This is a genomic window from Streptomyces sp. NPDC047042 (assembly GCF_040644035.1).
Taxonomy (GTDB): domain Bacteria; phylum Actinomycetota; class Actinomycetes; order Streptomycetales; family Streptomycetaceae; genus Streptomyces.
Genome location: NZ_JBEYVP010000017.1, coordinates 56,666 through 113,154 on the forward strand (window position 1 = coordinate 56,666; position 56,489 = coordinate 113,154).

General features: G+C 70.5%; 53 protein-coding genes, 1 tRNA gene and 1 riboswitch (1 of these 55 cut by a window edge). Of the genes, 20 read left to right on the forward strand and 34 right to left on the reverse strand.

Translation table 11 applies throughout. From position 1 onward, the window contains the following. From ABZ855_RS20960 to ABZ855_RS20970, 3 genes are all read left to right on the forward strand, one after another. Positions 1-121 carry the 3' end of an RNA polymerase sigma factor SigF gene (locus tag ABZ855_RS20960; protein ID WP_360809111.1) on the forward strand. It extends 800 nt beyond the left edge of the window, so 121 of the gene's 921 nt are visible here — the last part of the coding sequence; its start codon lies off the left edge, out of view; its stop codon occupies positions 119-121. Positions 122-321: 200 nt separating this feature from the next. Continuing rightward, entirely contained in the window at positions 322-1,917 is a 1,596-nt protein-coding gene (locus ABZ855_RS20965; protein ID WP_360808862.1) for a ricin-type beta-trefoil lectin domain protein, read from the forward strand. Between the two features lie 164 nt (positions 1,918-2,081). Then, positions 2,082-2,984 carry a hypothetical protein gene (locus tag ABZ855_RS20970; protein WP_360808864.1) on the forward strand — a complete coding sequence of 301 codons (903 nt, stop codon included), beginning with the start codon at positions 2,082-2,084 and terminating at the stop codon, positions 2,982-2,984. A gap of 26 nt (positions 2,985-3,010) precedes the next feature. Here the strand turns inward: ABZ855_RS20970 and hutI are convergent, their stop codons facing one another. From hutI to hutU, 4 genes are all read right to left on the reverse strand, one after another. After that, positions 3,011-4,267 carry an imidazolonepropionase gene (gene hutI / locus ABZ855_RS20975; RefSeq protein WP_360808866.1) on the reverse strand — a complete coding sequence of 419 codons (1,257 nt, stop codon included), beginning with the start codon at positions 4,265-4,267 and terminating at the stop codon, positions 3,011-3,013. Positions 4,268-4,323: 56 nt separating this feature from the next. Then, positions 4,324-5,670 (reverse strand): formimidoylglutamate deiminase, encoded by a 1,347-nt coding sequence (locus ABZ855_RS20980; RefSeq protein ID WP_360808868.1) that lies wholly within the window; start codon positions 5,668-5,670, stop codon positions 4,324-4,326. Beyond that, positions 5,667-6,869: an allantoate amidohydrolase gene (locus ABZ855_RS20985; protein ID WP_360808870.1), complete on the reverse strand. Its 1,203-nt coding sequence runs from the start codon at positions 6,867-6,869 to the stop codon at positions 5,667-5,669. Before ABZ855_RS20985 ends, ABZ855_RS20980 begins: the two co-directional genes overlap by 4 nt. A gap of 200 nt (positions 6,870-7,069) precedes the next feature. Beyond that, a complete protein-coding gene (gene hutU / locus ABZ855_RS20990; RefSeq protein WP_360808872.1) occupies positions 7,070-8,734 on the reverse strand; it encodes a urocanate hydratase in 1,665 nt (554 codons plus the stop codon). 173 nt (positions 8,735-8,907) lie between these two features. Here hutU and ABZ855_RS20995 point away from each other — a divergent pair, with 173 nt between their 5' ends. The 5 genes from ABZ855_RS20995 to ABZ855_RS21015 all read left to right on the forward strand — a co-directional run bounded on the left by ABZ855_RS20995 (position 8,908) and on the right by ABZ855_RS21015 (position 12,913). Next, a complete protein-coding gene (locus ABZ855_RS20995; RefSeq protein WP_360808874.1) occupies positions 8,908-10,344 on the forward strand; it encodes a diaminopimelate decarboxylase in 1,437 nt (478 codons plus the stop codon). A 242-nt stretch (positions 10,345-10,586) separates the two neighbouring features. Further along, positions 10,587-11,030: a hypothetical protein gene (locus ABZ855_RS21000; protein ID WP_360808875.1), complete on the forward strand. Its 444-nt coding sequence runs from the start codon at positions 10,587-10,589 to the stop codon at positions 11,028-11,030. Further along, positions 11,027-11,917: a transcriptional regulator gene (locus ABZ855_RS21005; RefSeq protein WP_360808877.1), complete on the forward strand. Its 891-nt coding sequence runs from the start codon at positions 11,027-11,029 to the stop codon at positions 11,915-11,917. The genes ABZ855_RS21000 and ABZ855_RS21005 overlap by 4 nt, the downstream gene beginning before the upstream one ends. A gap of 37 nt (positions 11,918-11,954) precedes the next feature. Continuing rightward, positions 11,955-12,512, forward strand: a complete 558-nt coding sequence (locus ABZ855_RS21010) for a roadblock/LC7 domain-containing protein (protein ID WP_360808879.1) — start codon at positions 11,955-11,957, stop codon at positions 12,510-12,512. A gap of 26 nt (positions 12,513-12,538) precedes the next feature. Continuing rightward, a complete protein-coding gene (locus tag ABZ855_RS21015; protein WP_360808881.1) occupies positions 12,539-12,913 on the forward strand; it encodes a hypothetical protein in 375 nt (124 codons plus the stop codon). Between the two features lie 258 nt (positions 12,914-13,171). Here ABZ855_RS21015 and ABZ855_RS21020 read toward each other — a convergent pair whose 3' ends face one another. From ABZ855_RS21020 to ABZ855_RS21030, 3 genes are all read right to left on the reverse strand, one after another. Continuing rightward, positions 13,172-13,726, reverse strand: a complete 555-nt coding sequence (locus tag ABZ855_RS21020) for a hypothetical protein (protein ID WP_360808883.1) — start codon at positions 13,724-13,726, stop codon at positions 13,172-13,174. A gap of 192 nt (positions 13,727-13,918) precedes the next feature. After that, complete coding sequence (locus ABZ855_RS21025; protein ID WP_360808885.1) at positions 13,919-14,872, reverse strand: MurR/RpiR family transcriptional regulator; 954 nt, start codon at positions 14,870-14,872, stop codon at positions 13,919-13,921. Beyond that, positions 14,869-16,470: an aromatic amino acid ammonia-lyase gene (locus ABZ855_RS21030; protein ID WP_360808887.1), complete on the reverse strand. Its 1,602-nt coding sequence runs from the start codon at positions 16,468-16,470 to the stop codon at positions 14,869-14,871. The genes ABZ855_RS21025 and ABZ855_RS21030 overlap by 4 nt, the downstream gene beginning before the upstream one ends. Before the next feature lie 153 nt (positions 16,471-16,623). On the opposite strand from ABZ855_RS21030, the gene ABZ855_RS21035 reads away from it, so the two are divergent. After that, positions 16,624-17,076, forward strand: coding sequence for a hypothetical protein (locus ABZ855_RS21035; RefSeq protein WP_360808889.1), 453 nt, complete (start codon positions 16,624-16,626; stop codon positions 17,074-17,076). Positions 17,077-17,538: 462 nt separating this feature from the next. On the opposite strand, the gene ABZ855_RS21040 is transcribed toward ABZ855_RS21035, so the two are convergent. Continuing rightward, a complete protein-coding gene (locus tag ABZ855_RS21040) occupies positions 17,539-18,930 on the reverse strand; it encodes a cystathionine beta-synthase (protein WP_360808891.1) in 1,392 nt (463 codons plus the stop codon). 150 nt (positions 18,931-19,080) lie between these two features. On the opposite strand from ABZ855_RS21040, the gene ABZ855_RS21045 reads away from it, so the two are divergent. Both ABZ855_RS21045 and ABZ855_RS21050 read left to right on the forward strand, forming a co-directional pair. After that, entirely contained in the window at positions 19,081-20,124 is a 1,044-nt protein-coding gene (locus tag ABZ855_RS21045; RefSeq protein ID WP_360808893.1) for an SGNH/GDSL hydrolase family protein, read from the forward strand. A gap of 209 nt (positions 20,125-20,333) precedes the next feature. After that, positions 20,334-20,702 (forward strand): hypothetical protein, encoded by a 369-nt coding sequence (locus ABZ855_RS21050; RefSeq protein ID WP_360808895.1) that lies wholly within the window; start codon positions 20,334-20,336, stop codon positions 20,700-20,702. Between the two features lie 60 nt (positions 20,703-20,762). Here ABZ855_RS21050 and ABZ855_RS21055 read toward each other — a convergent pair whose 3' ends face one another. The 4 genes from ABZ855_RS21055 to ABZ855_RS21070 are packed head-to-tail and all read right to left on the reverse strand — an operon-like array spanning position 20,763 to position 21,779. Further along, the gene (locus ABZ855_RS21055; protein ID WP_360808897.1) at positions 20,763-20,951 is read right to left on the reverse strand and encodes a hypothetical protein; all 189 of its coding nucleotides are present in this window, start codon (positions 20,949-20,951) and stop codon (positions 20,763-20,765) included. Then, a complete protein-coding gene (locus ABZ855_RS21060; RefSeq protein WP_360808899.1) occupies positions 20,948-21,154 on the reverse strand; it encodes a hypothetical protein in 207 nt (68 codons plus the stop codon). Before ABZ855_RS21060 ends, ABZ855_RS21055 begins: the two co-directional genes overlap by 4 nt. Continuing rightward, positions 21,151-21,351, reverse strand: a complete 201-nt coding sequence (locus tag ABZ855_RS21065) for a hypothetical protein (RefSeq protein ID WP_360808901.1) — start codon at positions 21,349-21,351, stop codon at positions 21,151-21,153. Before ABZ855_RS21065 ends, ABZ855_RS21060 begins: the two co-directional genes overlap by 4 nt. Next, positions 21,348-21,779, reverse strand: a complete 432-nt coding sequence (locus tag ABZ855_RS21070) for a hypothetical protein (RefSeq protein WP_360808903.1) — start codon at positions 21,777-21,779, stop codon at positions 21,348-21,350. The genes ABZ855_RS21065 and ABZ855_RS21070 overlap by 4 nt, the downstream gene beginning before the upstream one ends. Positions 21,780-21,968: 189 nt before the next feature. Between ABZ855_RS21070 and ABZ855_RS21075 the strand changes: the two genes are divergently transcribed. Next, positions 21,969-22,241, forward strand: coding sequence for a winged helix-turn-helix domain-containing protein (locus ABZ855_RS21075; protein WP_360808905.1), 273 nt, complete (start codon positions 21,969-21,971; stop codon positions 22,239-22,241). Positions 22,242-22,327: 86 nt separating this feature from the next. On the opposite strand, the gene ABZ855_RS21080 is transcribed toward ABZ855_RS21075, so the two are convergent. The 5 genes from ABZ855_RS21080 to ABZ855_RS21100 all read right to left on the reverse strand — a co-directional run bounded on the left by ABZ855_RS21080 (position 22,328) and on the right by ABZ855_RS21100 (position 26,926). Continuing rightward, entirely contained in the window at positions 22,328-23,176 is an 849-nt protein-coding gene (locus tag ABZ855_RS21080; protein ID WP_360808907.1) for a helix-turn-helix transcriptional regulator, read from the reverse strand. A 15-nt stretch (positions 23,177-23,191) separates the two neighbouring features. Next, positions 23,192-23,707 carry a DUF6879 family protein gene (locus tag ABZ855_RS21085; RefSeq protein ID WP_360808909.1) on the reverse strand — a complete coding sequence of 172 codons (516 nt, stop codon included), beginning with the start codon at positions 23,705-23,707 and terminating at the stop codon, positions 23,192-23,194. Beyond that, a complete protein-coding gene (locus tag ABZ855_RS21090) occupies positions 23,694-23,918 on the reverse strand; it encodes a hypothetical protein (protein ID WP_360808911.1) in 225 nt (74 codons plus the stop codon). The genes ABZ855_RS21085 and ABZ855_RS21090 overlap by 14 nt, the downstream gene beginning before the upstream one ends. A 384-nt stretch (positions 23,919-24,302) precedes the next feature. Further along, positions 24,303-26,039, reverse strand: coding sequence for a HAMP domain-containing sensor histidine kinase (locus tag ABZ855_RS21095; protein WP_360809113.1), 1,737 nt, complete (start codon positions 26,037-26,039; stop codon positions 24,303-24,305). 173 nt (positions 26,040-26,212) lie between these two features. Then, positions 26,213-26,926, reverse strand: a complete 714-nt coding sequence (locus ABZ855_RS21100; RefSeq protein WP_360808913.1) for a response regulator transcription factor — start codon at positions 26,924-26,926, stop codon at positions 26,213-26,215. 108 nt (positions 26,927-27,034) lie between these two features. On the opposite strand from ABZ855_RS21100, the gene ABZ855_RS21105 reads away from it, so the two are divergent. Together ABZ855_RS21105 and ABZ855_RS21110 are read left to right on the forward strand one after the other, a co-directional pair. Continuing rightward, a complete protein-coding gene (locus tag ABZ855_RS21105) occupies positions 27,035-28,315 on the forward strand; it encodes an Ig-like domain-containing protein (RefSeq protein WP_360808915.1) in 1,281 nt (426 codons plus the stop codon). Then, positions 28,282-29,154, forward strand: a complete 873-nt coding sequence (locus tag ABZ855_RS21110) for a L,D-transpeptidase family protein (RefSeq protein ID WP_360808917.1) — start codon at positions 28,282-28,284, stop codon at positions 29,152-29,154. Before ABZ855_RS21105 ends, ABZ855_RS21110 begins: the two co-directional genes overlap by 34 nt. Before the next feature lie 91 nt (positions 29,155-29,245). On the opposite strand, the gene ABZ855_RS21115 is transcribed toward ABZ855_RS21110, so the two are convergent. Beyond that, on the reverse strand, positions 29,246-32,524 hold the full coding sequence (locus ABZ855_RS21115; protein ID WP_360808919.1) for a S8 family serine peptidase: 3,279 nt from the start codon (positions 32,522-32,524) through the stop codon (positions 29,246-29,248). A 162-nt stretch (positions 32,525-32,686) separates the two neighbouring features. Between ABZ855_RS21115 and ABZ855_RS21120 the strand changes: the two genes are divergently transcribed. From ABZ855_RS21120 to ABZ855_RS21130, 3 genes are all read left to right on the forward strand, one after another. Beyond that, positions 32,687-33,655: a LysR family transcriptional regulator gene (locus tag ABZ855_RS21120; RefSeq protein WP_360808921.1), complete on the forward strand. Its 969-nt coding sequence runs from the start codon at positions 32,687-32,689 to the stop codon at positions 33,653-33,655. A 131-nt stretch (positions 33,656-33,786) separates the two neighbouring features. Further along, positions 33,787-35,007: an acetyl-CoA C-acetyltransferase gene (locus ABZ855_RS21125; protein ID WP_360808923.1), complete on the forward strand. Its 1,221-nt coding sequence runs from the start codon at positions 33,787-33,789 to the stop codon at positions 35,005-35,007. Between the two features lie 275 nt (positions 35,008-35,282). Beyond that, a complete protein-coding gene (locus ABZ855_RS21130; protein WP_360809115.1) occupies positions 35,283-36,071 on the forward strand; it encodes a hypothetical protein in 789 nt (262 codons plus the stop codon). A 183-nt stretch (positions 36,072-36,254) separates the two neighbouring features. Here ABZ855_RS21130 and ABZ855_RS21135 read toward each other — a convergent pair whose 3' ends face one another. Beyond that, entirely contained in the window at positions 36,255-36,566 is a 312-nt protein-coding gene (locus ABZ855_RS21135) for a hypothetical protein (protein ID WP_360808925.1), read from the reverse strand. Positions 36,567-36,670: 104 nt separating this feature from the next. Here ABZ855_RS21135 and ABZ855_RS21140 point away from each other — a divergent pair, with 104 nt between their 5' ends. Continuing rightward, positions 36,671-36,901, forward strand: coding sequence for a DUF4287 domain-containing protein (locus ABZ855_RS21140; RefSeq protein ID WP_053742046.1), 231 nt, complete (start codon positions 36,671-36,673; stop codon positions 36,899-36,901). A 56-nt stretch (positions 36,902-36,957) separates the two neighbouring features. On the opposite strand, the gene ABZ855_RS21145 is transcribed toward ABZ855_RS21140, so the two are convergent. The 3 genes from ABZ855_RS21145 to ABZ855_RS21155 form a co-directional block, all read right to left on the reverse strand. Further along, positions 36,958-37,863, reverse strand: a complete 906-nt coding sequence (locus ABZ855_RS21145) for a Bax inhibitor-1/YccA family protein (protein WP_360808927.1) — start codon at positions 37,861-37,863, stop codon at positions 36,958-36,960. 228 nt (positions 37,864-38,091) lie between these two features. Continuing rightward, a complete protein-coding gene (locus ABZ855_RS21150; RefSeq protein WP_360808929.1) occupies positions 38,092-39,264 on the reverse strand; it encodes a 4-hydroxybenzoate 3-monooxygenase in 1,173 nt (390 codons plus the stop codon). A gap of 151 nt (positions 39,265-39,415) precedes the next feature. Beyond that, positions 39,416-39,499 (reverse strand) — tRNA-Leu (locus ABZ855_RS21155). A 435-nt stretch (positions 39,500-39,934) separates the two neighbouring features. Between ABZ855_RS21155 and ABZ855_RS21160 the strand changes: the two genes are divergently transcribed. After that, a complete protein-coding gene (locus ABZ855_RS21160; protein ID WP_319212827.1) occupies positions 39,935-40,714 on the forward strand; it encodes an ABC transporter ATP-binding protein in 780 nt (259 codons plus the stop codon). A 67-nt stretch (positions 40,715-40,781) separates the two neighbouring features. After that, positions 40,782-43,322 (forward strand): FtsX-like permease family protein, encoded by a 2,541-nt coding sequence (locus ABZ855_RS21165; RefSeq protein ID WP_360808932.1) that lies wholly within the window; start codon positions 40,782-40,784, stop codon positions 43,320-43,322. 68 nt (positions 43,323-43,390) lie between these two features. Here ABZ855_RS21165 and ABZ855_RS21170 read toward each other — a convergent pair whose 3' ends face one another. The 12 genes from ABZ855_RS21170 to ABZ855_RS21225 all read right to left on the reverse strand — a co-directional run bounded on the left by ABZ855_RS21170 (position 43,391) and on the right by ABZ855_RS21225 (position 56,410). Next, entirely contained in the window at positions 43,391-44,695 is a 1,305-nt protein-coding gene (locus ABZ855_RS21170; protein ID WP_360808934.1) for a cyclopropane-fatty-acyl-phospholipid synthase family protein, read from the reverse strand. A 280-nt stretch (positions 44,696-44,975) separates the two neighbouring features. Further along, positions 44,976-46,364, reverse strand: a complete 1,389-nt coding sequence (locus ABZ855_RS21175; RefSeq protein ID WP_360808936.1) for an NAD(P)/FAD-dependent oxidoreductase — start codon at positions 46,362-46,364, stop codon at positions 44,976-44,978. A 431-nt stretch (positions 46,365-46,795) separates the two neighbouring features. Continuing rightward, entirely contained in the window at positions 46,796-47,737 is a 942-nt protein-coding gene (locus ABZ855_RS21180; protein WP_360808938.1) for a Ppx/GppA phosphatase family protein, read from the reverse strand. A gap of 44 nt (positions 47,738-47,781) precedes the next feature. Next, positions 47,782-47,958, reverse strand: coding sequence for a hypothetical protein (locus ABZ855_RS21185; RefSeq protein WP_360808940.1), 177 nt, complete (start codon positions 47,956-47,958; stop codon positions 47,782-47,784). Positions 47,959-48,077: 119 nt separating this feature from the next. Continuing rightward, positions 48,078-48,596, reverse strand: a complete 519-nt coding sequence (locus ABZ855_RS21190; protein WP_360808942.1) for a DUF501 domain-containing protein — start codon at positions 48,594-48,596, stop codon at positions 48,078-48,080. A gap of 25 nt (positions 48,597-48,621) precedes the next feature. Then, positions 48,622-49,098, reverse strand: coding sequence for a septum formation initiator family protein (locus tag ABZ855_RS21195; protein WP_360808944.1), 477 nt, complete (start codon positions 49,096-49,098; stop codon positions 48,622-48,624). Positions 49,099-49,220: 122 nt separating this feature from the next. Next, the gene (gene eno / locus ABZ855_RS21200; RefSeq protein WP_319212840.1) at positions 49,221-50,501 is read right to left on the reverse strand and encodes a phosphopyruvate hydratase; all 1,281 of its coding nucleotides are present in this window, start codon (positions 50,499-50,501) and stop codon (positions 49,221-49,223) included. 368 nt (positions 50,502-50,869) lie between these two features. After that, positions 50,870-51,607, reverse strand: a complete 738-nt coding sequence (locus tag ABZ855_RS21205; protein ID WP_360808946.1) for a transglycosylase family protein — start codon at positions 51,605-51,607, stop codon at positions 50,870-50,872. Between the two features lie 3 nt (positions 51,608-51,610). Continuing rightward, positions 51,611-51,782: riboswitch (cyclic di-AMP (ydaO/yuaA leader) on the reverse strand. 183 nt (positions 51,783-51,965) lie between these two features. After that, entirely contained in the window at positions 51,966-53,069 is a 1,104-nt protein-coding gene (locus ABZ855_RS21210; RefSeq protein WP_360808948.1) for a transglycosylase family protein, read from the reverse strand. 186 nt (positions 53,070-53,255) lie between these two features. Beyond that, entirely contained in the window at positions 53,256-54,548 is a 1,293-nt protein-coding gene (locus tag ABZ855_RS21215) for a cytochrome P450 (protein ID WP_360809117.1), read from the reverse strand. Positions 54,549-54,577: 29 nt separating this feature from the next. Beyond that, positions 54,578-55,612 carry a nucleoside triphosphate pyrophosphohydrolase gene (locus ABZ855_RS21220; protein ID WP_360808950.1) on the reverse strand — a complete coding sequence of 345 codons (1,035 nt, stop codon included), beginning with the start codon at positions 55,610-55,612 and terminating at the stop codon, positions 54,578-54,580. Positions 55,613-55,747: 135 nt separating this feature from the next. Beyond that, on the reverse strand, positions 55,748-56,410 hold the full coding sequence (locus ABZ855_RS21225) for a SurA N-terminal domain-containing protein (RefSeq protein WP_360808952.1): 663 nt from the start codon (positions 56,408-56,410) through the stop codon (positions 55,748-55,750). Positions 56,411-56,489: the final 79 nt, after the last annotated feature.

Below are 56,489 nucleotides of genomic sequence, written 5' to 3' on the forward strand. Positions count from 1 at the left end.
CGTCGCCAACCTGACCCAGTCGGAGATCGGCGAGGAGCTGGGCATCTCGCAGATGCATGTGTCACGACTGCTGTCGCGGACCCTGCAGCGGCTGCGGAAGGGCCTGTTGGCCGAGGGCTGAGGCCCGACAGCCGATGGCTGAGGCGTCCGGCAACGGCGTCCGCACGGGAGGGGTTTCCGGATACCCGGTCACCAGTTGATCGGTTACCTACGGAAACCCCTCCCCTCTTTTCCCAAAGGCCCCATGCGTCACCGACGCCGCCCTCAGACTGGCTGGTACGTCAGGACGGGGACGGGCCGGGGGTGCGAGGAGGCGGACGGATGTCCCAGGGCACCGACCACAGCGGGGTGTACGACGACAGCGAGCTGTACGGGCAGTACGCGGGCGCGCCCGACGCCCGGCTCACCGAGTTACTGCGCACCAACTCCCCCACCGCGTACCCGGCGTTGCAGGAACTCCGCTCCCGCCACCGCGCGTCCGTCCTCGCGTACGCCGGGCTGTGCACGGCGAGCGGCTCGGCGGCGGACCGGCTGGCGACCCAGGCGTTCACCACGGCGGCCCGGGACACCGCGCGCGGCAACGAGCCGAGCGTGCCATGGCGCCACCAACTCCTCCTGACCACAGCGGACTTGACGGCGTCATGGGCGGCCGACGAACGCGCGGCGGGCCTCGACCCGAGCCTGCTCCTCGTCCTGAACAGCGCCGGCGGCGGCTGGCCGCCCCCGCCCATGCTGGGCCCGTTCCAGTCGCTGCCGGCCCGCACGCAGGGCCTCATCTGGTACGGCATCGTGGAGCGCGAGTCCGAGGAACGGACCGCCGCTCTCCTCGGGCTGACGCGCGAGGACGTGACGCACGAGCTGGACTCGGCGCTCCAGGCCCTGGCGCAGGCCTGTCTGCGGTTCCGGCTGGCCGCCTCCGACGACCCGCGCTGCCAGGACTTCCGCCGGCTGATCGAGGAGTCGCTCCGCCCCGTAAATCCGCGCCACAGCACGGACCTCAACTCCCACATGGTCATCTGCCCGCACTGCTCGGTGGCCTACCAGGAGCTCTCCGCCCTGCGTGACAACCCGCGCGCGGCGCTGGGTGACGGTCTGCTGCCGTGGAGCGGCCCGGCGTACGCGCGGGACGCGCCGACGGTCACCCGTGCCAACACCGCACTATCGGAGGGCAGTTGGTCCGGGGCCCCGCCCAGGCCGTCCCGTCGGCGGTTCGTGCTGGCCTCGGCGGTGCTGGGCGTGACGCTCGTACCGCTGCTGATCGTGCTGCTGTCGCCGGGCGACGGCTCGTCGGAGCAGCAGGACCCGGTGGGCTCTCCCCCGGTCACCTCGGTCCCTGGCGGCCCCGGGGCGCCGGCCCCCTCCTCGCCGACGGCCGACCGGTCCCCCGCGCCTTCCTCGTCCCCCACCCCGTCACCGTCGCCGACTTCCCGGCCGCGGGTCACTCCGTCCCCGACTCCGAAGCCGGCCCCCACGGGCAAACCCGCGCCCACGCCCGTCTTCCGGGCGCCGGGGGCCGCGACCGCGCAGGTGGTGAACGTGGCCTCGGGGCGCTGCCTGGACATCCGGGGCGGTGTACCGGCGAAGGGCACGGATGTCGTGACGGCGCCCTGTTCCGCCTCCTCCGCCACGCAACGCTGGCGGGTGGACGCGGGCTCGCAGCTCGTGCGCTCGGCCGCCGACAGCGATATGTGCCTGGACAGCCGGGGTGATGTGGACAAGGGCGTGGGCATCTGGGAGTGCGCGTCGGTGAACGACGACGACAACGGGGACAACCTGCGCTTCACCGTGGACCCCGACGGGGTGATCCGCCCGGCGATCGCCATCGCGACGGGCCTCGCCCCGGACGTCGACGGCGGCCTGACCCTCGTACCGCTGACGGGCGGTTCGGGACAGCGGTGGCGGGCCGGCGCTAGCTGAAAAGTCGGTGGCCGCCAACCTCCCGCGTCAAGAACACGTTTCACTTCCGCCGTACCGACAGTCCGGAAGCGAAGTGAAATGCCGCCGCGCGCACCCGGGCAACCCCGGCCGCGGGCGGTGGCGACCCGATGGTGAATCCCGTTCCCCACAAAGGGAGTTCACCGATGCGCAAACACCTCGCACGACTGCTGGCCGTCCTCGCGGCGCTGGCCGCGTTGATCGCCGCGCCCGGTCTGCCCGCGGCGTTCGCCGCTCCCGCCGTGACGGCGGCCGAGACCCGGGCACAGGAACAGACACAGGCGCAGGCAGCCGACGACTGGAACCCGCCCGCCAACCTCGTACAGCCGCTCAACCAGGTCTGGAACCACGTCGAGTCGACGTACGGGAACCTCTACGGCTTCCGCAACTACGGCTGGGACCAGGTCATGGCCAACCGGGGCAGCGTCAACTACTGCGTTCGCTGGGAGTCGGACGCGCCCGTCAGCACCGCCCTGCGCGACCGGATCCACGCCGCGCTGAAGAAGCAGTTCGCCAAGTGGATGGCGGCCATGGTCGACAACGGCAGGGGGCACAACGCCTGGCCGTACACGAACGTCCCGGTCAACATCGTCGGCTGGGCCGTGAAGAACCGCTCGACCCTTCAGTGGACGGACAACTCCGTCGACATCTACGCCGGAAACCTCGACGGCGGCGGCTCCCCGCAGTGCGCCCCCGACTGCGGCCGCTTCTTCCACCAGGACGGCAACTACTCACGCTGCCCGGGCGGTGCGGCCCGCCACTACGACCAGTCGCTGTGGCTGACGAAGGGCTTCCAGGGCGGCGCCGGTGGTGACTGGGGCCAGCGGGTCGGCCAGGAGTACTTCACCAACACGCTGGACCAGGAGAACATCCACATCTATCTGCACGAGGTCGGCCACACGTTCGGGCTGGACGACTTCTACGACTGGACCCCCACCGGGCAGTGCTGCTTCATCATGAACGCGGGCAGCGCGACCCAGATCACCGAGTTCGACAAGTGGATGCTCCGCGACTTCTGGCGCCACCTGAAGAACCGTTACGGCCTCTGAGCAGGTGATCAGAGGGCCAGGAGCACTCAGACGATCCGTACGCCCCGCCGCCACACCCCGCTGACCAGCGGAACGCCCGGCCGGTAGGCCAGGTGGACATGGCTCGGGGCGTCCAGGAGCGTCAGGTCGGCGTACGCCCCGGGCGTGAGGCGGCCGACGTCGGTGCGGCGCAGCGCCTGTGCGCCCCCCGCCGTCGCCGACCAGACCGCCTCGTCCGGGGTCATGCCCATGTCTCGTACGGCCAGTGCGACACAGAAGGGCACGGAGGAGGTGAAGGAGGACCCCGGGTTGCAGTCCGTGGACAGTGCGACCGTGACGCCCGCGTCGAGGAGACCGCGGGCGTCCGGCCACTGCGCGCGGGTGGAGAACTCGGCGCCGGGCAGCAGGGTCGCGACCGTACGGCTGTTCGCGAGGGCGTCCACGTCGGCGTCGGTGAGGTGGGTGCAGTGGTCGGCGCTGGCGGCGTCGAGCTCGACGGCGAGCTGGACCCCGGGACCGTACGAGAGCTGGTTGGCGTGGACGCGCGGGTGCAGCCCCTTCGCCTTGCCGGCCGTGAGGATCGCGCGCGCCTGGTCGCCGTCGAAGGCGCCCTTCTCGCAGAAGACGTCGATCCAACGGGCGTACGGGGCGCAGGCGTCGAGCATCTCGCCGGTGACCAGGGCGACATAGGCGGCCGGGTCGTCGGCGTAGTCCGGGGAGACGATGTGGGCGCCGAGGTAGGTGACCTCGTCGGTGTGGGCGGCGGCGATGCGCAGGGCGCGGGCCTCGTCCTCGACGGTCAGGCCGTACCCCGACTTGGTCTCGAAGGTCGTCGTGCCCTGGTGCAGGGCCTCGCGGAGGTAACGGGTGAGGTTGGCCTCCAGTTCCGTGTCCGTGGCGGCACGGGTGGCGGCGACGGTCGTGCGGATGCCGCCTGCCGTGTAGCCGCGCCCCGACATGCGGGCGTTGAACTCCTGCGTCCGGTCGCCCGCGAAGACGAGGTGCGAGTGGGAGTCGACGAAGCCCGGCAGGACGGCCCGGCCACCGGCGTCGACCCGATTGTCAGTGGCGGGTGCTTTGCTGTTCTCACCGGTCCAGACGACGCGATCGCCCTCTATGACGACGGCCGCGTCCAGGACCAGCCCCAATGGAGAACCGTCGCCGAGAGAGGGGTCGTTGGTGACCAGGCTGCCGATGTTCGTGATGACAGTCGTCGTGCCGGTGGTGGTGTCGGTCGTACTGCCGATAGCGCTGTTCGTCCGGTTCGGGCTGCTCGGACTGTTCGGCGTGCTGGTGCTGTTCATGGCGTCCTCGTGGGTGGCGGGCCGGGCAGGGGGCCGTACCGGCGGGCGTACGGGGTTCAGCCGCGCAGGGCTTCGACAGCGGCCGCAAGCGCCTGCGGCACCTCGGGTACGAGGGTGTGCGCCCCGTCGCGCACGACGTGCCGGCCGCCCACGACCGTATGACGCACATCCGCTGCCGACGCTGCGAATACCGCCGTCTCGGCTCCCAGGCGAGGCACCGGCCCCGCAGTTCTGACCGAGTCGAGCGCAATCGTCGTGAAGTCGGCGAGCGCACCCGCCTCCAGTACGCCGGCGTCGTCCCAGCCGAGGGCCGCGTGACCGTCGGCGGAGGCCGCCCGGAGCAGGGCCGCCGCGGTCCAGTGACCCCGGGTGCGGGTGCGCAGCCGCTCGTTCAGTTCCATGGCGCGCGCCTCTTCGAGCAGGTCGATGACGGCGTGGCTGTCGGAGCCGAGGGAGAGCGGTGAGCCCGCGCGCTGCAGGGCCACGGCGGGGCCGATGCCGTCGGCGAGGTCGCGTTCGGTGGTGGGGCACATACAGGTGCCGGTGCCGCTGTGGCCGAGGAGCGCGATGTCGTCGTCGGTGAGGTGGGTGCTGTGGACGGCGGTGGTGCGGGGGCCGAGGACCCCGTGGTCGGCGAGCAGGCGGGTGGGGGTGCGGCCGTGGGCGGCCTGGCAGGCGTCGTTCTCCGCCGTCTGCTCGGACAGGTGGACGTGAAGGGGCGCCCGGCGTTCTTCGGCCCAGCGGGCCACAGTCGCCAACTGCCCGGCGGGCACGGCCCGTACGGAGTGGATGGCGGCGCCGATCCGTGCGTGATCCCGTTCCTTGAGAACTGAACAGCGTTCCGCCCAGGCGTCGGCCGTGCCGTCGGAGAAGCGGAGCTGGTGGCGGTCGGGGGCCTGGCCGAAGCCCGAGGAGAGGTAGGCGGTGTCGAGGAGGGTGATGCGGATCCCGGCGTCGGAGGCGGCGGCGATGAGGGCCTCACCCATGGCGTTGGGGTCGGCGTAGGGGGTGCCGCCGGGGGCGTGGTGTACGTAGTGGAACTCGCCGACTGCGGTGATGCCGGCGAGGGCCATCTCGGCGTACACGGCACGCGCGAGGGCGTGGTAGCTGTCCGGGGTCAGCCGGTCGGCGAAGGAGTACATGATCTCGCGCCAGGTCCAGAAGGTGCCGGAGCCGACCTGGACTGTGCCGCGCAGGGCGCGGTGGAAGGCGTGGCTGTGGGCGTTGGCGAGCCCGGGCAGAGTGAGCCCGCGCAGGATCTCGGCGCCGGGGGGCGGGGTGTCGACGCCCGTCCGGACGGCGACGATCCGACCGCCCTCGACCTCCAGGGCGACGCCCGGCTCGACGTTGGTGTCGAGCCAGGCGTGCTCCAGCCAGTACGTCCGTGCTCGGGGGTGCGTCACGTGCAGGCCAGCCCTTCCAGTACGCCGGCGAGTGCGATCACCCCGGCCACGCAGTCGTCCTCGGCGGCGTACTCCGCCGGGGAGTGCGAGACGCCCGTGGGGTTGCGCACGAACAGCATGGCGGTCGGGATGCTCCCGGAGAGGATCCCGGCGTCGTGTCCGGCCCCGGTGCCGAGGACGGGGACGGTGAGGCCGGTGTCCTTGCCGAGGACGCGGGCGAGTTCGTCGCGCAGGGCGTGGTCGAACTCGACGACGGGGGTGAACGACTCGCGGACGACGTCGAGTTCGATGCCGTGCGCCTCGGCGTACTCGCGGGCGGCCTTCTCGACGCCGGAGACGACGGTGTCCAGGGCGTGCTGGTCGGCGGCGCGGGAGTCGAGCCAGCCGCGTACGAGGGAGGGGATGGCGTTGACCCCGTTGGGCTCGACGCTGATCTTCCCGAAGGTGGCGACGGCACCGGCGAGCTGCGCCTCGCGCCGGGCGGCGAGGACGGTCTCGGCGTAGGACAGCATGGGGTCACGCCGGTCGACGAGCCGTGTCGTACCGGCGTGGTTGGCCTCGCCCCGGAAGTCGAACCGCCACCGGCCGTGCGGCCAGATGGCACTGGCGATGCCGACGCGGTCGCCGCTGAGATCGAGCGCCCTGCCCTGCTCGACGTGCAGCTCGACGAAGGCACCGATCCGGGCGAGCCGCTCGGGGTCGGGCCCGATGGTGTCCGGGTCGTACCCGGCGGCCTCCATGGCCCTGGGCAGTGTCACCCCGTCCCCGTCGGTGAGCAGCCGGGCCTGCTCGACGGTGACGGCACCTGCGGTGAGCCGCGACCCGACACAGGCGAGCCCGAACCGGGCGCCTTCCTCGTCCCCGAAGTTGACGATGGCGAGCGGCTTGCGGAACCGCGCCCCGCGCCCCCTCAGTTCATCAAGAGCAGCGAAGGAGGAGACCACACCGAGGGGCCCGTCGAAGGCCCCGCCATCGGGCACGGAATCAAGATGCGACCCGGTGACAACGGCGTCCCCGGCAAGGGGATCCCCCAGCCAGGCCCACTGATTCCCATTCCGATCGACCTCATATACAAGCCCCCGCCCCTCGGCCTGCTCCTTGAACCAGGCCCGACACTCAAGATCGACCCCGGTCCAGGCAAAACGCCGATACCCACGAGACTCAGGATGCCGCCCAATGGGAGCAAGCTCCCGCCACATCCCAAGAAATGAGGACCCGCCACCAGGCCCCCCAGGCTGCGGGCCCTGGGCGGCAGTCGGCCCGCCAGGCTGTGGGCAGTCGTTCCGCAGGGCGATGGGGGTCCCCCCGCTCGAACGAAGTTGAGAGTGGGGGAGGGTGGGCACAGCCTGGCCCGCAGGCGGCGACGCCCCGCCCGCCCCCACCGGAGCGTTGCCGTCCCTCACGCGGAACCCCCCTCACGCATCGGCACCCGCACGCCCCGCTCGTCGGCAACCGTCTCCGCGATGTCGTACCCCGCGTCCACGTGCCGGATCACACCCATCCCGGGGTCGTTCGTCAGCACCCGCCGGATCTTCTCCCCCGCCAGCTTCGTCCCGTCGGCCACCGAAACCTGGCCCGCGTGGATCGACCGCCCCATCCCGACCCCGCCCCCATGGTGGATGGACACCCACGACGCGCCGGAGGCGACGTTCACCATCGCGTTCAGCAGCGGCCAGTCGGCGATCGCGTCGGACCCGTCCAGCATCGCCTCGGTCTCCCGGTAGGGAGACGCGACCGACCCGCTGTCCAGGTGGTCGCGGCCGATCACCAGCGGCGCGGCCAGCTCCCCGCTCGCCACCATGTCGTTGAACCGCTCGCCCGCCCGGTCCCGCTCGCCGTAGCCGAGCCAGCAGATGCGGGCCGGCAGCCCCTGGAAGTGGACCCGCTCCCCGGCCATCCTGATCCAGCGGTGCAGCGACTCGTTCTCCGGGAACAGCTCCAGCATCGCCTTGTCCGTCTTCGCGATGTCGGACGCCTCGCCCGACAGCGCCGCCCAGCGGAAGGGTCCCTTGCCCTCGCAGAAGAGAGGGCGGATGTACGCGGGCACGAAGCCGGGGAAGGCGAACGCCCGCTCGTATCCGGCGAGTTGGGCCTCGCCCCGGATCGAGTTGCCGTAGTCGAAGACCTCCGCACCGGCGTCCATGAAGCCGACCATCGCCTCCACGTGCCGGGCCATCGACTCGCGCGCCCGGGTGGTGAACCCGGCCGGGTCCTTCGCCGCGTAGGTCGCGAGGTCGTCGAAGTCGACGCCGACCGGCAGGTAGGACAGCGGGTCGTGGGCCGAGGTCTGGTCGGTGACGATGTCGATGGGGGCGCCCTCGGCGAGCATGCGCGGGAGCAGCTCCGCCGCGTTGCCCAGCAGGCCGATGGAGAGCGGGCGGCGGGCGTCCCGCGCCTCGACGGCGAGCCGGAGGGCGTGCTCCAGGGAGTCGGCCTTGACGTCGAGGTACCGGTGCTCGATACGGCGCTCGATGGCACGCGGGTCGACGTCGATACAGATCGCGACACCGTCGTTCATCGTCACGGCGAGCGGCTGGGCGCCGCCCATCCCGCCGAGGCCCGCGGTGAGGGTGATCGTCCCCGCGAGGGTGCCGCCGAACCTCTTCGCGGCGACGGCGGCGAACGTCTCGTAGGTGCCCTGCAGGATGCCCTGGGTGCCGATGTAGATCCACGACCCGGCCGTCATCTGCCCGTACATGGTCAGACCCAGCTGTTCCAGACGGCGGAACTCCTCCCAGTTGGCCCAGTCGCCGACCAGGTTGGAGTTGGCGATCAGGACACGCGGGGCCCACTCGTGGGTCTGCATGACTCCGACCGGGCGGCCCGACTGGACGAGCATCGTCTCGTCCTGCTTGAGGGTGCGCAGGGTGCGGACCATGGCGTCGAAGGAGCGCCAGTCACGGGCGGCCTTGCCGGTGCCGCCGTAGACGACCAGCTTGTCGGGGTGCTCGGCGACCTCGGGGTCCAGGTTGTTCTGGAGCATCCGGAGGGCGGCCTCCTGCTGCCATCCCAGGGCACTCAGTTCCGTACCGCGCGGGGCTCGTACGGGGCGGGGTCCTGACATGGTCTGCCTCCCAGCGGACTGACAGCGGACTGTCGCAGTGGATATTCACATCTCGATATTCACATCGTGACTTTCTGAATAGAATTAGTCAATACCTTCTCGCGTCGGCATGCGCGCGCCGTGGATGTTTGGCTTGACCCCGTCGGCATCACATCAACGCCACGGGGGACGCCATGGAACAGCACGGATCCAGCCGGACGGCCCGCCGGGACGAGGCCGTACGAGCCGCCGTCGAGCAGGGACTGCTCAACGCCGGCGCACCCATCGTCGGGCTGCTCGACGTCACCGGCATCCGCGAGTCGGCCGCCGAGCTGCGCGCCGCGTTCGAGGCGGTCGTGGCGCCCGGCACGCCCGTGCTGCACGCCTTCGCGGTGAAGGCGACCCCGCTGGTGCCCGTACTGCGGCTGCTGCGCGAGGAGGGGCTCGGGGCCGAGGTGGCGAGCCCGGGGGAACTGGCGTTGGCCCGTGCGGCGGGCGTGCCGCCGCACCGGACGGTGCTCGACTCGCCCGCCAAGACACCGGCCGAGCTGCGTGAGGCGCTGGCCCTGGACATCGCCGTGAACGCCGACAATCCGCAGGAGCTGGACCGGATCGACGCACTGATGAGGTCCGCGACCAGCCGGTCCCCGATCGGGATCCGGGTGAACCCGCAGATCGGCGGCGGGTCGATCGGGGCCACGTCCACCGCCACCGCGACCTCGAAGTTCGGGGTCGCACTGCTGGACGAAGGGGCGCGCGAATGGATCGTGGGGGCGTACGCCGGGCGCCCGTGGCTGACCAGGCTGCACGCGCACACAGGTTCGCAGGGCATCCCGCTGTCGCTGATGGTGCGGGGCGTGGCGGAGACGTACGCGCTCGCCGAGGAGATCAACCGGCGAGTCGGGCGGCGGCAGATCGACACGATCGACATCGGCGGCGGGCTGCCGGTCAACTTCGCGTCGGACGCGACGACACCGACGTACGCGCAGTACGCGCGGCTGCTGCTCGAGGCGGTGCCGGGGCTGTTCGACGGGCGGTACGGGCTGGTGACCGAGTTCGGGCGGTCACTGCTGGCCAAGCACGGCACGGTGGTGGCGCACGTCGAGTACGCGAAGAGCGCGGGCGGGCGGCCGGTCGCGGTCACGCACGCGGGTGTGCAGGTCGCGACGAGGACGGTGTACGCGCCAGGGTCGTGGCCGCTCAGGATCGCCGCGTACGACGGGAAGGGGCGCCCCAAGTCCGGGGCGGACGTGGTGCAGGACGTGGCCGGGCCCGCCTGCTTCTCGGGCGACCTGCTCGCCGAGGGGCGCGCACTGCCGCTGCTCGAACAGGGCGACTACGCGGCGGCGCTGGACACGGGCGCGTACTACTTCGCGCACCACTACGCGTACAACTCCCTTGCCCGGCCCGGGATCTACGGCTTCGTACCGGCCGGGGGCAACGACGATGGCGGCGGTGAGGGTGAGGGTGAGGGCGACGGTGACCGCCGGGACAGTGCGGCCGGCGGCGTCACCTTCGCCGTCGTGCGGGAGCCGCAGACCGTGGCCGAGATCGTGGCCGAATCCGGAGGGGCGCACGCCGCCGCACTCACCACCCTCCCCACAACCGCCTCCCCGTCAGCACGCCCTTGACGGACTCCGGGGAACATGCAGGTCAACTGCCGTGAAAACGGACTCAGTCGACCCACCTTAGTCATCCGGCGCATGTTCCACCGGAAAATGCCAGATCTCTCACTCCTCATGCACACGTTGCGTAGCGTCTGTGTCACTCAGCCGAACATCAGGTTGGCCGATCATCCGTCGGCCGAACTCCAGGCGGGGTGACGGAAAACCGGCCGGACAGACGCGAACGGGACAGGCAGGAGGGGCCAAGGGTGCCCGGAATCGACGAGTGCTTACTGGAAGCCATGCGGCTGCCCGGTGCCCGGGGCGCCGCGCTGGTGGACTGGACCAGCGGGCTGGCACTGGGCACCGTCGGGGAGTCCCCGGGCGGTGATCCGGAGACGATGGCGGCCGAGGCGGCCGAACTGGCCCGGCTGGCGGCCGAACACCGCGCGTTCGCCCCGGAGGACGACGACGGCGCGGACGCGGACACGGACGCCGGTGCCGGTGGGTTCACCGGGGGCCGGCCCGGCCAGGACCCTCCGGTCGAGGATCTGATCATCAGCAACCGCGACAGCTACCACGTCCTGCGGTTCGTCACGACGAGCTTCGACAGCAGTGTGTTCCTGCATCTGTGGCTGGCCCGCGCGGAGGGCAACCTCGCGCTGGCCCGTATCCGGCTCGGCGAGATGGCGGGACGGCTGGTGCTGGGATGACGACGCTGCACACGAATCTGACGACCCCGCCGCCGCGTCTGCCGGTGCGGGACAAGGCGGCGGCCCGGCAACGGGCGTGGGGCGGGGTCTCGCCGATGCTCGCCCGGCTCGCCGGTGAACGGGCCACGGGCGTCCTGGTCCGCGAGTGCGGCTCGCTCTACCTCGCCGACGGCCAGGTGGTGCACGCCGACAGCCCGGCGGTCCCGGGTCTCGACGTACTCCTCACCGCGCGCGGCACGCTGGACGCGCAGGGCTGGCGGGACGCGGTGGGCGCGGCCGGCGGGGGCAACCGGGTCGGGCGGTTCCTGGTGGAGAGCGGCCGGATCGGCGCGGGCGCCCTGGAGGTGTGCCACCTGGGGGCGCTGTACGACGCCGCGTACTTCGCTCTCGCGCCCAGCGGCGCACCGGGGCACTTCCGGTACGGGGACACGCACTGGCTCGGTCCGGTGCGCCCGGTGCCGGTGGCGGCGGTCGAGCGCGAGACGCTGCGCCGGCGTGCCCTGCTGCACCGCATCTGGCCCGACCCGGCCCCCGACAGCGCCCCGCTGCTGCGTTCCGGCAGCCCGGCCGCGCCGTCGGTCTCCGCCCGCCAGCACGCCGTACTGGCCCTGGTCGACGGTGTCCGTACGGCGGCGGACATCGCGCTGGCGCTGGCCCGCCCGACCTTCCACGCCCTGGTGGACATCCGGCGCCTGGCAGCGGCCGGAGTCATAGCCCCGGCCGCGATCCCGGCGCCGCTGCCCGACCCCTCGCCCCCACCACCCGTGTCCGCCGCTCCCCAGGCTCACCCGGCTCACCCGGCCCCTGCCGGAACACTGCCGCCGTCGTTCGCCGACCCCAACATCACGCTGCTGAAGAGGCTCAGGGATGCGCTGGAGGCCCTTTGAACGGCAGCGCCCGCGTGCCGAGAGGAGACAGACACTCATGGCGGCCGAGGCCGAAGTCATGGACGAACTCCGTCGGCTGCGGGCCCGCGTGCCGCAGCTCACCGGTGCGCTCGCGGCCAGCGTCGACGGTCTCGTCCTCGTCCAGGACACCCCCGGAGTCGAACCGGAGACGGTCGCGGCGCTCACCGCCACCGCGCTCAGTGTCGCCGTACGGATGGCGGAGGCGACCGGCCAGGGCGACTTCCGCGAGCTGCTGGTGCGCGGGGTCTACGGCTATGTGGCGACGTACGCGGCGGGCCGTACCGCCGTGCTGACGCTGCTCGCACAGGACCGCGTCAACGTGGGCCGACTGCACCTGGAGGGCCGCCGGGCGGGCCTGCGCATCGGCGAACTGGTCGACGCGGAGGCCGGGGCGGAGACGGAGCAGCCACGCGTACGGGCAAGGCCGGCCCTCGCCCCGCCCCCGACAACCACCCCGACAACCACTCCCACTCCCACTCCCACCCCTCCCCCCATGCCCACCCGAACCAAGACCCCGCGCGCGCCACGCACACCGACTACCACGCCCAACGCGCGTACCACCACTGATAGTTGAACCGGAAGCAGGAGAGGACCACCGTCATGGCCAACACCGAGACCGCGCTCAAAGAGGCGCTGACCTCCATCGAGGGCGCGACCGGAGTCGCGCTCGTCGACTACACCAGCGGCATGGCCCTGGGCACGATGGGCGGCAGCAAGACGTTCGACCTGAACGTCGCCGCCGCGGGCAACACCGATGTCGTCCGCGCGAAGATGCGGACGATGGAGCACCTCGGCCTGAAGGGCGAGATCGAGGACATCCTGATCACGCTCTCCAGCCAGTACCACCTGATCCGGATGATGAAGGGGCGCGGCGGCAACGGCCTCTTCCTCTACCTGGTGCTCGACATCAACCGTTCCAACCTGGCGATGGCCCGCCACCAGCTGAAGAGGATCGAGGCGGAAATCGAGGTCTGAGCCGACCGGCACCGAAAGGCCCTGGCCGGGCCGGGACCGACGGGTCCTGGCCTGGCCGGCAGCGGCGGGTCCTGGACGGGCCGGCAGCGGCGGGTCCTGGACGGGCCGGCAGCGGCGGGTCCTGGGCCTGGACGGGACGGGACCGGCGGGCCCTGGGCCGGGCCGGGACCAGCAGGCCCTGGGCCTGGACGGGCCGGGACCGGCAGGCCCTGGACGGGACGGGCCGGGACCGGCAGGCCCTGGACGGGATGGGACCGCTCAGACCAGTACGTCGCCGCGGCGGCGCGCCCCGCCCGGGGTCGCGTCGCCCGCGGCGATGCCGGTGGTGCGGTAGGCCTTGACGGGCTTGCCGGCCGGGGCCCCGGAGCGCGGGCCCAGCCAGTCCACCCGTACCCACAGCAGTACGTCGTCGCCGCGCTCGCGCCGGCCCAGCCAGGCGGCCTTGAGCCGCAGCCCGGTGCCCGCCCCGGCGAGCAGCATTCCGCCCGCCGCGGGTACCGCGAAAGAACTGCCCAGCGCGGCGGCGAAGGCGAGCAGCAGCCACCAGCGGTGGCCCCGGCGCCAGTTGCGCACGGTCACCGCGCGGTCCTGGAGCACATCGTGCCTGCCGGCCCGCGCGGCACCGGCGGCGAGCCCGGTGTAGCGCCCGCGCCGCACATACGCCACACCGGCGCACGCGACGATGAAGAGGGCGGCCCCCGCCATGACCCCGATCCGGCGCCCGGTGATCCCCGGTACCAGTACACCGACGCCCGCCGCGAACACCCCGAGCCACCACAGGGGCGCCGCTCCGGCCCGTACGACCACGGCCACCCGAGCGAGGCCCTGCCCTCCGCGAACTCCGCGACCTTCGCGACCTTCGCGAACTCCGTGTGCCACCACGTCCGCCTCCCGGTTCGTCTCTCCCGGCACAGTCCTGTCCTGCTCCTGTCGGAGCGGGAGAGTAGCGAGCGAACGTGAGACGAGTCTGAGAGCGGCGAAGGGAGTGCGGGGCCCGGCGGGGGCCTACTCGACGAACAGTCCCCGGGCCGCCGCCCGCGCGTCGAACTCCTCCAGGCGGGCCTGGGCGTCCGGCAGGTCGTCGCACATGGCTTCCAGCAGTACCCGGCCGAGCAGCATCGGCGCGCAGGCGGTGTCGAAGGCCAGGCCGGTGCCGACGGCGGCGGGCAGCAGCAGGTCGGAGACCTTCGCGACCGGCGCGAACGCCGAGTCGGCGACGGTGACGACGGTCAGCCCCGCCGACTTGGCGTAGGCGAGGGTGTCGACGACCTCGCGCGGATGCCGGGGCAGCGCGAAGCACAGCAGGGTGGTGGCGCCCGCCCGTACGGCGGCGTCGATCCGGTCGTGGATCATCGTGCCGCCCTCGTGGAGCAGCCGTACGTCCGGGTGGACCTTGGCGGCGAAGTACGCGAAGCCGTACGCCTGGGAGGCGGCGGCGCGCAGCCCGAGGACGGGCAGGGGCCGGGACGCGGCGAGCAGCCGGCCCGCCCGGTGCACCGGGCGCGGGTCGGCGAGGATCTCGGCCAGGTGTCGCAGGTTCTCGATCTCGGCCTCGACGGCCTGCTGGTACTCGTTGTACGAGCCCGGCTCGGCGCCCTGTTCGGCGGGGGCGACCTCGCGCAGGTGTTTGCGCAGGGCCGGGTAGCCGTCGAAGCCGAGGGCGACGGCGAAGCGGGTGACGGAGGGCTGGCTGACACCGGCCACTTCGGCCAGCTCCACACTGGAGAGGAAGGGCACCTCGGCGGCCCGGCGCACCATGCTGTGCGCGATGCGTCGCTGCGTCGGGGTGAGCCGGTGCCCTTCGAAGAGTGCCTGGAGCCGGGCGGCGGGACTGTCGGGCAGCTGCCCGCCCGAGCCCACCACCCCTGACCCCTCCCCTTGCCCCTGCCCCTGCCCCTGCCCCTGCGTACCCGTGCCCGTGCCCGTGTACCCGCTGTCGTCCGTGCTCGGCGTGCTCATGCCGCGCTCCCCCTCCAGATGTCCGTGAACCGGTCCAGCAGTGCCGTCGCCGCCGTCACGTCGTCCGTGAGCGGCCGGTCGGTCGAGTCGGCGTCGAGGACCGACTCGGCCAGCTCCAGCGCCCGTCCGACCGGCAGTTCCGGGTCGGGCCGCAGATCGCGCTGGCGCAGCGCCCGTACCGCGGCGACCAGTTCGCAGCCGACGACGAGACGGTACGCGTCACAGGCGCGCAGTGTCTGGCGGGCGGCGAGCGAGGCGAAGCTGGCCTGTTCCTCGACGCCCCGGGAGAGTACAGCGTGCCCGAGGGAGGCGGGCGCGGAGAAGGCGCGCAGGTCACCGAGGGCGGCGCCGGCGGCGTACTCCAGGATCATCACCCCGGAGGCGGCGGGCTCGTGGTCGGCGAGGAAGGGGCGCAGCCGGGTGAAGGCGGGCTCGTTGAGGGTGGACAGGCGCGAGGTGGACAGGCGTGCCACCTGGGTGACGGCCAGTCTGAAGTGGTCGAGGGCGAGGGCCAGTTGGGCCTGGTAGAAGCCGCCGTGGTGGTAGGCGGCGAGGTCCTCGGGGGAGATGAGCGGGTTCTCGGCGGCGGCGTTGATCTCGATCCGGAGCACGCCTTCGAGCGCGTCCGCCGCGTCGTGCGCGGGCCCGTGGATCTGCGGCAGACACCGGAAGCCGTACGGGTCCTGGATACGCCCGAGGGGAGGGGTGGGCCGGTCGGCGGAACCGATCAACTCGCGCATGCGACGGGCGACTTCGACGGACCCGCGGTGCGGCCGGGCGGCGTGCACGGGAGCGGCGTAGGCCTCGTGCGACCCGTCGACGGCGAACAGGGAGAGGGCGGCGACGACCTGCGTGGCGGCGATGAGCCCGCGCAGTTCGTGCAGGGCGAGCGCGGACTGCGCGAGGGTGAGCGCGTTGCTGCTGATCAGGGCGAGGGCGTCGTTGTTGTCGAGGGCTTGGGGCGCGGGGGAACCGGGGACGCGGCGTCCCCGGGCGCCCGATTGGCCAATACGGGCTGCTGCCTCCGCCCCTTCCTCGGCCTGGGTCGCCGTTACCGACGAGATCCACTCGTGCTCTCCCGTCAGCGCCAGTCCCAGCTGCGCCAGCGGGCCGATGTCGCCGGTGCCCACCGAACCGAACTCGTTGATCACCGGGTGCGCCCCGTTCTCCAGTGCCTCGCACAGGGCGGTGACGACGCCGGGGCGGAGTCCGGCGCCTCCGGCCAGGAGCTGGTTGGCGCGGACGGCGACCATCGCCCGTACCTGCCGGGCCGGCAGCTCCGCGCCGATGGCGCCCGCGTGGCTGCGCAGCAGACGCATCCCGTGGTCGGCGGCGGCCTCGGTCGGGACGTCCTCGCTGCGGTTGGCGCCCACGCCGGTGGAACGCCCGTACACACGGCCGGTGGCCGCGATCCGGCGGGCGGCGTCCCAGACCTCCTCGACACGCTTCATCGCGTCGGTGCCGGGCACCGGCCGCGCGGTCCCGTCGGCGAGGCGTACGACGTCGTCGATGCCGAGACCTACGCCGTCCAGCACGACGATGCCGACGGAGGCGGCCGACGCCGAAAGCGGCGACACATCCACAATCCGGGACAACATAAGGCGCACACTCCACTCACGCGAGCCTCGGCGATCTATTCAGACACAGAGAACTCTGCATGACGCTATACAAATCCGGCAAGGGAGACCCCCAGGACAACAGGGGGGCTAACCCCAGTGCCAGGGGGTTGCCGTTTCCCTACCGTGGTGTGCATGACGGGTATGGAGACGACGGGCGCCCACGACGCCGACCTGAAGAAGGACCTCAGCGCCACCCTGCACGCCCGCAGGGACCTGGGCAACGAGTACGAGTCCGCGTTGATCGACTCGTTCCTGGAGAAGGTCGACCAGCGGATCGACGACTCGGTGGAGCGCCGGGTCCGGCGGCAGCTCGCCGAACAGCAGATGGTGGTGGCGCGCGACTCGCGCGGGCCGAAATCGACGGACACCTTCGGCGAGCGCTTCGGCTTCGCCATCGTCTCGCTGGTCCTCGCGATACCCCTGTCCGCCATCGGCGGCGGCATGGCGGACCTCCCCGGCCTGCTCGTCGCATGGGCCGGCATCGTGGGCGTCAACGCGTTCCAGGCGACCCGGGGCACGGCGGGGCTCTTCGGCGGACGCCGTCACCGCGGGGACGGCCAGGACAAGGACGCCTGGGAGGACTGACCGGGCCGGCCTCCCCCACAAAAAGCTGTGCGCGGGGACCGCCGCACCCCCGGTGTTACCCGGAGGGCGGGACGACGGCGGTCCCCGCGAGGGACGCGAGCCGGGTCAGGGCCGGGCTTGGCGCGTCCAGGGCGTCGGTGGAGGTCCGGGAGCCGCTCCGGAGGTCCGTGACGCCGTTTTGGTGCCGGCCTGGGCGGGGAGCCGCTCCCGCCCTTGCCGACATCCACCAATCTGCCGGACTCGTGTTAAGCGTGTGCTGCGCGGACGTGACACCCTCGTACCACTTCCACGAAGTTCTCCGCCCGGAAGGCATCCGAAAGGAATCGGAACGGGACATCGCGGCACACACCGCAAATTCCTCTCCGCCATGCCCCGTTCACCGGACGTTTCCTACTGACCGGGCGTTTCCTGCGGACCGGGCGTTTCCTGCCGACCGGATGTTTCCTGCCGACCGGACGTCTCCTACTGCTTGCCGCCCTTGGCGAGGAACGCCAGCAGGTCCTGCCGGCTGACGACGCCCTTGGGCTTGCCCTCGACCAGCACGATCGCCGCGTCGGCGGCGCCGAGTACGGACATCAGGTCGCCGACCGGCTCGCCGGAGCCGACCTGGGGCAGCGGCGGCGACATGTGCTTGTCCAGCGGGTCGTCGAGCGAGGCCCGCTGGGTGAACAGCGCGTCGAGCAGCTCCCGCTCGACGACCGACCCGACGACCTCCGCCGCCATGACATCGGGGTGACCGGCGCCGGGCTTCACGATCGGCATCTGGGAGACGCCGTACTCACGCAGCACCTCGATGGCCTGACCGACGGTCTCGTCCGGGTGCATGTGCACGAGGGAGGGGATGTGCCCGTGTTCCTTGTCGTCGAGGACGTCGGCGACGCGCGCGGAGGGACCGGAGTCCTCCAGGAAGCCGTAGTCCGCCATCCACTCGTCGTTGAAGATCTTGCTGAGGTATCCGCGTCCGCTGTCGGGCAGCAGCACGACGACGACATCGTCCGGCCCGAGCCGCTCGGCGACCCGCAGTGCGGCGACGACAGCCATCCCGCAGGAGCCGCCCACCAGCAGGCCCTCCTCCTTGGCGAGCCGCCGGGTCATCTGGAAGGAGTCCTTGTCGGACACGGCGATAATCTCGTCGGCCACGGTCCGGTCGTAGGCGGTGGGCCAGAAGTCCTCCCCCACACCCTCGACGAGGTACGGCCGTCCGGAGCCGCCGGAGTAGACGGACCCCTCCGGGTCGGCCCCGACGACCTGGACGCGCCCGTCGCTGGCGTCCTTCAGATAGCGCCCGGTCCCGGAAATGGTCCCGCCGGTGCCCACGCCGGCCACGAAGTGGGTGATGCGACCGTCCGTCTGCTCCCACAGCTCGGGGCCGGTGGAGTGATAGTGCGAGAGGGGGTTGTCGGGGTTGGAGTACTGGTCGGGCTTCCAGGCGCCCGGCGTCTCACGCACCAGCCGGTCGGACACGTTGTAGTACGAATCCGGGTGCTCGGGGTCGACGGCGGTGGGGCAGACCACCACGTCGGCGCCGTACGCACGCATCACGTTGATCTTGTCGGTGGAGACCTTGTCAGGGCAGACGAAGATGCACTTGTAGCCCTTCTGCTGGGCCACGATGGCGAGCCCGACCCCGGTGTTTCCGCTGGTCGGCTCGACAATCGTGCCACCCGGCCGGAGCGCGCCGCTCTTCTCCGCCGCCTCGATCATGCGCAGGGCGATGCGGTCCTTCACGGATCCGCCGGGGTTGAAGTACTCGACCTTCGCGAGGACGGTCGCCTGAATGCCCGCGGTCACACTGTTGAGCCTCAGCAGCGGGGTATTGCCGACGAGGCTGATCATCGAGTCGTGGAATTGCACCGTTGTCTCCGGTTGCCGCACATGAATGTGGTCGTCATTGGTCCCGCCAGCCTAAGGCTCCGCCCCGGCATTCACCTCACGTCACGATTGGCGGACGGTCGGTACGGGGCAAGGAGTGGTTGTACGGCTACGAGGAGGTGGCGGCGACGCATGACGAGCATGTCCAGGGCAAGGGTGGCCCGGCGTATCGCGGCCGGCGCTGCGTACGGCGGTGGCGGGATCGGCCTGGTGAGCGCGGCGGCCGTGGGACTGGTGCTGGCCGAGGTGCGGATGGCGAGACGCCAGGTGGGCAACGGCCGCAGTCCGCATCCGCCGAGTGCGGACGGCCTGTACGGACGCGGGTACACCACCCCCGGTGAACCCCCGCTCAGACTTGTCCTCCTCGGCGACTCCACGGCGGCCGGCCAGGGCGTCCACCGGGCCCGCCAGACCCCGGGCGCACTGCTGGCCTCAGGCCTGTCCGCGGTCGCGGAACGCCCGGTGGAGCTGCGCAACGTGGCGCTGCCCGGCGCCCAGTCCGACGACCTGGACCGCCAGGTGGGGCTGACCGTCTCGGGGTCCGACGAGATCCCCGACATCTGCGTGATCATGGTCGGCGCGAACGACGTCACCCACCGCATGCCCCCCACCCGCTCGGTCCGCCACCTCTCCTCGGCGGTACGTCGCCTCCGTACGGCGGGTGCGGAGGTGGTCGTGGGCACGTGTCCCGACCTGGGCACCGTCGAACAGGTCCAGCAGCCCCTGCGGTGGCTGGCCCGCCGCGCCTCCCGCCATCTGGCGGCGGCCCAGACGATCGGGGTCGTCGAACAGGGGGGCCGTACGGTGTCGCTGGGCGACCTGCTCGGCCCCGAGTTCGAGGCGAACCCGCGCGAGTTGTTCGGCCCGGACAACTACCACCCCTCCGCGGAGGGCTACGCGACGGCGGCGATGGCGGTACTGCCCACGGTGTGCGCGGCGCTGGGCCTGTGGCCGGCGGACGAGGAACGCCCGGACGCATCCCGCCGCGAGGGCTTCCTGCCGGTGGCCAGAGCGGCAGCGGAGGCGGCATCGGAACCGGGCACGGAGGTCACGGCAGCAATGCCAACGGGCCCCCGAGGCCCCTGGGCCCTCCTGAAGCGCAGGCGCCGGCGGCGGGTACCGGCAACGGACCCGGCGCCTACGCCGTCGACGTCGAGGGGAGTCTCGAGCGGGTGATCCCGGCAAGGCCCGGGCCGGGACCAATAATCCGTGCCGGGTGCCCACCCACGATGCAAGATGGCTCTCAGCGCAGTGAGGAGAAGGGTTCTGGGGTGGGTTACGAACTGCAGGCTGTGATCGCGGGCGACGAATTGCTCCGAACCGCGGCACGGGACGTCCCGGGTGCCCAAGTGGCTTCTCTTCAGCAGGGCTTGTCGCTGATACCGATGACGGACGAGCTCTTCGACGCCGTCACGGTCGGCAGCGCCGGGAAGACCCTGGGCTTCTGGAAGCTGCCGGGAGGCTTCGACGGCCGGCTCGCCGAGTGGTCCGCCGCAGGGCCGGTCGCCTATGTCGAGGCCGAGTATTTCGGGGGTGTCGGCACGCAGAGGGCAGCGGTCTGGGCTGAAGGGTTACTGGCGTTGGGGCCCGTGGACACTCCGGCGAGAGGTCGGCTTTTCCGCTCGATCAGCCCGATCTCGCAGGCTCTGCGACAACTGGGCGCGGTACGGGCTCTGGGCGAGGACGAATTCGACGCCGTGGGGCTCGCCCGTCATCGGGACAACGACGGCTGGATCCCATCCGGTACCCGGTGAAGCCGTGAACGGCCCTTCCGTGACATGTCGCGGAAGGGCCGGAATCAAATCGACCTGACGTCAGCCGAGTTCACGCACGGACTCCGTCACCGGGGCCGGTCCATGGCAGGCGCAGGTGCACACCAGGTACCGCACTCCGGGTACGCCGGTGTCGCGAGGCTCGGCGTCCCGGCAGCGGGGGTGCTGTCCCAGGACGCAGCGAGGGGAGCGGAAAGGGGCTTCCGGCGCCCAGGTCGACAGGCGGCTCATCGCGGGTTCCTCTCCCCGCCGAGGCCCGACCCACCGACCAGCGGAATCACATACCAATACGCACCCTTGGCGTCCCGATGGTCGTCCCTGTGCCCCTCCGGGAGGACGCAGGCGCCGGTTTCGCTGAGGATCGGGGCACGGTAGAAGAGGAAGGCGCGGGTGATCCCGCACCGCTTCGCCGGGTCGATGGGGTTGGCGGTCATTCCGTACCTCCGTCGTACGCACGCCGGTAGCTCGCCCACAGCTCCTGCCCGTCCCCACAGCCGTCCCGCGCCGTACGGACACGCTTGCAGTGGGTGCACCTGCGGGCGTGCTCGAACCACAAGCGATAGGCGCGCGGCATCGGCAACTCCGCCTGCCGTACGGCGGCTTGGACCCTGGTGGCCTGGGTTCGGGTCATCGGGCGCTCACCCCGCTCAGTAGGGCGTGGATGTCCCGGGTGTCCGCGTCGATGCCGAAGTCCGCCGCCAGCACCGCGACCGTCCGACGACGCAACCGCACCGCTCGTTCCCGCGCGGAGCTGTACGGACGTACACGAGCGGTACGCGGTGACGCCGTCTCCGGAGCCAGGTCCATGAGGTCGGGCAGGTAGGGCCGTACCAGCGGGGACGCCGAACCGTCGAGGGGCGCCCGGTCGGTGCTGTACGGCGAACGACGCCGACACGGCACCCAGTCCGCCCGATGCCCGTGCTGCTTCACGTTCTTGCCGGTCATGACGTTCCGGATCGATTCCGTAGCCGTCTTCCGCCGCCTGCCAGTCGCCGGTAGAACCCAGCACAGCAGTGGCAGCAGCAGTCCAACGAGTACGACCGCGCTACGCTCACGCATGTCGTCAACCTCCCAACGGTTGAGGGCCGTGCCCCCGGGCTGGTCGCACAGTCGCGGGGGTCTGGTTTTCTCCTTGCGCAAATCACCATAACCACTTTCGAAAGCAGCCGACAGTAGACGGCAGTGGTTGACAGCAGTTGACAACTTTCGAAGATGCACGCAAGTTGCCGAACGCTTACGTTCGGGGGCGTGGAAGAGAAGATCAATCCCGGTGCCGCCGCCTACCACTACGAGCAGCTTGCGAAGATCATCGAGAGCAAGATCCGGACCGGCGAGTTCGCCGCAGGGTCGCGGCTGCCTGGTGAACTGATCCTGTCTCAGGAGTACGGCGTCGGCTCCAACACGGTCCGCCGGGCGCTGGACATCCTGAGGGAACGCGGACTGGTCGTCACCGTGAGAGCGCGCGGGTCGTTCGTGGTTGAACGCCTTCCCGCAACCGATGACGCCCGGATCGACGAGTAGTCGCTGCGTCTGCTGCTGTCTCATGCAACCAGGCTGGGTATCGCAGCACCCCCGGGACTACGTCCTTGTGCCAACTTGCGCGGCGACTACCCGAGCGCGTCGATCGCGGCGGTGATGAGCGACCTGGCCTCCGTGCCGTACACGGCGTTCGCGGACAGTTCGGCGAAGGCCTTCGCGTACTCCGCGATCTCGCCCGGCTGCGTGACCGTCAGGTGCGCGGAGACGAGTTCCACGTTGACCTGGGCGTCGTCGTACATGGTGAACGACTCGACCGGCCAACCCGCGCCACGCGGACGGCCGAGGGGGATGACTCCGAGACTGACCGAGGGCAGCGAGGCGGCAGCGATCAAATGGCCGAGTGCCCCGGCCATCGTGTCGCTGTCGCCGATGACCGTGCGCAGCACCCACTCCTCCACGAGCATCGCGAACCGATGGTCACCGGAGTGCAGAATGCGTTGCCGCTCCAAGCGGACGCCCACGGCATCGTCGATGTCGGCGGAGTCGGACACATCTCGGAGTTGGGCAACTGTGCTCAGCACCGCGCGCGTGTAGGCGGCCGACTGGAGCAGGCCGGGGATCACCCAGGATTGGTAGACCCGGAAACGGCGTGTGCGCTCGAAGAGTGGCGCGACCGACTGTTGCACGCGCCTCAGTCCTGCCCGTTCCATGCGCCGCCACTGGACGTAGGCACCCTCGATGCCCCGTGCCGTGGCAATCAGGTCGGCCGTCTGGTCCTGGGCCGCGCAGAGTCTCGTATAGGTCCGGACATCGGCATCGGACGGAGGTGTGCGTCCGTTCTCGAGTCGCGAGCACTTCGACTCGTGCCAGTCGGCCCGACCGGCCAGCTCTCGAGCTGTCAGGCCGGCGTCCTTGCGGATCTCGCGCAGCCGTCGGCCGAGGGCCTGCCGTGCTTGCTGAACACTGGATGAGGTCACGCTGGGAATTGTGGGTCAGGTGAGCCGGTAGTCCGCGTGCGGTACCGCCCGGCCCCAAACGGCCTCGAACGCATCCGCGCACAGCTTCACTGCCTCCGGGTCGTCGCTGAACTCCTCGTCATCCGGGGCGAGTTCGCCATCACCTGCGAAATGGTGGAAGACCACGGAGCTGCCGTCGAAGAGCCAGAAGTCGTTGCCGGGCAGCGCCAGTCGGGACGCACGACGACGAGGCAGCCAGCGGACCTGCTCGCCTGCCCGCACATTGGGGCCGGTCAGATGGTGTTCAAACCTGATGTAGTCCGACACCGGCTCGGACACGATCCGCGCCCGGCGTATCTCGACCCCCTGGGCCACGACATCGGCAACGAGCCGCAGCCATGGCCGACGCGCCGGGTCGCGGTCGGCGAGGTCGTCGCGAACACCGTTCTGCCAGGCGATGAACCGCGGGTCGGAGCGCATGTACCCGTCGCGCATCTCCAGGTGGACGGCGGAGCGCGTGCAGCTTCTCAGCCGCTCCTCAAGCGTCGGCACCGCCACCGTCGACCTCCGGAAAGAACCGCACCATACGCTTCGGGATCTCGATCACGTCCTCGTGGTCAGGAAGGTCCAACTGAGAGCGACGGACTTCGTCGATCACCTTCCAGCCCTGCACGAGGTAGGTGCCTTTGTCGTCGTCCACGTAAAGGGTGGGCGACTTGCCGTCGGGGCTCTCCGGGTCCTGCCCGAGCTTGCGCAGCGCCATGCTGGCCTCCTACGGCCGAGGGGGGCGATCACTGCGAACGAGCTTGCACGTCAACGGGCTCCGGGCGCCACGAACTTGCGCCAACTTGTACGCAGTGTGGCCGGCGCGTGGAAGCGTTCCGGCCCACGGGCGCAGGGCCGCGCTTTGCGGAGACCGATCGCCGAGCGCGAGAAATCCGTCCTGTTCCGAGACGCCGGGCGTGGAGCGCGGTTCGGGTCCGCAGGAAAAGTCCGTATACGGCCGCGACGCACAAAGTCAGGACAACAATCTCCACGCGGGCTCCTGATTCTCCCGACTATGCAAGTCCCCTGATTTTAGGTCGAGTTGGCCTTCGCGGGAATGGTGGAACCGTCTCGATCGGACCCACCCCCCGTACATGCCCTCTCACAGCCCGTCCCCCTCCGGCTCCCCCACCCGAGGCAGCCGAACCGTGAACACCGCCCCCCTGCCCGGGGCACTCTCGGCCGCGACTGATCCCCCGTGTGACTCCACGAGTTGGCGCACGATGGACAGGCCCAGGCCGCTCCCCCCGGTGCGTCTGCTGCGGGACTTCTCCGCTCGCCAGAAGCGGTCGAAGACGTGGGGCAGGTCCTCCGGCGCGATGCCGTCCCCGGTGTCGCGCACCGTCAGTACCGCCTCGTTCGCCGTCTGTCGGGCGGCGAGGGTGACCGTGCCCCCTGTGGGGGTGTGCCGCAGGGCGTTGGTGACGAGGTTGCCCAGGACCTGGCGCATGCGCACCGGGTCGGCGTCGATCCAGAGGCCGGGGACGGTGTCCGCCCGCAGGTGGACGACCGCCGCCTCGGCCCGGCTGCGATGGGCCGCGGCGACCTGGCCGATCAGCTCGTCCGCGGCGAGCGGTTCCCGGTGCAGGCGCAAGGTGCCCGCGTCGCCCGCGGCCAGGTCGCTCAGGTCGTCGATGATGTGCTGGAGTTGCAGCGCCTCGTCGTGCAGGGAGGCGATGAGATCGGGGTCGGGGTCGAGCAGTCCGTCGCGGGTGACCTCCAGCCACCCGCGGATATTGGTCAGCGGGGTGCGCAGCTCGTGGGCGATGTCGCTGACCATGGCCTTCCTCTGGGCCTCCAGCTGTTCCCGGCGCGCGGTCAGGTCGTTGAAGGCGGCGGCCAGGAAGCCCGTCTCGTCCTTGGTCGTGACGGCGACCCGCGCGTGGTGCTCGGTCGGCTGCCGGGCCGCGGCGGTCAGGGCGCGCAGGGGGCGTACGAGACGGACGGCGACGAGGGCGGTCAGGGTGATCGTGACGGCCAGGACGAGACCCGTGACTCCGATGATCTTGGTCTTGTTGGCGGGTGAGAGGTCGAAGCCCGACCGCTGTTGCTCGCGGTCGCCGAGATAGAGGGTCGCCGGTGCGGCGACATAGGGGTCGAGCTGGGTGCGGCGCGCCGTGTCGAGACAGTTCTGGATCTGGCGGTCGCCAACCGTGTTGTCGGACATCCCGGGGACGACGTCTTCGCCGAACAGTTCCCGCAGCGTGGGGTCCACCTCGAGCAGATGCTTGTAGTCGCCGGGGAGACAGCCGGTCATCAGCTTCCCGAGGGCCGCCAGCGCCGTACGCTCGCTGGGCATCACCACCCTGTCCGCCGCGCCGGCGCACTGCGAGATCACGGTCTCCGAGGTGCCTTCGGGGACGGCGACCGTACGACCGCTGGGCATCCGCTCGGTGTGGCCGCCCCCGCCGAACTTCGTCAGGCACTTCACCCGCTGCTCTGCCACCGCGGCCGCCTCCTTGACCTCGCCGTCGGACAGCCGGAAGGGTCCCACCGCCCGGGGGTCGATACCGGCGAGTTGGGCACCGGGCTCGCTGTAGGTGTCGATGCGCAGCGGGTCGACGGTGGCCGAGGCGCGGGCGGGGAGTGCGGTGCCTGGTGCGGCGGAGTCGGCGATGAGCTTTCCGTACGCGGTCGTCAGGGCGATACGCCGGTCCAGTGTGCGTGAGAGCGTGCGCAGGGTGGACTCGACGCCGTCCCAGTCGGCGTGGGTCGCGGCGTAACCGCTGAGCCGGCTCAGGAGCTCGGAGTCGTCGGAGAGCACCTGCCCGCGTTCCTCCTGGATGGCCCGCGTGGTGAGCTGCACGGCCAGCCACGCGGTGGCGCCGACGGACAGCATCGCGATCGCCACGGAGGTCAGCAGCAGCCGTACGAGGAGACTCTTGCGCCAGGGAATGCGAGGACCGCGGGGACTGCGAGAACCGCGGGGACTGCGGGGACTGCGGGGGCTGCGGGAACTGCGGGGACTGCGAGATATGCGGGGGACGGGGGGCGTCCCGCCGTCCGGGCCGGTCACGCGGGACCCCGGTCGCCCGCGAGAGCCCCGCCCTCGACCAGCTTGTAACCGACCCCGAACACCGTCAGCAGCCGTACGGGGCTGCTCGGGTCCGGCTCGATCTTCTTGCGCAGGTTCATGATGTGCATGGTCACGGCGCGTTCGGTGGACGCCCGGTCGTAGCCGCGCGTGTGTTCCAGCAACTGGCGGCGCGAGAAGACGCGTTCGGGCTCGGCGACCATCGCGTTCAGGATCGCGAACTCACCCGGCGTGCAGCCGACCTCCGCGCCGTCGCAGGTGACCTCGTGGCGTACGGGGTCGACGGTGATGGCCCCGAGCCGCAGTACGGGGGACTCCTCGACGGGGCGCAGGGTGCGGCGCAGCACGATGCGGATGCGTGCCAGCAGCTCCCGGGGACTGTACGGCTTGGTCATGTAGTCGTCCGCGCCGAGGTCGAGGCCGAGCAGCAGATCGTCCTCGGTGGAGCGGGCCGTGAGCATCAGCACCGGGATGTCCGCGTCCCGGCGCAGCACACGGCAGACGCCGAAGCCGTCGAGGCCCGGCAGCATGACGTCGAGGATCACCAGGTCGGGCCGGCGGTCACGGGCCGTGTCGAGAGCGGCCCGTCCGTCGAAGACGACGACGGCCTCATGGCCTTCCTTGACCAGGAGCCGGCGGATCAACTCGGCCTGCATGCCGTCGTCTTCGGCGATCAGAATATATGCGCACACGCAGGTGACCCTAGGTGTGTTGAGGCGTCGTCAGCGCGGTGAACAGCCCTTGTGGGGTTCTTCCCACACCCTGACCAGTTCCTGATATCCGCCCTCCACGCTGACCCCATGCACAGCGGAGAATCCATACATCACACCGGCCCTCCCCCTCGCGTCCCGGCCCGGTCCGCCCTGGCGCTGCTGGCTGTCTCGGTGTGCCTGCTGGCCGGTTGCGGCTCCGGAGGGTCGGAGGACGCGAAGAACCCCGGCGGGAACCCGGCGAAGAAGACCGCGCAGGCCGCCGGAGCCGCGACGGGACCCCGGCTCGAACTGCGGGCCGCCGACGGGCAGGACCATGTGCCGGTCACCACCGGCGGCCGGGTCTCGGTCGAGGGAGGCACGCTCACCAAGGTGTCCCTGACCGGCCCGGACGGACGGGCGGTGCCGGGCGAACGGTCCCCGGACAAGCGGAGTTGGGCCCCCTCGGCCGACCTGGAACGCGGGACCGCCTACCGGCTGACCGCCGAGGCCACCGGCACCGGCACCGGCACCGGCACCGGCACCGACGGCCACCGCACGACCCGTACCGTGTCCTTCAAAACCCTTGCCGAGGCCGACCGGTTCACCGGCACCCACACCCCGGAGAACGGCTCCACGGTGGGCGTGGGCATGCCGGTCTCGTTCACCTTCGACAAGGCGATCACCGACAGGAAGGCCGTCGAGTCGGCCGTCGAGGTCAGTGCCGACAGCGGCCAGACCGTCGTGGGCCACTGGTTCGGCGGGCAGCGCCTCGACTTCCGTCCCGAGGAGTACTGGAAGGCCGGCTCCACGGTCACCGTCAGGATCCGCTTCGCCGGGGTGAAGGGGGCCGCGGACGCGTACGGCGAGCAGGACAAGACCCTCCGGTTCACGGTCGGGCGCAGTCAGGTGTCCACCGTGGACGCCGCCGCGCACACCATGAACGTCGTCCGGGACGGCCGTACCGTACGGCGCATACCGATCACGGCGGGCGCCGACTCGTCGCCCACCTGGAACGGCCGGATGGTCATCTCGGAGAAGCTGATGTCGACGCGCATGAACGGTGCCACGGTCGGTTTCGCCGGCCAGTACGACATCCCCGACGTCCCGCACGCCATGCGACTGTCCACTTCGGGCACCTTCATCCACGGCAACTACTGGGGGAAGGACTCCGTCTTCGGCAAGTCCAACATCAGCCACGGCTGTGTGGGCCTCAACGACACCAAGGGCGGCGGCGACCCGGGCCAGGACGCGGCCTGGTTCTACGACAACTCCCTTCTCGGAGACGTGGTCGTGGTGAAGAACTCCGACGACAAGGTGATCGCCCCCGACAACGGGCTCAACGGCTGGAACATGCCGTGGAACGAGTGGAAGGCCGGATCGGCGCGATGAGACACCTGGCCCTTGCGAAGCACCTCTCCTCCCTGGGTTCCCGGCTGTCGGTCCCCGACCCGGTCCCGCTCCTGGCCCTGACCCTGACGCTCGCCCTGGCCGGGTGCGCGGGCCCCGGCGCCGCCGGAGCAACGGGGGACGCCCCCTCGACCGCCACCAGTACGCAGGACGCCCGAGCGGTCCCGCCCGACACGGCTGCCGCCGGATCAGGACCGAACGCGGCCGGCGGAGCCACGGCCGCTCCCGCCGCATCGGCCGAACTGCCGGGCCTCGGCCCCCGTACGCTCGCCCGCGTCCCCGCCACCGCCCGACAGGTCCTCGTCGTCACCGGCGAGGACAAGAACTCCCCGTCGTCGCAGGTGGTGCTGTACCGGCGTACCGGCGACGGCTGGATCGCGGGGCGGACCTGGGCCGCCCACAACGCGCTCCGGGGCTGGACCGAGGACCATCACGCGGGCGATCTGCGTTCCCCGATCGGGGTGTTCACCCTCAGCGACGCGGGCGGACTGCTCACCGACCCGGGCACGAAGCTGCCGTACGACCGGTCCAGTTCCTTCACCATCGGCGGCACCGGATTCGAGGGCGAGCCGCTCGCCGGCTCCTTCGATTACGTGGTCGCGATCGACTACAACCGCAGACGGGGCACCTCCCCGCTCGACTGGACCCGTCCCCTCGGCGCGAACAAGGGCGGCGGCATCTGGCTGCACGTCGACCACGGCGGCCCCACCCACGGCTGCGTGAGCCTGTCACCGGAACACATGAAGGACCTGCTGCACACCCTCGACCCGGCACTGCACCCGGTGATCGTGATGGGGGACGACACGTCCCTCGAGCGGTGAGGGCGCGCGTCTTCAGGGCGCCAAGGCAAGCAAGAGGGAACCGCCCCGGCGACGCCGGGGCGGTTCCTGACGACATCACATGGTCAATGGGTCACCCCACCCGATACCCCCGGATCACCCGGTACTCCACCGCACCCCCGTCCGCGAACCCGGCGCTCGCCCGCAGCGACACGTACCCCCCGGACACGGGCCGTCCGGGCAGTGGCATCAGCCATGTGTCCCGGCCGGTCTTCGCCAGGTGCGCCTTGCGCCAGTTCTTGCCGTCGTCGTAGGACACCTCCACCGACACCGAGCGCACCGCCGAAGCAGCAGCCCCCGGCTGTCGTACGAGTCGCACCGGGACGGCCGGCACGCCGCTCGTGTTGTTCCGGTCGACGATCGGCGCGAAGTCGAACGCCGAGAGGCCGAGTGGCGTCTCTCCGCCGCTCGTCTCGCCCGAGCGGAAGGTCCAGGAGCCGCTGACGCTCGTACCGAGGTCGAAGCCGCCGCCCTTCGCGCTGCGTTCGGCGGAGTACTCCAGGCGGTAGGTCGCCTCGGCCGCCGGAAGCGTGCCCGAGGCGTCCGTCCACGGGTAGTCCAGTTCCACGATTTTGCGGTCGCCGTAGTAGAAGGCGACCCTGCTCGTGTCGTACGTCGAGTAGCCGGTGTGGCCTGCCTGGTCGCCCGCCATGGGGACGTTGAAGGACAGCCGGTTGCCGTCCCGGACGACTGCCGTCGTGCGGCTGAAGCGCGGGCCGGGTACCGCCTTCTGCCACTCCGTCGTGTAGCGCTTGCCCGGCTTGTAGGTCTCGTAGTTCGTCAGGAACTGTGTCTGGAAGGTGCCGTCGGCCGCGTACTGGTTGTAGCGCGTCTCCCACATCGTGTCGGCGGCCTTGTAGTAGACGGTCCGGGTGCGGCCCGGGGCGTCGAACCAGATGGCACCCGCCGACAGCGCGCTGCCGCCCTCCGGCGGGAAGCCGAAGTTGTGGGTGAACGCCCTCGACTGACCTCCCGAAGTCACCGAGTAGTACTGGTGTTTTACCGTCGCCAGTTCGCTCTGCCGCACCACGTGGCGGAAGTTCGTCGGCAGGTGCCCCCGCTCGAACCACACCAGCACGTATTCGTACGGCGAGTCGTCGTACGTGCCCTGCGCGTTCTTCTTCGCCCAGAAGCCGCGTACGTCCGACACGAGCTTGCCCTCGCCCGGGCCCACGTCGTCACCCAGCGCGGCGGTGAACAGCTTGTCGTAGGAGTCGGCGATGGCCCGCATGCCGAGGCCCAGCCCGTTGGTGAGTTCGCGGCGGAAGCCGACCGCCGCCAGGCGCAGACTCGCGTCCTTGCGCGGGAGGGTCGCCGAGACCGGTGTGCCCTTGCGCGCGTCGAGGACGATCTCGCTGTCGCCGGTCACCGTGAGGGTGGGGCGGACCAGCAGGGTCGTACTGCCGTCCGTCGGTGTGACGACCGACGCGTTCACCGTGTAGCTGCCCGCCGGGAGGGCCACCGTGCCCGAGCTCGAGGGGTACACGAAGCGGTAGACCGAGCCGTCCAGGCTCGTGATGTCGGTCCAGAAGTCGGTGGCCGGGTTGCCCGCGCGGTCGATGACCTTGACCGTCAGGTTGTGGGTGGGCGTGGCCTTGGTGATGGTCAGGGGGACGCGGACCGAGGCCTTGGTGGTCGTGTCCGTGCCGACCAGCGCGCCCTGGAAGTCCCCCGTACCGCTCTGCACGCGCGTGTCGGCGGTCACCGTCACCTGGACCGATCCGCCCGCCGGTACGGTCGCGCGCTCCGGGCTGACCGTGAACATGCCGGCCGGGGCGGGCGAGCCCTCCGGTCCGTTCACCCGAGCCGTCAGGTCCAGGTTCACCGGCTCCTTGGCCTCGTTGCGGTACGTCACCGTCCTGACGACCGGTATGTCGTCGTCCGCCGGGGCGGCCTGCGTGCCCAGGGGCAGGGCCGTCGGCGAGGCGAGGACCGACTGGTCGATCGCCCGGGCGACGTCCACGCGGCCCGCGCCCTGCGCGTTGACGTTCGCGCCGGAGGTCGGAGTCGCCGACGCCATCAGGGCCGCCTTCAGCTCGGCCGCTCGCCAGTTCGGGTGCTGTCCGGCGAGCAGGGCCGCCGCTCCGGCCACGTGCGGGGTGGCCATGGAGGTGCCGGAGAGGGAGGTGTAGCCGGGCTCGACCTCGATGTACTCGCTGCCCGCGTGCACGGCACGGGCGGCGACGATGTCGACGCCGGGTGCGGTGATCTCCGGCTTGATCGCGCCGTCCTCGCGCGGTCCCCGGCTGGAGAAGGACGCCATGACGTCCTCCTTGTCGACGGCGCCCACGGAGAGCGCGGCGTCCGCCGTGGACGGGGAGTCGACCGAGCCGTCCGCGCCGCCGTCGTTGCCGGCCGCCACCACGAAGAGGGCGCCGGTCTTCGCCGTCAGCGTGTTGACCGCCTCCTCCAGCACGTCCAGTCCCGGGGTGTCGTCACCGGAGAGGCTCATGTTGATCACCCTGGCGCGAGAGGCGGCCCATTCCATTCCGGCCAGGATCGACGAGTCGGCGCAGTCACGGTCGCTGCACACCTTCCCGACGATCAGCGAGGCCCCGGGCGCGACCCCCTTGTACTTCCCGCCGCCGCCCGCGACCGTCGACGCCACATGCGTGCCGTGACCGACGTTGTCGTCCGCGTCGGGCGCGTCCGTGAAGTTCACAGCCTCCTTGACCCGTCCGGCCAGGTCCGGGTGGGTCGCGTCGTAGCCGGTGTCGAGGACGGCGACGGTCACGCCGCTCCCGTCGTACCCCGCCTGCCAGGCCGTCGGCGCGCCGATCTGCGGCACACTCCGGTCCAGGGCGACCTGCCGCTTACCGTCCAGCCAGAGCTTCGCGACACCGCTCGCGGCGCGCAGTCCGGTCGTACGGCCGCCCTCGGTCACCCCCTCCCAGAAGGTGCCCGCAGTCTCCTTCCCCACGGCCACCGCGGCGCCGTCGACGGAGGGCAGGGCGCGGGTCACCCGGGCTCCGTCCGCGGCACGCAGGCTGCGGCTGCCGAGCGTCGCGTCGGTGTACGTCACGATCACGGGCAGTACGGCCGTGGCGGCGTCGTCGTACCCGGCCGCGACGAGTCCCGTCACGTCGAACATCCGCTCGTCGACCTGGCCGCCGGTGACCAGGCTCAGTGCGTCGTTCGGTACGACGTACTGATGACCGTCGCGCTCGAACTGCTGGAATCCCGTCGCCTCACGGCCGGGCCCGGGCTCGATGGCCACACCGGCGCCCGACAGGTCGACGCGGTCGCCGGTGACGAGGGTGACCCGGTGAGTGGTGGCGTCCTGCGATCCGGTTCCGCGGGTCCAGGCGGGGACAGCGACGCTGTCCGTGGCGCCGGAGGCCGGCGCGGCCACCGCGACTCCCTGTACCAATAAGGCGGTTACCAGTGCGCCGGCCAGTTTTCGAGACATGCGGGACATACGGCCTCCCCTGTGCCGGTGGTGACTCCGGTTGCGGTCGACTGTCCCGCCGGAGGCGATCTTCCGGGTACTCCCAACCGCCCATAACATCGCGCTATGGATCTGGAGTTCCGCCACTTACGCGTCCTGAACGCGATCGCCGAGGCCGGCTCCATCACCCGCGCCGCGGCGGCGCTCGGCTTCACCCAGCCCGCCCTGACCGCCCAACTCCAGCGCATAGAGCGCGCGTTGGGCGGTTCGCTGTTCGTACGGGACGGCAGCGGCTCCCGGCCCACGGCGTTCGGCGCGATGGTCCTCGCGCACGCGCACGGCATCCTCACGGCCCACGAGGACCTCATGCGTGACGTACGGCAGCGGGGCCCCGAGGACTCCGACCTGACCGCGCTGCGGCTCGGCTCGGTCCCGGGCCCGCTCACCGCCGTACTGGTGACCACCGCGCGCCAACTGCTCCCCCGGGCCGAGATCACCCTGCACACCTGCGACACCGAGGAGGAGCAGCTCGAGCTGCTCGCCACCGGCCGGCTCGACTTCGGCCTGGCCGTGGACTACCCGGAGTACGAGCTGCCCCTGCGCCGCGAACTCGCTGACGCCCTTCTCGCCGTGGACCCCGTCTTCGTGCTGATCTCCGAACAGCACCCGCTGGCCGCCGGCACCGACATCCCGCTCTCGGCCCTCTCCGGCGAGACCTGGCTCGTCGGGGAGAACAAGGACGAACGGATGCGGGCGCAGTTCCGGGCCGCCTGCCGACGGGCCGGGTTCGTCCCGCGCCGGGTGCAGCGGCTGAGCGCGAGCGTGGTGTTCCCGCTGGTCGGGCAGGGCCACGGGGTCGCCCTCGCACACCCGCTGGTGACCGAGCGCGATGGTGTCGTCGCCCGGCCGCTGGCCGGGAACCCGATGGGTGTGCGGCAACGCCTGGTGTGGGCCGCCGGAAGTCCCCTCGCCGAGCACGCGCCCGCGCTGCGCGACGCGCTCGCGAAGGCGTACTGGGCCGAGGTGCGGCGGGCGGGGGTCTACTGGAAGTGGCTGGAGGGAAAGGGCCGGACGAGCCCCTCCGACCTTACCTGAGCAAGCGCTTAGAAAAGTGCGGCCCGAGTCACACCGCCACACCCGTGACCGGGGCCATACGGACGGGTAACTTCCCAAGCGGGTCCGCCCGCCAGAAGTAAAAAACGCCCTCGCACGCCAATGGAGCCGTCATGCCGGAAGCCGTCATCGTCTCGACCGCCCGTTCTCCCATCGGACGCGCCTTCAAGGGCTCCCTGAAGGAGCTCCGGGCGGACGATCTCACCGCCACGATCATCCAGGCCGCGCTGGCCAAGATCCCCGAGCTGGACCCGCGGGACATCGACGACCTGATGCTCGGCTGCGGTCTGCCCGGTGGCGAGCAGGGCAACAACCTCGGGCGGATCGTCGCCGTACAGATGGGCATGGATCACCTGCCGGGCTGCACGATCACCCGTTACTGTTCCTCCTCGCTCCAGACCTCCCGCATGGCGCTGCACGCCATCAAGGCGGGCGAGGGCGACGTCTTCATCTCGGCCGGTGTCGAGATGGTCTCCCGGTTCACCAAGGGCAACTCGGACTCGCTGCCCGACACGCGCAACCCCTTCTTCGCCGAGGCCGAGGCGCGTACCGCCGCCGTCGCCGAGCAGGAGGGCACCTCGTGGCACGACCCGCGCGAGGACGGTCTCGTGCCGGACGCCTACATCTCGATGGGGCAGACCGCCGAGAACCTCGCCCGTCTGAAGGGCGTGACGCGTCAGGACATGGACGAGTTCGGCGTCCGTTCGCAGAACCTCGCCGAGGAAGCCCTCAAGAACGGCTTCTGGGAGCGCGAGATCACCCCGGTGACGCTGCCCGACGGCACGGTTGTCAGCAAGGACGACGGTCCGCGCGCGGGCGTGACGCTGGAGGGCGTCCAGGGGCTGAAGCCGGTGTTCCGTCCGGACGGACTGGTCACGGCCGGCAACTGCTGCCCGCTGAACGACGGCGCCGCCGCCGTCGTCGTCATGAGCGACACGAAGGCGCGCGAGCTGGGCCTGACGCCGCTGGCCCGCATCGTGTCGACCGGTGTCTCCGGTCTCTCCCCCGAGATCATGGGCCTCGGCCCGGTCGAGGCGAGCCGGCAGGCCCTGCGCCGCGCCGGCCTCACCGTCGACGACATCGACCTGGCGGAGATCAACGAGGCGTTCGCCGCCCAGGTGATCCCCTCCTACCGCGACCTGGGCATCCCGCTGGAGAAGATCAACGTGAACGGTGGCGCCATCGCCGTCGGCCACCCCTTCGGCATGACGGGCGCCCGCATCACCGGCACGCTCATCAACTCCCTCCAGTTCCACGACAAGCAGTTCGGCCTGGAGACGATGTGCGTCGGCGGCGGCCAGGGCATGGCGATGGTCATCGAGCGCCTGAGCTGACCGTAGTCGGCCGGACACCTTATGCGACAGAACGGCCCGGAACCCCTCAACCACCGGGGTTCCGGGCCGTTTTGTGATCCAATCTCGCCCAGGATGTGACCTATCTCGCTCCGACGGGGTATTTGCGCAGGTCACATCATGTTCGACCCTAAACCACAGGCCCAAAGTCCTGTCCGTTTCGTGACGTTACGCACTGACAGGTGGTTAGTCCACCCTTCAAGCTGATGTAGGAAGTCGGGGGTCGACTTTGAACCGGGAGTACGTCAGTGAGCGCTATGCCTCTTGCTCTGCTGCTCGCCACAGCCACCATCACCACGGCAGTGGGCGTCGCCGTTCTGCGCACCCTGCTGGGGCTGCGTCGACAGATCACGGCCCTGCACGCCGAGCTCGCCGCCCAGAGTCTCGCCGTCGGCGCGCACCATCTCGTACCGCAGGCCCGCACTCCCTCGGACACCGCCGAGATACGCGCCGCCGTGGCCGAGGCGCTCGCCGAGGAGCGGGAGCGGGAGCTTGCCGAGGCACGCGCCTTCTGGGCCGCCCAGGAGGCCCGTGACGCCGCTGACGCCCCCTCCCTGCTCGGCCTCCCGGACAGCGAACTGTTCCTGCCGCGCCCGGCGGACTTCGCGGGCCTGGAGTCCCTGGAGCCGGTGACCGAGGCCGGAACCGACGTCGACGAGTTCACCGGGGAGTCCGCCGAACTGGCCGCCGCCCGTCGCCGGCACCCCTCGCACCCCGACTTCGTACCGGCCCAGTCGCCCGCGGTGAACGACCACGAACGCACGGTCGCCTGCCTCGAGGACCTCGCCGACTCCCGCACCGCCCTGGCGGACGTCCGCCCCGGCCCGCTGGGCACCCTCGACGTCTACGTCTTCACGGACGGTACGACCCTGTGCATGACCCCGGGCCACCGCGAAACGGCGGAACGTCTCTCCGCGGCCCTGCGCGCGGGCGCGGCCCCGGTCCTCCTGGGCGGCTCAGGCATCTCGGGCGCCTACGCCCTGACCTTCGAATGCGGCGAGGAAACGGTGTACGTACTGGCGGACAGGGTCATAGCGTCCCTGTAAGAGGTACGGCTTTCAGATGGACGGCGGGAAGCAGCAGGCCTTTCAGGTCGGCGGCGCGGGAGCTGAGCCGGCCTTTCAGGTCGGCGGCGCGGGAACCGGCCGGTCTTTTAGGGGCGCGGGGAACTGCGCGACAAGCCCCCACCGGCGCGGCGGCCGACAACGAACCCGCAACCACCCCGCCCCTCAGACCCCGGCCCTCCGCTGAGCCTCCGCCACAAGAGCCAACGCCGCAGCCAACTCCCCCTCCCCCCGCAACACCAACGCCAGATCCCGCGCGGCAAGAGTCACCTGATCCGCCGCCGCAAACATCCCCACATCCGGCATCACCCGAGGCTCCTCCCCCGGCGCCTCCAACAACTGCGCCCGCCGCGCCAACTCCCTGGCCAGCCCCAGCGCCTCCGCCGCCGCCCCCCTCTGCAGTCGACTCTGCGGCGCCGCCCGCAACCGGTCGGCAAAGTGATCCACTGCAAGCGTCAAAGGCGAGGTATCCAGCACGCCGCGAGACTACGCGTCGCAACCGGACTGTTGCCAACGCCCCAACCCTCAGGCACCGTGGCGTGAAGGACCGGCTTACATCCCCTTTGCGTCCGGAGGCGCCGATGTCCCACGTCCTCTCCGAGGAGACCCACCGCAACATGCTCGCCCGCATCCCCCAATGCACCGGTCGTGAAGTGTCCGACTGGCTGCGCACCGTCGACGAAGGCCCCTCCCTCTTCCGCTTCGAGGAGAAGGTCAGCTGGCTCCGGCACGAGCACAATCTCGCGTACGGGCACGCCAAGGCGATCATTCACGAGTACGACCTGAGGAGGGCCGCGCGCAAGCTCCTCTGAGAGACGCAGAAGGGCCCCGGGACGAACCCGGGGCCCTTCTGGTACTGCCTGGCGTACTAGTCGTTGCCCTGCAGGATGGCGATCAGCCGCAGGAACTCCAGGTAGATCCAGACCAGCGTCATCGTCAGACCGAAGGCGGCGAGCCAGGCCTCCTCGCGCGGCGCGCCGTAGGCGATGCCGTCCTCGACCTGCTTGAAGTCGAGGGCGAGGAAGCACGCACCGAGCAGGATGCCGATGATGCCGAACACGATGCCGAGGCCGCCGCTGCGGAAGCCGAGGCCGTCACCGCCGCCGAACACCGCGAACAGCAGGTTCACGGCCATCAGCAGCACGAAGCCGAGCGCGGCCGCCATCACGAAGCCGTAGAAGCGGCGGTTGACGCGGATCCAGCCCGCCTTGTACGCCACGAGTACGGCGACGAAGACCGCCATCGTGCCGATCACGGCCTGCATGGCCGCACCGCTCGCGATGCGGTTGTCGACGACGCTGGAGACGACACCGAGGAAGACACCCTCGAGCGCCGCGTACGTCACGATCAGCGCGGGCGAGGCCTTGCGCTTGAACGACTGGACCAGGCCCAGGACCATCGCGACGAGACCGGCGCCGATGGCGATGCCGTAGGACTTGCTGATGTTCGCGTCGTCCACGGGCAGCAGCGCCCAGGCGAGCGCCGCCGTGACGACCAGCACACCGAGTGTGGTGGCCGTCCGCATGACGACGTCGTCCATCGTCATCCGGCCGGTGGAGACCGGGGCCTGCGGTGCGCCGTGCTGAACGTCCTGCTGCGCGTACGGGTTGGTCGCGTACGGGTTGCCGCCCTGCTGGGCGTGCGGGTCCGCATACGGGTTGCCCGGCTGCGTACCGACAGCTGCTCCCCCGGCCTGCGGCGCGGTGTTGAAGCCCGCGTAGCCGTTGTCGCGGCTGAACCCCCGTCGCGAGAAGACCGGGTTGCTGCTCCTCATTTCACTCCTCCATGGCCACCGTGTGTGGGCCTTGGGCTCAAGAGTAATGGGTGGGCAAAGGATTGACCCTAGTGCTTGGGGAGGATCTTTCCCTTGTCCCTGTCGCGAACACGCTACGCGCCCCCCTGATTCCCGGCTACGGAGGCCCGGGACCATGACCAACCCGGTACGAAGCCGAGACCCCGCCCTGATCAACACCCACCGCGGTCGCCGCAGGGCGCACGCTCGTCACAGGGGAAAGCCCGTGTACCCCTCGGCGAGGTCTGTCTCCGCCGAACGGGCCCCGGCGATCCGTTCCAGCCGGGCCAGCTGGAGCCGGTCCTCGAAGGGGGTGGCCTCCGGCGACCGGTGGAGGAGGGTCGTCATGTCGTACGAGAACCGCTCCGCCTGCCAGACCCGGCGCAGACAGGTCTCGGAGTACGCGTCGAGCAGTTCGGCCGACCCCGTGTCCTTCTGGTGTGTCAGTGCGCGTGCGAACGTCACGACGTCGCCGACGGCGAGGTTGAGTCCCTTGGCGCCGGTGGGCGGCACGATGTGCGCGGCGTCGCCGGCCAGGAACAGCCGTCCGTACCGCATCGGCTCGTGGACGTAGCTGCGCATCGGGGTGACGGACTTCTGGGTGATGGGCCCCCGGTCGAGCTTCCAGCCGTCGGCGGTCTCGAAGCGCCGCTCCAGCTCGTCCCAGATCTCCTCGTCGCTCCACGCGTCGGCGTCGGTGCCGTCGGGCACCTGGAGGTAGAGGCGGGAGACGGACGGGGAGCGCATGGACAGCAGGGCGAAGCCGCGGTCGTGGCGGGCGTAGACCAGCTCGTCGTGCGAGGGCGGTACGTCGGCGAGGATGCCGAGCCAGCCGAAGGGGTACGACCGTTCGAAGACTTGGGTGAGTTCGGCGGGGATCGCCGTACGGGCCGCTCCCCAGAAGCCGTCGCACCCGACGACGTAATCGCACTCCAGGACGTCCTCACGCCCCTCGTGCCGGAACCGCACGCGCGGGCTGTCGCTGTCGGCGCCCTCCACCGCGAGCGCCTCCGCCTCGAAGAGCAGGGGGCCGCCCTCGGCCAGCTGGAGGGCGATGAGGTCCTTGCAGACCTCGGTCTGCGCGTACACCATCACGGACCGGCCGCCGGTGAGGGCGGGGAAGTCGACGCGGTGGCGCTTCCTGTCGTAGCGCAGCTCGATGCCGTCGTGGCGCAGGCCCTCCCGGTCCATGCGCGCGCCGGCGCCGGCCTCGCGCAGTACGTCGACGGTCCCCTGCTCCAGGATCCCGGCCCGCTGCCGGTGCTCGACGTACTGTCGGTCACGGCTCTCCAGGACGACCGAGTCGATACCGGCGTTGTGCAGCAGCCGGGCGAGCAGGAGCCCGGCGGGGCCGGCTCCGATGATGCCGACGGTGGTACGCATCGGTCGTTCCCTTCATGCGTTCGTGTAGTGAAATTTCCTTCACGAAGAAGCTAGGAGGAGTCTCTGACCGCGCACGCCCGCTGTCAACGGTTTCGTGGTGAAGACCTCAATGAAGGCAGCACCGACAAATCCGGCAAACGGCAGTCGAAAGTGCCCGGAGCCGGACTTGAACCGGCACGCCCGCGAAGGGGCAGCGAGGTTTAAGCTCGCCGTGTCTGCATTCCACCATCCGGGCAGGCCCTGGGCTCCGCATCGAGGTTCCGAGCCTATCGGGACGCCCCACCCGAACTGCGGGTCAGGGTCCCGATGTTGTCTTATTTTATTGACTTCTGAGGGTGCATCAGCACCTGGAACGAGCCATCCGCACTTGCCAATAGCCTTTCGTGAGGCAGCCCGGCGCGCATGCGGAATGACGGAATTTCACCGTCCGAACAAGGGGGCTCCACCTGTTCTTGCCATTCCCCCGTCCGGGGGCTCCGGGGGGCAGCCGTCATCCCCAGGTATGACACGGGCCCGTCGGGTCCCTCCGGAGTCTGCCTTCGGAACCAGAACTACGGCTGACTACACGGCGGCCCCCGGCCATGACGATGGTTCACGTGGTTGACGAGCTTCGCCTCGAACCCCTCGCCTCGAACCCATCGCCTCGCCACATCCCGACAGGAGCCCGCCCGTGACCGCCAGCACCCCCCTCGCCGACCGGACCACCACCTCGGTGGCCGCCCGAGCCACGGAACTGTCCAAGGTCTACGGACAGGGCGAGACGCAGGTAGTCGCCCTCGACCGGGTCTCCGTGGACTTCCGCCAGGCCGAGTTCACCGCGATCATGGGCCCGTCCGGCTCCGGCAAGTCCACGCTCATGCACTGCGTGGCGGGCCTCGACTCCTTCTCGTCCGGCTCCGTGCGCATCGGCGACACCGAGCTGGGCTCCCTCAAGGACAAGCAGCTCACCAAGTTGCGCCGGGACAAGATCGGCTTCATCTTCCAGGCGTTCAACCTGCTGCCGACGCTGACGGCCCTCGAGAACATCACCCTCCCGATGGACATCGCGGGCCGCAAACCCGACAAGGAGTGGCTGGATTCGGTGATCTCGATGATCGGCCTCGCCGACCGGCTCCGCCACCGCCCCTCGCAGCTCTCCGGCGGGCAGCAGCAGCGCGTCGCCGTGGCCCGGGCGCTGGCCTCCCGCCCCGACATCATCTTCGGCGACGAGCCGACCGGGAACCTCGACTCCCGCGCGGGCGCCGAGGTACTGGGCTTCCTGCGCAACTCCGTACGGGAACTGGGCCAGACGGTCGTGATGGTCACCCACGACCCGGTGGCGGCGGCGTACGCGGACCGGGTGGTGTTCCTCGCGGACGGCCGGATCGTGGACGAGCTGCACGGTCCGACGGCGGACGGCGTCCTGGACCGCATGAAGCGGCTGGACACCCGGGCCGTCCGTACCAGCTGACGGCCACTCGACTCCCGTACGGCAGCCCCCTCCGCATCCCATACGACACCGGACTGAGACGACACCCATGTTCCGTACCGCCCTGCGCAACGTACTCGCGCACAAGGCCAGGCTTCTGATGACCGTGCTCGCCGTGATGCTTGGCGTGGCGTTCGTGTCCGGGACCCTCGTCTTCACCAACACCCTCGCGAACGCCCTCCAGAACAGCTCCGCCAAGGGCTTCGACCAGGTCGACGTCGCCGTGCAGCCGGGCTACCGGGAGGATGTGGGCGACAAGATCGGCAAGACGCCGGAGCTGACGCAGGCCCTGCTCGACGAGAGCGCGAAGGTACCGGGCGCCGCCTCCGTCATCGGGGTCGTGAACGGCTTCACGGCCATCGCCGACAAGGACGGCAAGCTGATCGGCGGCGGTTTCCAGTCACAGGGCGGGAACTACTGGGGCACCAAGGACGCCCGGTACCCGCTGAAGGACGGCGTCGCGCCCAAGGGCGCCGGTCAGGTCGCCCTCGACGCGAGGACCGCCGAGCGGGCCGGCTACGAGGTCGGCGACACCGTGCGCCTGTCGGTGGACGGCCCGGTGCTCTCCCCCACCGTCTCCGGCATCTTCACCACGGACGACGGAAACGTGGCGGCGGGCGGCAGCCTCGCCCTCTTCGACACGGCGACCGCGCAGAAGCTGTTCGGCAAGCAGGGCACGTACGACGAGATCGACGTCAAGGCGGCGGCCGGCACGAGCCAGAGCGCGCTCAAGGCGGCCCTCGACAAGGCCCTGCCGCAGGACGACACCGTCGAGACCACGACCCGCGCCCAACTCGCCCATGACCAGGCGGAGATCATCTCCGCGTCGATGAGCGGCCTGAAGCAGGGCCTGCTGGTCTTCGCCGGTATCGCGCTGTTCGTCGGTACGTTCATCATCGCCAACACCTTCACGATGCTGGTCGCCCAGCGCACCAAGGAACTCGCCCTGATGCGGGCGGTCGGCGCCTCGCGCCGGCAGGTCACCCGGTCGGTGCTGATCGAGGCGTTCGTGGTCGGCGCGGTGGCGGCGGTGACCGGGCTGGTCGCCGGCATCGGCATCGGGGCCGGGCTGAAGGCCCTGCTGGGCACGCTCGGGGCGACCGTGCCCGACGGACCGTTGATCGTGACGCCGGGCACGGTCGGCGCGGCCCTCGCCGTCGGCATCCTCATCACCATGCTGGCGGCCTGGCTCCCCGGCCGCCGCGCCGCGAAGATCCCGCCGGTCGCCGCCATGAGCAGCGTCCACGCGACGGCCACGACCAGGTCGCTGGTGCTGCGCAACACGCTCGGCGCGCTGTTCTCGGGAGCGGGCGTCGCCGTGGTCCTGGCGGCCACGACGATGGGCGGCTCGGACGGTCAGGCCCCCATGGGCATCGGCGCGTGCCTGCTCATCATCGGGGTCTTCATCCTCACCCCGCTGCTGTCCCGCCCGCTGATCGCCGCCGCGGCCCCGCTCATGCGCGTGTTCGGTGTCTCGGGGAAGCTGGCCCGCCAGAACTCGGTCCGCAACCCCCGTCGTACGGCGGCCACGGCCTCGGCGCTGATGATCGGGCTCACGCTCATCACCGGGATGACGGTGATGGCGGGCAGTCTCCAGAAGGCGATCGACAAGATGGCCACGGCCTCGATCAGCGCCGACTACGTCGTCAGGATGGCCAACGGCAACGATCTCTCCCCCGATGTCGCCGCGAAACTGTCGAAGACGTCCGGGGTGACCGCGATCAGCTCCATGCGTCAGGATCCCGTACGGATCGACGGTACGACGGAGTCCGTGACCGGGGTCGACGGGAGCACGATCGGCGGGCTGACGAAGCTGACGGTCGACGAGGGCACGTTCAAGGTCGACGCCTCGCACGTGGTCGTGGACGACAGGACGGCCAAGTACCGCAAGTGGAAGGCGGGTTCGGCCTTCACCGTGGCGTACGAGGACGGCCGGAAGCAGCGGCTGACGGTGGCCGGGGTGTACGAGAGCAACGAGATGTTCAACGGCATGATGCTCGACAATTCCCTGCTGGCCGCCCACGGGACCGACGCGAACCGGGCGGCGGACAGCCAGGTCCTGGTGAAGACGTCGGACGGCGCGACGGACGCGACGAAGGACCGGCTGGAGAAGGCCCTGGGCGCCAACCCGGCCATCAAGATCCAGGACAAGAAGGACCTGTCCAACGAGGTCGCACGGATGTTCACGCTGATGCTGAACATGCTCTACGGCCTGCTGGCGATGGCGGTCCTGGTCGCGGTCCTCGGCGTCATCAACACGCTGGCCATGTCGGTGTTCGAACGCTCCCAGGAGATCGGCATGCTCCGCGCGATCGGCCTCGACCGCAAGGGCATCAAGCGGATGGTCCGCCTGGAGTCCCTGGTCATCTCCCTCTTCGGCGGGGTCCTGGGCATCGGCCTGGGCGTGTTCTTCGGCTGGGCGGCCGGTGAACTGCTGGGCTCGACCACGCCGACGTACGAACTCGTCCTGCCCTGGGCCAGGATGGCGCTGTTCCTGCTCCTCGCCGCCACGGTGGGCGTCCTGGCGGCCCTGTGGCCGGCCCGCCGCGCGGCCCGCCTGAACATGCTGACGGCGATCAAGGCGGAGTAGAGGCACAAGTACAGGAGACGGTACGGAAGTTGGGCCCCGCGGAGGATGACACGGGGCCCAACTCCCGTTCAGCCAGCGTTCCAGGTACGGGCCCGCAAGCGCATCCCGGAGGCGCCCGACTCGGTGGTGCGCACGGCGAGGACCTGGTTGACGCCGAGGCGGTTGTGTTCGAAGGCGAGGGCGGAGGCGGCCATGTACAGCCGCCAGACGCGTGCGCGCCCGGGGCCGGCGAGCTGCTGGGCGCGCGCCCAGTCGGCCTCGAGACCGGTCACCCACTGCCGCAGGGTCAGCGCGTAGTGCTCCCGGATCGACTCGACGTCACGCACCTCGAACCCGGCCTGCTCGAGCTGGGTGACGGTGGTGCCGAGGGGCGCGAGTTCGCCGTCCGGGAAGACGTAGGCGTCGATGAACCCGTCGAGGCTGTACGCGTCCTCGTCCGACTGCGGACGACGGGCGATCTGATGATTGAGCAGCCGCCCCCCGGGCTTGAGCAGGGCGTACAGCTCGCGCGCGTACGCCAGATACTGCTCGCTCCCCACATGCTCGGCCATGCCGACGGAGGAGACGGCGTCGAAGGGCCCGTCGGAGACGTCCCGGTAGTCCTGCACCCGGATCTCGACCCGGTCGGTGAGCCCCTCGTCGGCGACGCGCTTACGGGCGTACGCGGCCTGCTCCTGCGAGAGCGTGACGCCGAGGACCTGTACGCCGTACTGCCGGGCGGCGTGGACGGCGAGGGAGCCCCAGCCGCAGCCGACGTCGAGGAGGCGCATGCCGGGCGTGAGGGCGAGCTTGCGGCAGATGAGGTCGAGCTTGTCGTGCTGGGCTTCCTCGAGGGCGGTGGTGCCGTCCGGGGTCTCCCAGTAGGCGCAGGAGTACACCATGGACGGGCCGAGGACGAGTCCGTAGAAGTCGTTGCCGACGTCGTAGTGATGGCTGACGGCGCGTTTGTCGGCTCGTCTGGTGTGCCGCCCCCGACGCCTGCGCGGCACCTCTTCCCGGGGCGGGGACGGAGGAACAGGGAGCCCCGCCATCTTCACGAGCCCGCCCACCGCGGCCCGCGCGCCCGGCTCACGCAGGGTCTCGGCGAGACTCCGGGCGTCCTCACCGCGTTCCCAGACCAGCCCGGACAGCAGGTCGAGGGCGGCGTAGAAGTCCCCCTCGATGTCCAGATCACCGGCGACCCAGGCCCGGGCAAGCCCCAGCTCGCCGGGTTTCCACAGCAGTCGGCGCAGGGCGCGACGGTTGCGGATGACCAGCGTGGGGGCGCCCGGCGGCCCGGCCTGCGAACCGTCCCAGGCGCGGATGCGCATCGGGAGCGGAACCCCCAACAACTGCTCGGCGAAGCTCTGCAGCCGCGACGCGGCTTCGGGCATGGCGCACACCTCCGTTACGACCTGACCGAGAATGTCCAACACTCACAGAAACACCAACAGCCCGGACTCGCCCTTTTGTTTCAGCCCGTCCGGCGTTTGAGGACAAGGCCCGTTCAGGGCCGTAGCGGGGGTCTGGGGGCGGCAGCCCCCAGGAACGGGATGGGACGGGTAGGGGCGGCGGGGGCGAAAAAACGCCCGAAGGGGCCACCCGCACCACGGATGGCGGGCAGCCCCTTCAGGGACACTCACTGACCGGAAGGCCAGGTCGTACAGGCCAAGCTCAGGAGGCCTTGGCCTCGGTCTTCTCCTCGACCTTCTTGGCCGCAGCGACCGGCGCCGGCTTGGCGGCCTCGTAGAACTCCTCACGAGGAGTCTCCAGCGCCCCGAGCGCGACAACCTCACGCTTCAGGAACATCGCCAGCGTCCAGTCCGCGAACACCCGGATCTTCCGGTTCCACGTCGGCATCGCGAGCCCGTGGTAGCCACGGTGCATGTACCACGCGAGACGACCCTTGAGCTTGATCTTGATCTTGCCCATGACGATCATCGCGACGCCCTTGTGCAGACCGAGACCCGCGACAGCGCCCTTGTTGGAGTGCGAGTACTCCTTCTGCGGGAAGCCCCGCATACCGGAGACCACGTTGTCGCCGAGGACCTTCGCCTGACGCAGCGCGTGCTGCGCGTTCGGCGGGCACCAGGCGTTCTCCACGCCGGCCTTGCGGGCGGCCACGTCCGGCACCTGGGCGTTGTCGCCCGCGGCCCAGATGTAGTCCGTACCCGTGACCTGGAGGGTCGGCTGGGCGTCCACGTGACCGCGCGGGCCGAGCGGCAGGCCGAAGCGCGACAGGACCGGGTTGGGCTTGACGCCCGCGGTCCACACGACGGTGTTGGAGTCGACCTCGAGCCCGTTCTTCAGAACGACATGCCCGTCGACGCACGAGTCCATGGAGGTCGAAAGGTAGATCTCGACGCCGCGGCTCTCGAGGTGCTCCTTGCCGTACTGGCCCAGCTTCGGGCCGACCTCGGGAAGGATCTTGTCGGCGGCGTCGACGAGAATGAACCGCATGTCCTCACGGGACACGCTGGTGTAGTACTTCGCCGCGTCGCGCGCCATGTCCTCGACCTCGCCGATGGTCTCCGCACCCGCGAAGCCACCGCCGACGAAGACGAAGGTGAGCGCCTTGCGGCGGATCTCCTCGTCGGTCGTCGAGTCGGCCTTGTCCAGCTGCTCGAGGACGTGGTTGCGCAGGCCGATGGCCTCCTCGATGCCCTTCATACCGATGCCCTGTTCGGCGAGGCCGGGGATCGGGAAGGTGCGGGAGACCGCGCCCATGGCGATGACGAGGTAGTCGAAAGGCAGCTCGTACGCCTCACCCACGAGGGGGGCGATCGTGGCGACCTTGCGGTCCTGGTCGATGGTGGTGACCCGACCGGTGAGAACTTCCGCCTTGGGCAGCACACGTCGCAGCGGTACGACGACGTGGCGCGGCGAAATGCTGCCGGCGGCGGTTTCGGGGAGGAAGGGCTGGTAGGTCATGTACGACCGGGGGTCGACGACCGTGACGGTCGCCTCGCCGTAGCGCATCTTCTTGAGGATGCGCCGAGCTGCGTACAGGCCTACGTACCCACCGCCTACTACGAGGATCCTGGGACGCTCCGTGGTGCTCATGCCATCGAGTATCCACCCGGCCCAGGGGGGTCGCTCGTGCGCCCCTTCACAAGCTTATGCGCCCCCTCTGCTACACTGCGCGACTCACTTCGCCGGGCCCATGCTCCGCGAGGGGGACCAGAGGGCGGTACGCCCCGATGTCAATGCCGCGTGAACTGCTCTTCCGGGCCGCCGGGGGGACTGGACCAGCCCCCCGCAACACCCCCTGGAATCACCGCCGGAACGCTCCCCCGAGCACGCTCCCACCCCAGGTGAGCCCCCGAAAAGGCCCTCCGGACGACGTTCGTCGCCCAACAGGACCGAATTCCTTGTGAAGAACTTCACGAACTTTCCCGAGAGGGCGTCACCGGGGGGCCGCGAACACCCCCTCAGGTGCGCTCATACGTTGTACGGCCTGCTCAGCCGAGGGCCAGGCGAGGGTCAGTCGAGGGTCAGGCGAGCGAAAAAGCGATGCCGTCGAGGATGTCGTGCTCACTCACGACGACCTCCGAAGCGCCGATCCGTTCCATGATCGAAAGCAGTACCAGAGCCCCCGCGCCGATCACGTCGACCCGCCCCGGATGCATCGACGGAATCGCCGCGCGCTCGGCATGCGTGGACCGGAGAAGCATCTCGGTGATCTCGCGGACGCGGTCGTAGGAGACCCGGGAGTGGTGGATGGCCGCGGAGTCGTACTCGGCCAGGTTCTGCGCGATCGCCGACACCGTGGTGACGGACCCGGCGAGCCCCACCAGCGTGCGCGCCTCGCCCAGCGGCACGGTCTGCTCCGCGAGGTCGAGGGCGGCCTCGATGTCGGCCCGCACGGCGGCGATCCGCTCCTCCCCCGGCGGGTCCAGGACGACCCCGTCCCGCACCAGGTGCCGCTCGGTCATCCGTACGCACCCGATGTCCACGGAGCGTGCCCCGCGCACGTGACCGTCCCCGACCACGAACTCGGTCGAGCCGCCGCCGATGTCCACGACGAGGTACGGCGTGGCGAGGTCGTCGCGCCCCGCGAGTTCCCTGGTGGCGCCGGTGAAGGACAGCTCGGCCTCCTGCTCGCCCGAGACGACCTCGGGCTCGACACCCAGGATGTCCAGCACCCCCCGTACGAACTCGTCCCTGTTCTCCGCGTCCCGCGAGGCGGAGGTCGCGACGAAGCGCAGCCGCTCGGCGCCGTGCTCCTTGATGATCCCGGCGTACTCCCGGCACGCCGCGAAGGTCCGCTCCAGCGCCTCGGGTGCCAGCCGCCCCGTACGGTCGACGCCCTGCCCGAGCCGGACGATGGTCATCCGCCGGTCCAGATCGACGAGCGCACCGCTGTCCGGGTCGACATCGGCGACGAGGAGACGGATCGAGTTCGTACCGCAGTCGATGGCGGCGACACGGGTCATGGTCAGTCCATTCCAGCCCGCCCGACGTTCGAGGACGAGCACGTTCAGCGGTCGATTCCAGCCCGCCCGGCATGTGAGGACGAGCACGGCAGCGGCCCATACCAGCCCGCCCGGCGTTCGAGGACGAGCACGTTCAGCGGCCCATACCAGCCCGCCCGGCGTTCGAGGACGAGCACGTTCAGCGGCCCATACCAGCCCGCCCGGCGCTTGAGGACGAGCACGGCACCGGCCCATTCCAGCCCGTCCGGCGTTTGAGGACGAGCGCGGCAGCGCGAAAGGGGGGTCTGGGGGCGCAGCCCCCAGGAAGGGATGGGACGGGTAGGGGCGGCGGGGGCGAAACTCACTCCCCCGACACCACACACGCCCCCTTCGCCCACCACTCCGGCAGCATCGCGATCGCCTCGTCCCCGAGAGGATTCACCCCCGGCCCGGCGGCCAGAGAGTGCGCCACCAGCACATGCAGGCACTTCACCCGGTCCGGCATCCCACCCGCGCTCGGAAACCCGGTCAGCACCTCGATCTCGTCCCGGCGCCGAATGTAGTCCTCGTGCGCGGCCCGGTACGACGCGGCCAGCTCGGGATCCGTCGCCAGCCGTTCCGTCATCTCCTTCATCACGCCGTTCGCCTCCAGCGTGCCGATCGCCGAATTGGCGCGCGGGCACGTCAGGTAGTACGTCGTGGGGAAGGGCGTGCCGTCCGGCAGCCGAGGCGCCGTCTCGACGACGTCCGGCTGCCCGCAGGGGCACCGGTGCGCGATGGCGCGCAGCCCGCGCGGGGGGCGGCCCAGCTGCTCCTTGAATGCCTCGACGTCCGCGTCGGTCGGCTCGGTGCGCGGGGTGGAGGGCGGGGGCGTGTCCATACCTGTCTTCTCTGTTCCGTTCACTTCACTGGTGGGCGGCATCGGCCTTGTCCACGCCGTCCCAGACGTTCGCGTACCAGGGGCGGTCGGCCGCGCCCAGGTCGACGCGCGACTGCTTCGCCGCGTCCGGGTCGATCACGACGTAACCGGTCTCGCCCGGCATCACATAGTGCAGCCGCTGCCGGATCTGCTGTTCCGCGTACGCGTCGTCCTGCCAGCGTGCCTTCAGGTCGCGGAGTTGTTCGACCCGCCGGCTGGCCTGGTCGCGTTCGCGCTCCATCTCGGCGATGTCGGCGCGCTGGGAGACGTACTGCCTTATCGGGTAGGCGAGGGCGACGACCAGCGTGCACAGGACCAGGGCGAGCAGGGCCGCCCGGCCGGTCAGACGGGAGCGGCGGGCCTGGCGCTTGGTCTGCGAACGGTAGACGCGGGCCGCCGTCTGCTCGCCGAGCAGCTTGATCCTGGTCGCGGTGGAGAACCGGTCCCGGTCCTTCACGGCCATGTTCCCGCCTCCCGTTCACACGCGCGTACGTCCCCGCACACGGTACGGGACCGCGTACGGGGACGTACGTACGACGCTGCCTAAGCCTCTGCGGCCACGGACGCCACGGCCGCCACGGCCGCTCAGCCCTTGAAGCGCGGGAAGGCGCTGCGGCCGGCGTACACCGCCGCGTCGTCGAGGATCTCCTCGATGCGCAGGAGCTGGTTGTACTTGGCGACGCGGTCCGAGCGGGCCGGGGCGCCGGTCTTGATCTGGCCGCAGTTCACGGCGACGGCGAGGTCGGCGATGGTGACGTCCTCGGTCTCGCCGGAGCGGTGGGACATCATGCACTTGAAGCCGTTGCGCTGGGCCAGCTCGACGGCGTCCAGGGTCTCGGTCAGCGAGCCGATCTGGTTGACCTTGACGAGCAGGGCGTTCGCGGAGCCCTCCTCGATGCCACGGGCGAGGCGCTCCGGGTTGGTGACGAAGAGGTCGTCGCCGACGATCTGGACCTTGTCGCCCAGCTTGCCGGTGATGGTCTTCCAGCCGTCCCAGTCGTCCTCGTACAGCGGGTCCTCGATGGAGATGAGCGGGTACGCGGAGACGAGCTCCTCGTAGTACTCGGTCATCTCGGCGGCCGTGCGGGACTTGCCCTCGAACTCGTACTTGCCGTCCTTGTAGAACTCGGACGCGGCGACGTCGAGCGCCAGGCCGATCTGCTCGCCGGGCACGTAACCGGCCTGCTTGATGGCCTCGATGATGAGGTCGAGCGCGGCGCGGTTGGACTCGAGGTTCGGGGCGAAGCCGCCCTCGTCGCCGAGACCGGTGGACAGGCCCTTGGTCTTCAGCACCTTCTTGAGGGTGTGGTAGATCTCCGCACCCCAGCGCAGCGCCTCGGAGAAGGACTCCGCGCCGATCGGGGCGATCATGAACTCCTGGATGTCGACGTTGGAGTCCGCGTGGGAGCCGCCGTTGAGGATGTTCATCATCGGAACGGGCAGCAGGTGCGCGTTCGGGCCGCCGAGGTAGCGGAACAGGGGCAGATCGCTGGCCTCGGACGCGGCGTGGGCGACGGCGAGGGAGACGCCGAGGATGGCGTTGGCGCCGAGGGAGCCCTTGTTGTCGGTGGCGTCCAGGTCGAACATGGCCTGGTCGATCAGGCGCTGCTCGGTGGCGTCGTAGCCGACGAGCTCCGGGCCGATCTGCTCGATGACGGCGAGGACGGCCTTCTCGACACCCTTGCCGAGGTAGCGGTTGGGGTCACCGTCGCGCAGCTCGATGGCCTCGAAGGCACCGGTGGAGGCGCCGGACGGGACGGCGGCACGACCGGTGCTGCCGTCATCGAGGCCGACCTCGACCTCGACGGTGGGGTTGCCTCGCGAGTCGAGGATTTCCCGGGCTACGACGACGTCGATGGACGGCACGAGCATCTCCTTATGGAATGTGACGCGGGGTACGCGGGGCTGCTGGGCCTCGCGAGTACGGGGCCGCGGCGGCTCCGCGATGATGAGCCTAACCGGCTCCGGGCGATCGGCCAGCCGTCCGACCACCCCCTGGACGGAACATGGACGGAACCGAGGGTAAACATTGTTCCCCCTGGGAACAAAAAGCCCCGCCCCGGTGCGTACGGGGGAGAACGCACCGGGGCGGGGAGCCCGTGGGGGACGGGGGTGGCCCTCACGAGGCCCTCACAATGAAGGGCACGGGCGTGAGAGCCCTGCGGTTCACCTTCTCACCGGCCGCTTTCCGAACCGCTTGGGGGAGGTGTCGGAGCCGGTGCGGGTGACCGGGATCAGCCGAGGTGCAGCTGCTGGCCCGGGTAGATGAAGTCGGCGTCGTCGATGATGTCCTTGTTCAGCTGGAACAGCTTCTGCCAGCCGCCCTTGACGTCGTGCGCCTCGGCGATCGCGCTGAGGGTGTCGCCCTTGACGACCTTGTACTCGCCGTCGCCCTTCTTGACCTTCTTGCCGGTCGGGGTGGTGACGGTCTTCTTCGCGGCGGGCCGATCCTGCGAACGGGAGGCCTGCTGGTTGTCGGTGGAGCGGGTGGCGGTCTCACCGGAGTTGCTGGAGCCGCTGTTGCTGCTGTTGCTGTTGCTGCTGGACGAGTTGTCGCCCGTACCGGCGCCCGTGTTGCCGCTCGCACCGCCGTCGTACGCGGCGCTGGACAGGCCCACGCCGCAGACCGGCCAGGCGCCCTTGCCCTGGCCCGCGAGGACCTTCTCGGCGATCTCGATCTGCTGGGCCTTGGAGGCCTGGTTGGCGGTGGACGCGTACGCCGTGCCGCCGTACGCGGCCCAGGTCGAGGCGGAGAACTGCAGACCGCCGTAGTAGCCGTTGCCGGTGTTGATGGACCAGTTGCCGCCGGACTCGCACTGGGCGACGGCGTCCCACTCGGCGGAGGTGGCGGCGGAGGCGGAGCCGGCCGCGAGCAGCGGAGCGGCGACGGCGGCACCGGTCACGCCGGCGATGGCGACGGCGCGGCTGGCCTTGGACGGACGACGGTGCTTGCCCTTGCCGGAAAACAGCATGAAAGATCCCCTCACCGACGCCTGCGAGGTGAGCTGTCGGGTTCGGGCCGGTTGAGTTGCCCGGCCGTACGCCCCTGTCGGGCGGCGTACGGCTTCACCCCGAGCCGCTCCGGACAACTGCCCGGTGCGGCGCCTACCTTGGGTCCCCCGCTCCTGCCTACGGCGCTTGACAGCGACGACTGTTCCCGTGCGGCCGGTGGCAGGATTCGGCGTTGCGACCGACGGGGCCCACTGTGGCGGGCGATGACGACCGTAAACAGCTGATCCTCTGAAATACAAAGACGATCAGGGCTTCTGAGATCTATCTCTCACCGCATCCATAACGGACATTCAGCTCGAATCGTGACGCGAACTCCGCCTACTTTTGCACCGGTTCGACACCGACAGCGAGGGTCTGACCGGGGAGGATGTGATTGGGATCAGTGCCGACGGTGTTCTCGTTCTCGGCGAAGAGCCCGGACCATCCGTCGGCGAGGTCAAGGGATTCGGCGATGCTCCAGAGGGTGTCTCCGGTACGCACGGTGTACGACCCCTCGGCGTCACCACGGTGACGCCCGGTGCCGGGAGTGGTCAGGCTGCCGCTGCCGTCGATCCCGATTCCCACGAACTGCTGGGAGTTGTCCGACTCTTTCCCATTTGTCGCATCTGTGGATGAACTCTCACCTTCCTGCCCCTCGCCCGTACCGGCCGACGGCGAGGAAGGGACCGGCGAGGCGGCCGGGGCGACCGAGTCACCCGAGTCGGCCCCGTCGGCGGCGTCGGCCGCAGCCGCGGACGGCGAGGGGGACTGGGAGGACCCGGAGGGCTTTGCGGAGCCCGAGGAGTCGCCGGAGGCCGCGGAGTCGTCGCCAGGGGACCCGGAGGGCGTGGGCGCCCCCGACGAGGAGGAGGACGAGGCAGAGGAGTCTGCGGACGAAGAGCCGGCGGACGAAGAGTCTGCGGAAGAGCCTGCGGACGAAGACGAGGAGGAACTGGAAGAAGTACCCAGCCCCAGCCCCAGCCCCGACTCGGTCGCCGTACCCGGCCCCGAGGTGTCGTCCTCGGTCCCACTCCCGGCCACCCCGGTGTCGACGTCGGCCGGGCTGGTGTCCTTGCCGAGTCCGGACAGCACCGCACAGGCCTCCCAGGCCCCGGCCCCCTGGTCGGCGAGTATCTTCTCGCCGACGGAGATCTGCTGCGAACGGCTGGCCTGGTCGGCGCTCGGGGCGAAGGCGAGGCCGCCGTACTTCTCCCAGTCCGTCTGGGTCAACTGGAGCCCGCCGTAGAACCCGTTGCCGGGGTTGTCACTCCAGGAGCCGCCGCTCTCGCATTCCGCGACCCTGTCCCAGGTGGCACCGCTGGCCGCGCTGGCGCCGCTCGCGGCGAGCAGCGGAAGGGCCATGGCGGAGCCGGTCACGCCGGCCGCGACCAGCAGAGCCGGGGCCTGACGGGGGCGACGGTGACGACCGTTCCCGGAGAGCATGCGGTGGCCTTTCGCGAGACAGTGGGGACAGCGCGACGAATACTGCGGGGGCGTCGCACTAGTGCTCGAACGTATCGGCAGACGATCAGTTGTCACAAGTTCATGCCGCGCAGATCACGTGAAGATCACATTGTTGACGGGGCGTCACCTTGCCGTGACCTGCTACCGCGCCGACTACCGCGCCGCCTACGAAATCCCGCCCGATTCGGTCGTCGGCGTGAACTCGACGGGCAGGGTGCGCAGTCCACGCATGATGAGCCCGCCCCGCCATCTCAACTCGGCCGGATCCACGGCGAGTTGCAGGTCGGGGAGGCGGGTGAGGAGGGTGGCGAGGGCGCTGCGCCCCTCCAGCCGGGCGAGCGGTGCGCCGAGGCAGTAGTGGATTCCGTGCCCGTACCCGAGGTGCTGGTTGTCCCGGCGGCCGAGGTCAAGGGTGTCGGGGTCGGCGAACCGCGCCGGGTCCCGGTTCGCGGCGGCGAGTACGACGAGGACGGGATCGCCGGTCGCGATGTCCTGCCCGCCGATGCTGAGCGGCCGGGTGGCGAAGCGCCAGGTGGCCAGCTCGACGGGGCCGTCGTAGCGCAGGAGTTCCTCGATGCCGGTTTCGAGGAGGGAGGAGTCCTCGACGGCGAGGGCGGCCTGGAGACGGGCGCGCTGCTCGGGGTGGGCGAGGAGGGTGTGGACCCCGTTGCCGATCAAGTTCACGGTGGTCTCAAAACCGGCGAACAGAATGATGAACGCCATCGCGGCGACCTCGTTCTCGCTGAGGTGCTCACCCTGGTCCGAGGCCCGGATGAGCCCGGAGACGAGGTCCTCGCCGGGTTCGGGCACGTCGGACAGCGCCTCGCGCTTGCGGTGGATCAGCTCGGCGAGATAGCCCCGCATCTTCTTGACCGACCGGGCGACCCCGCCCCGGGGCCCTCCCCCGTGCCGGATCATCATCCCGGCCCAGTCCCGGAAGTCGTCCTGGTCCTCGCGGGGTACGCCCAGCAGGTCGCAGATCGCGTAGATGGGCAGCGGGAACGCGAACTCGTGGATGAGGTCGGCGGAGCCGCGTGCAGCGAACCGGTCGATGAGATCGTCGGTGAGTTCCTGGAGGCGGGGCGCGAACTCGGCGACCCGGCGCGGGGTGAACGCCTTGGCGACGAGTCTGCGCAACCTGGTGTGGTCCGGCGGATCGATGTTGAGCAGATGCGTCATCAACTCGGCCTTGCGCTCGCCGGGGATACCGGTCTTGCCCTTGGCGTGCGCGGGTTCGTCGTGATGGGCGGGGTTCTTGGACAGCCGCGGGTCGGCGAGGGCCTGCTTGGCGTCCCCGTACCGCGTGACCAACCACGCCTCGACCCCGCTGGGCAGCTTCGTCCGGTGGACCGGGGCGTGCTCACGGAGCCAGGCGTAGGCGGGGTAGGGGTCGGTGGCGAACTCCCAGGTGAAGAGTTCGGGGGCGGGGGGTGCGGGCGGGGGTGGGGGCGAGGGCAGGTGCGGGGGCGAGGAGGGCGGCTGGTTGGTCACTCGGTGACGGTAGCCGTCGGGGCCACCCCCTCCTTCACCCGCACCGCGTCCCGGTAGGCCCGCGCGGCGGCCCGCAACGCCGCCTCCGGGTCCACGCCCTCGCGTTCCGCCCGTACCGCCATGTGCAGGAGCTCGTAGCCGATGCCCTCGCCCTGCGGCAGCGGGACGTCCAGGCCAGCCGTGTGGACCCGGGAGGCGAGTTTCGCGGCCAGTGCGAGGCCCGGCTGGCCCAGGGGCACGCCGTCCGTCACCGACTCCCGCTGCTTCTCTATCGCCTTGGTGCGCAGCCAGTGCTCCTTGACGTCCTCCGGGGTGGACGCCGTCGCGTCGCCGAAGACGTGCGGGTGGCGGTGGATCAGCTTGGTGACGATGCCGGCCGCCACGTCGTCGATCGAGAAGGGGGCCTCGCCGTCCTCCTCCTCGTTCGCGTCCTCGGCGATGCGGGCGTGGAAGACGACCTGGAGCAGGACGTCCCCCAGTTCCTCGCGCAGTTCGTCGCGGTCGCCGTCCTCGATGGCCTCGACGAGTTCGTACGCCTCCTCGATGCCGTACTTCGCCAGGCCCTGGTGGGTCTGGCGGGAGGACCAGGGGCACTCCAGACGGATGCGGTCCATGACCTGGACGAGGTCGAGGAGGCGGGCGCCGGGGAGGTCGTAGGAGGCGGGGAGGAGTTCCAGGTCGGGCATCCGTACGCGGCCGGATCCTGCGAGGCGGGCCAGGCCGTCGGTGAGGGCCGGGTCGCCCTCGCCCGTCGTCACGACCACGACCGTCCGCCCGCCGGCGCAGGCGTGGACCAGGTCCTCGGCGGTCGGGGACACCTCCTCGACCGCTATGCCGGCGTCCCGCAGATACGGCAGCTGCGGATGCGTACCGTCCGCGCACAGCACCTGGTCGGCCGCGTGCAGCGTCTGCCAGGCAGGCCAGGACAGCAGGCCGGGGGCGACGCGGTGGCTGGTGGTGAGCAGGACGACACGACCGGGGTCGGTCTCCGTCTCCGGAGCGGTCTCGAAGCCGCTGGTTGCGTTCACCATCCGAACGTAACCCACGCCGCCGACAGCCCCACGGTTATCCACAGGCGGTTGTCCACAGGCAGCGCTCGTAACCCCACGGGAGCCCGCACACCCGTACGGACAACCGTTACGCCGTGACTGTTTGCGCCGTGACTCCTACGCCGTCCCCTGAGGCGCCTGCGCCGCCGTGATCTCCCGTACCCAGGGGGTCTTCGCGTCGACGCGGCTGCTCTTCTGGACGTCCCAGGTGCCGTAGCGCGGGTTGAGGTCGACGTCGAGGCTCTTGGAGGCGTCGGACATCGCCTTCCAGAACGTGGCCTGGCCGTCCGGCGTGTTCATGTCGGCGCCGAGAGCGGTGGCCAGCTTCTGGGCCGTGATCTCGGTGTGCAGACTGTCGTCGAGGCGGCCCGGGGCGACGCCGTACTGCTGGAGCCAGGTGTCCTCGAGCGCCTTCGAGCTGCCCGCCTGCTGTTCCAGAGAGGCCCGCAGACTCTGGACGTCCTTGCGGTTGACAGTGACGCCCGCGTCCTTCGCGGCCTGGTTGAGCACGCGGTCGAGGACCATGGTGTGCAGGGTGTCCCGGGTGAGGCTGCCGGTTCTGGCGACGGCCTGTGCGTACTGGGCCTGGTCCGGGGTGGCCGCGCGCTGCGCCGTGCGTACCTCGTTCACCCTGCTCTCCAGCTGCGCGACCGTGATCCGGTGCCCGCCGACGACGGCGGCCGCGCCGGGATGCGCGTCGTTGCCGCAGGCGGTGAGGAGGGGGCCCGCGGCGACGATCGCGGCGGAGAGAAGGAGCGCGGTGCGACGACGGCGATGCAAGGAGGGCCTCCTGAGGAGATTGTGCGGCGGTGCACAAAGTCTTGCGGTGATCGATGTTAGGCAGTGGCTGGGCTCTGGC

Coding starts and splice junctions, on each gene's coding strand:
- ABZ855_RS20970 (WP_360808864.1), top strand. CDS start 2,082: ATGCGCAAACACCTCGCACGACTGCTGGCCGTCCTCGCGGCGCTGGCC.
- ABZ855_RS21205 (WP_360808946.1), bottom strand. CDS start 51,607: ATGCTGTTTTCCGGCAAGGGCAAGCACCGTCGTCCGTCCAAGGCCAGC.
- ABZ855_RS21090 (WP_360808911.1), bottom strand. CDS start 23,918: ATGGCGCTGCGCAAGCTCGGGCAGGACCCGGAGAGCCCCGACGGCAAG.
- ABZ855_RS21060 (WP_360808899.1), bottom strand. CDS start 21,154: ATGACCGCCAACCCCATCGACCCGGCGAAGCGGTGCGGGATCACCCGC.
- ABZ855_RS21015 (WP_360808881.1), top strand. CDS start 12,539: ATGGCCAACACCGAGACCGCGCTCAAAGAGGCGCTGACCTCCATCGAG.
- ABZ855_RS21190 (WP_360808942.1), bottom strand. CDS start 48,596: ATGGACACGCCCCCGCCCTCCACCCCGCGCACCGAGCCGACCGACGCG.
- ABZ855_RS21150 (WP_360808929.1), bottom strand. CDS start 39,264: ATGCGTACCACCGTCGGCATCATCGGAGCCGGCCCCGCCGGGCTCCTG.
- ABZ855_RS21170 (WP_360808934.1), bottom strand. CDS start 44,695: ATGCCCGAAGCCGCGTCGCGGCTGCAGAGCTTCGCCGAGCAGTTGTTG.
- ABZ855_RS21175 (WP_360808936.1), bottom strand. CDS start 46,364: ATGAGCACCACGGAGCGTCCCAGGATCCTCGTAGTAGGCGGTGGGTAC.
- ABZ855_RS21035 (WP_360808889.1), top strand. CDS start 16,624: ATGACGGGTATGGAGACGACGGGCGCCCACGACGCCGACCTGAAGAAG.
- ABZ855_RS21050 (WP_360808895.1), top strand. CDS start 20,334: ATGACGGACGAGCTCTTCGACGCCGTCACGGTCGGCAGCGCCGGGAAG.
- ABZ855_RS21165 (WP_360808932.1), top strand. CDS start 40,782: ATGTTCCGTACCGCCCTGCGCAACGTACTCGCGCACAAGGCCAGGCTT.
- ABZ855_RS21010 (WP_360808879.1), top strand. CDS start 11,955: ATGGCGGCCGAGGCCGAAGTCATGGACGAACTCCGTCGGCTGCGGGCC.
- ABZ855_RS21095 (WP_360809113.1), bottom strand. CDS start 26,039: ATGCTGTCCGTCGGCGCCACCGCGTGGCTGGCCGTGCAGCTCACCACG.
- ABZ855_RS20985 (WP_360808870.1), bottom strand. CDS start 6,869: ATGTGGCGGGAGCTTGCTCCCATTGGGCGGCATCCTGAGTCTCGTGGG.
- ABZ855_RS21025 (WP_360808885.1), bottom strand. CDS start 14,872: ATGAGCACGCCGAGCACGGACGACAGCGGGTACACGGGCACGGGCACG.
- ABZ855_RS21140 (WP_053742046.1), top strand. CDS start 36,671: ATGTCCCACGTCCTCTCCGAGGAGACCCACCGCAACATGCTCGCCCGC.
- ABZ855_RS20995 (WP_360808874.1), top strand. CDS start 8,908: ATGGAACAGCACGGATCCAGCCGGACGGCCCGCCGGGACGAGGCCGTA.
- ABZ855_RS21145 (WP_360808927.1), bottom strand. CDS start 37,863: ATGAGGAGCAGCAACCCGGTCTTCTCGCGACGGGGGTTCAGCCGCGAC.
- ABZ855_RS21005 (WP_360808877.1), top strand. CDS start 11,027: ATGACGACGCTGCACACGAATCTGACGACCCCGCCGCCGCGTCTGCCG.
- ABZ855_RS21070 (WP_360808903.1), bottom strand. CDS start 21,779: ATGCGTGAGCGTAGCGCGGTCGTACTCGTTGGACTGCTGCTGCCACTG.
- hutU (WP_360808872.1), bottom strand. CDS start 8,734: ATGTCAGGACCCCGCCCCGTACGAGCCCCGCGCGGTACGGAACTGAGT.
- ABZ855_RS21120 (WP_360808921.1), top strand. CDS start 32,687: ATGGATCTGGAGTTCCGCCACTTACGCGTCCTGAACGCGATCGCCGAG.
- ABZ855_RS20965 (WP_360808862.1), top strand. CDS start 322: ATGTCCCAGGGCACCGACCACAGCGGGGTGTACGACGACAGCGAGCTG.
- ABZ855_RS21055 (WP_360808897.1), bottom strand. CDS start 20,951: ATGAGCCGCCTGTCGACCTGGGCGCCGGAAGCCCCTTTCCGCTCCCCT.
- ABZ855_RS21180 (WP_360808938.1), bottom strand. CDS start 47,737: ATGACCCGTGTCGCCGCCATCGACTGCGGTACGAACTCGATCCGTCTC.
- ABZ855_RS21195 (WP_360808944.1), bottom strand. CDS start 49,098: ATGGCCGTGAAGGACCGGGACCGGTTCTCCACCGCGACCAGGATCAAG.
- ABZ855_RS21065 (WP_360808901.1), bottom strand. CDS start 21,351: ATGACCCGAACCCAGGCCACCAGGGTCCAAGCCGCCGTACGGCAGGCG.
- ABZ855_RS21030 (WP_360808887.1), bottom strand. CDS start 16,470: ATGTTGTCCCGGATTGTGGATGTGTCGCCGCTTTCGGCGTCGGCCGCC.
- ABZ855_RS21045 (WP_360808893.1), top strand. CDS start 19,081: ATGACGAGCATGTCCAGGGCAAGGGTGGCCCGGCGTATCGCGGCCGGC.
- ABZ855_RS21220 (WP_360808950.1), bottom strand. CDS start 55,612: ATGGTGAACGCAACCAGCGGCTTCGAGACCGCTCCGGAGACGGAGACC.
- ABZ855_RS21130 (WP_360809115.1), top strand. CDS start 35,283: ATGCCTCTTGCTCTGCTGCTCGCCACAGCCACCATCACCACGGCAGTG.
- ABZ855_RS21125 (WP_360808923.1), top strand. CDS start 33,787: ATGCCGGAAGCCGTCATCGTCTCGACCGCCCGTTCTCCCATCGGACGC.
- ABZ855_RS21210 (WP_360808948.1), bottom strand. CDS start 53,069: ATGCTCTCCGGGAACGGTCGTCACCGTCGCCCCCGTCAGGCCCCGGCT.
- hutI (WP_360808866.1), bottom strand. CDS start 4,267: ATGAACAGCACCAGCACGCCGAACAGTCCGAGCAGCCCGAACCGGACG.
- ABZ855_RS21105 (WP_360808915.1), top strand. CDS start 27,035: ATGCACAGCGGAGAATCCATACATCACACCGGCCCTCCCCCTCGCGTC.